49 protein-coding genes and 1 tRNA gene (1 of these 50 running past the window's edge) are annotated in these 57,671 nt (G+C 54.1%); 24 read left to right on the forward strand and 26 right to left on the reverse strand.

The genetic code is table 11. The annotated features are described in order from the left end of the window. From IG168_RS05915 to IG168_RS05935, 5 genes are all read left to right on the forward strand, one after another. A partial coding sequence (locus IG168_RS05915; RefSeq protein WP_193162839.1) for a TonB-dependent receptor plug domain-containing protein occupies nucleotides 1-1,166 on the forward strand: 1,166 nt, incomplete at its 5' end. A gap of 185 nt (nucleotides 1,167-1,351) precedes the next feature. After that, nucleotides 1,352-3,397 carry an AsmA family protein gene (locus IG168_RS05920; RefSeq protein WP_193162842.1) on the forward strand — a complete coding sequence of 682 codons (2,046 nt, stop codon included), beginning with the start codon at nucleotides 1,352-1,354 and terminating at the stop codon, nucleotides 3,395-3,397. Between the two features lie 146 nt (nucleotides 3,398-3,543). Continuing rightward, nucleotides 3,544-4,662 carry an A/G-specific adenine glycosylase gene (mutY, locus tag IG168_RS05925; protein ID WP_193162844.1) on the forward strand — a complete coding sequence of 373 codons (1,119 nt, stop codon included), beginning with the start codon at nucleotides 3,544-3,546 and terminating at the stop codon, nucleotides 4,660-4,662. 15 nt (nucleotides 4,663-4,677) lie between these two features. Then, complete coding sequence (locus IG168_RS05930) at nucleotides 4,678-4,962, forward strand: oxidative damage protection protein (protein ID WP_193162846.1); 285 nt, start codon at nucleotides 4,678-4,680, stop codon at nucleotides 4,960-4,962. Between the two features lie 113 nt (nucleotides 4,963-5,075). Next, nucleotides 5,076-5,151, forward strand: a tRNA-Phe gene (locus IG168_RS05935). A gap of 397 nt (nucleotides 5,152-5,548) precedes the next feature. Here IG168_RS05935 and IG168_RS05940 read toward each other — a convergent pair. Continuing rightward, nucleotides 5,549-5,755 carry a hypothetical protein gene (locus tag IG168_RS05940; RefSeq protein ID WP_193162848.1) on the reverse strand — a complete coding sequence of 69 codons (207 nt, stop codon included), beginning with the start codon at nucleotides 5,753-5,755 and terminating at the stop codon, nucleotides 5,549-5,551. Nucleotides 5,756-5,886: 131 nt separating this feature from the next. On the opposite strand from IG168_RS05940, the gene IG168_RS05945 reads away from it, so the two are divergent. After that, the gene (locus IG168_RS05945) at nucleotides 5,887-6,333 is read left to right on the forward strand and encodes a hypothetical protein (RefSeq protein WP_193162850.1); all 447 of its coding nucleotides are present in this window, start codon (nucleotides 5,887-5,889) and stop codon (nucleotides 6,331-6,333) included. 306 nt (nucleotides 6,334-6,639) lie between these two features. Here the strand turns inward: IG168_RS05945 and IG168_RS05950 are convergent, their stop codons facing one another. Continuing rightward, the gene (locus tag IG168_RS05950) at nucleotides 6,640-7,482 is read right to left on the reverse strand and encodes a 23S rRNA (adenine(2030)-N(6))-methyltransferase RlmJ (RefSeq protein WP_193162852.1); all 843 of its coding nucleotides are present in this window, start codon (nucleotides 7,480-7,482) and stop codon (nucleotides 6,640-6,642) included. A 680-nt stretch (nucleotides 7,483-8,162) separates the two neighbouring features. Here IG168_RS05950 and IG168_RS05955 point away from each other — a divergent pair. Beyond that, nucleotides 8,163-8,948: a LuxR C-terminal-related transcriptional regulator gene (locus tag IG168_RS05955; protein ID WP_193162854.1), complete on the forward strand. Its 786-nt coding sequence runs from the start codon at nucleotides 8,163-8,165 to the stop codon at nucleotides 8,946-8,948. Nucleotides 8,949-9,119: 171 nt separating this feature from the next. On the opposite strand, the gene IG168_RS05960 is transcribed toward IG168_RS05955, so the two are convergent. Beyond that, the gene (locus tag IG168_RS05960; RefSeq protein WP_193162856.1) at nucleotides 9,120-9,692 is read right to left on the reverse strand and encodes a DJ-1 family glyoxalase III; all 573 of its coding nucleotides are present in this window, start codon (nucleotides 9,690-9,692) and stop codon (nucleotides 9,120-9,122) included. A gap of 263 nt (nucleotides 9,693-9,955) precedes the next feature. Between IG168_RS05960 and IG168_RS05965 the strand changes: the two genes are divergently transcribed. Then, on the forward strand, nucleotides 9,956-10,681 hold the full coding sequence (locus IG168_RS05965; protein ID WP_193162858.1) for an outer membrane beta-barrel protein: 726 nt from the start codon (nucleotides 9,956-9,958) through the stop codon (nucleotides 10,679-10,681). A gap of 59 nt (nucleotides 10,682-10,740) precedes the next feature. On the opposite strand, the gene IG168_RS05970 is transcribed toward IG168_RS05965, so the two are convergent. The 6 genes from IG168_RS05970 to IG168_RS05995 are packed head-to-tail and all read right to left on the reverse strand — an operon-like array spanning nucleotide 10,741 to nucleotide 16,702. After that, nucleotides 10,741-11,886, reverse strand: a complete 1,146-nt coding sequence (locus IG168_RS05970; protein WP_226876576.1) for a DUF3570 domain-containing protein — start codon at nucleotides 11,884-11,886, stop codon at nucleotides 10,741-10,743. A 52-nt stretch (nucleotides 11,887-11,938) separates the two neighbouring features. Continuing rightward, nucleotides 11,939-12,160 carry a DUF4266 domain-containing protein gene (locus IG168_RS05975; protein ID WP_193162862.1) on the reverse strand — a complete coding sequence of 74 codons (222 nt, stop codon included), beginning with the start codon at nucleotides 12,158-12,160 and terminating at the stop codon, nucleotides 11,939-11,941. Between the two features lie 4 nt (nucleotides 12,161-12,164). Beyond that, nucleotides 12,165-12,653, reverse strand: a complete 489-nt coding sequence (locus IG168_RS05980) for a TlpA family protein disulfide reductase (protein ID WP_193162864.1) — start codon at nucleotides 12,651-12,653, stop codon at nucleotides 12,165-12,167. A 19-nt stretch (nucleotides 12,654-12,672) separates the two neighbouring features. Next, nucleotides 12,673-13,320: an outer membrane beta-barrel domain-containing protein gene (locus tag IG168_RS05985; protein WP_193162866.1), complete on the reverse strand. Its 648-nt coding sequence runs from the start codon at nucleotides 13,318-13,320 to the stop codon at nucleotides 12,673-12,675. After that, nucleotides 13,290-14,087, reverse strand: a complete 798-nt coding sequence (locus tag IG168_RS05990) for an outer membrane beta-barrel protein (RefSeq protein ID WP_193162868.1) — start codon at nucleotides 14,085-14,087, stop codon at nucleotides 13,290-13,292. Before IG168_RS05990 ends, IG168_RS05985 begins: the two co-directional genes overlap by 31 nt. A 2-nt stretch (nucleotides 14,088-14,089) precedes the next feature. Next, nucleotides 14,090-16,702 (reverse strand): HzsA-related protein, encoded by a 2,613-nt coding sequence (locus IG168_RS05995; RefSeq protein WP_193162870.1) that lies wholly within the window; start codon nucleotides 16,700-16,702, stop codon nucleotides 14,090-14,092. Nucleotides 16,703-17,010: 308 nt separating this feature from the next. Here IG168_RS05995 and IG168_RS06000 point away from each other — a divergent pair, with 308 nt between their 5' ends. The 13 genes from IG168_RS06000 (at nucleotide 17,011) to IG168_RS06060 (ending at nucleotide 32,485) form a co-directional block, all read left to right on the forward strand. Beyond that, a complete protein-coding gene (locus IG168_RS06000) occupies nucleotides 17,011-18,240 on the forward strand; it encodes a hypothetical protein (protein WP_193162872.1) in 1,230 nt (409 codons plus the stop codon). A 5-nt stretch (nucleotides 18,241-18,245) separates the two neighbouring features. Next, nucleotides 18,246-20,774, forward strand: coding sequence for a LamG domain-containing protein (locus tag IG168_RS06005; protein ID WP_226876577.1), 2,529 nt, complete (start codon nucleotides 18,246-18,248; stop codon nucleotides 20,772-20,774). Nucleotides 20,775-20,825: 51 nt separating this feature from the next. Continuing rightward, nucleotides 20,826-22,409 carry a general secretion pathway protein GspF gene (locus tag IG168_RS06010; protein WP_193162874.1) on the forward strand — a complete coding sequence of 528 codons (1,584 nt, stop codon included), beginning with the start codon at nucleotides 20,826-20,828 and terminating at the stop codon, nucleotides 22,407-22,409. 2 nt (nucleotides 22,410-22,411) lie between these two features. Continuing rightward, the gene (locus IG168_RS06015; RefSeq protein ID WP_193162876.1) at nucleotides 22,412-23,425 is read left to right on the forward strand and encodes an FAD:protein FMN transferase; all 1,014 of its coding nucleotides are present in this window, start codon (nucleotides 22,412-22,414) and stop codon (nucleotides 23,423-23,425) included. Nucleotides 23,426-23,591: 166 nt separating this feature from the next. Continuing rightward, nucleotides 23,592-24,116 (forward strand): AraC family transcriptional regulator, encoded by a 525-nt coding sequence (locus IG168_RS06020; RefSeq protein ID WP_193162878.1) that lies wholly within the window; start codon nucleotides 23,592-23,594, stop codon nucleotides 24,114-24,116. Between the two features lie 6 nt (nucleotides 24,117-24,122). Next, complete coding sequence (locus tag IG168_RS06025) at nucleotides 24,123-26,030, forward strand: hypothetical protein (RefSeq protein ID WP_193162880.1); 1,908 nt, start codon at nucleotides 24,123-24,125, stop codon at nucleotides 26,028-26,030. Beyond that, complete coding sequence (locus tag IG168_RS06030) at nucleotides 26,023-28,842, forward strand: tol-pal system YbgF family protein (protein WP_193162882.1); 2,820 nt, start codon at nucleotides 26,023-26,025, stop codon at nucleotides 28,840-28,842. Before IG168_RS06025 ends, IG168_RS06030 begins: the two co-directional genes overlap by 8 nt. A gap of 181 nt (nucleotides 28,843-29,023) precedes the next feature. Continuing rightward, nucleotides 29,024-29,470: a tetratricopeptide repeat protein gene (locus tag IG168_RS06035; RefSeq protein WP_193162884.1), complete on the forward strand. Its 447-nt coding sequence runs from the start codon at nucleotides 29,024-29,026 to the stop codon at nucleotides 29,468-29,470. Further along, nucleotides 29,470-29,760, forward strand: a complete 291-nt coding sequence (locus IG168_RS06040; RefSeq protein ID WP_193162886.1) for a hypothetical protein — start codon at nucleotides 29,470-29,472, stop codon at nucleotides 29,758-29,760. Before IG168_RS06035 ends, IG168_RS06040 begins: the two co-directional genes overlap by 1 nt. Nucleotides 29,761-29,786: 26 nt before the next feature. After that, on the forward strand, nucleotides 29,787-30,452 hold the full coding sequence (locus tag IG168_RS06045; RefSeq protein WP_193162888.1) for a MotA/TolQ/ExbB proton channel family protein: 666 nt from the start codon (nucleotides 29,787-29,789) through the stop codon (nucleotides 30,450-30,452). A 21-nt stretch (nucleotides 30,453-30,473) separates the two neighbouring features. After that, nucleotides 30,474-30,998, forward strand: a complete 525-nt coding sequence (locus IG168_RS06050; RefSeq protein WP_193162953.1) for a biopolymer transporter ExbD — start codon at nucleotides 30,474-30,476, stop codon at nucleotides 30,996-30,998. A gap of 1 nt (nucleotide 30,999) precedes the next feature. Continuing rightward, nucleotides 31,000-31,518, forward strand: a complete 519-nt coding sequence (locus IG168_RS06055; RefSeq protein ID WP_193162890.1) for an ExbD/TolR family protein — start codon at nucleotides 31,000-31,002, stop codon at nucleotides 31,516-31,518. A 13-nt stretch (nucleotides 31,519-31,531) separates the two neighbouring features. Further along, the gene (locus IG168_RS06060; RefSeq protein WP_226876579.1) at nucleotides 31,532-32,485 is read left to right on the forward strand and encodes an AgmX/PglI C-terminal domain-containing protein; all 954 of its coding nucleotides are present in this window, start codon (nucleotides 31,532-31,534) and stop codon (nucleotides 32,483-32,485) included. A gap of 22 nt (nucleotides 32,486-32,507) precedes the next feature. Here the strand turns inward: IG168_RS06060 and IG168_RS06065 are convergent, their stop codons facing one another. Continuing rightward, nucleotides 32,508-34,991, reverse strand: a complete 2,484-nt coding sequence (locus tag IG168_RS06065; protein WP_193162892.1) for an Ig-like domain-containing protein — start codon at nucleotides 34,989-34,991, stop codon at nucleotides 32,508-32,510. 118 nt (nucleotides 34,992-35,109) lie between these two features. Between IG168_RS06065 and IG168_RS06070 the strand changes: the two genes are divergently transcribed. Next, nucleotides 35,110-35,412 (forward strand): hypothetical protein, encoded by a 303-nt coding sequence (locus IG168_RS06070; RefSeq protein WP_193162894.1) that lies wholly within the window; start codon nucleotides 35,110-35,112, stop codon nucleotides 35,410-35,412. 221 nt (nucleotides 35,413-35,633) lie between these two features. Here IG168_RS06070 and IG168_RS06075 read toward each other — a convergent pair whose 3' ends face one another. The 5 genes from IG168_RS06075 to IG168_RS06095 all read right to left on the reverse strand — a co-directional run bounded on the left by IG168_RS06075 (nucleotide 35,634) and on the right by IG168_RS06095 (nucleotide 42,115). Then, entirely contained in the window at nucleotides 35,634-36,389 is a 756-nt protein-coding gene (locus IG168_RS06075; protein ID WP_193162896.1) for a tyrosine-protein phosphatase, read from the reverse strand. Then, nucleotides 36,386-38,881, reverse strand: coding sequence for a GumC family protein (locus IG168_RS06080; protein ID WP_193162898.1), 2,496 nt, complete (start codon nucleotides 38,879-38,881; stop codon nucleotides 36,386-36,388). The genes IG168_RS06075 and IG168_RS06080 overlap by 4 nt, the downstream gene beginning before the upstream one ends. Beyond that, nucleotides 38,881-39,426 (reverse strand): polysaccharide biosynthesis/export family protein, encoded by a 546-nt coding sequence (locus tag IG168_RS06085; RefSeq protein WP_226876581.1) that lies wholly within the window; start codon nucleotides 39,424-39,426, stop codon nucleotides 38,881-38,883. Before IG168_RS06085 ends, IG168_RS06080 begins: the two co-directional genes overlap by 1 nt. A gap of 51 nt (nucleotides 39,427-39,477) precedes the next feature. Continuing rightward, nucleotides 39,478-40,620, reverse strand: a complete 1,143-nt coding sequence (locus IG168_RS06090; protein WP_193162900.1) for an outer membrane beta-barrel protein — start codon at nucleotides 40,618-40,620, stop codon at nucleotides 39,478-39,480. An 85-nt stretch (nucleotides 40,621-40,705) separates the two neighbouring features. Then, a complete protein-coding gene (locus tag IG168_RS06095) occupies nucleotides 40,706-42,115 on the reverse strand; it encodes an undecaprenyl-phosphate glucose phosphotransferase (RefSeq protein WP_193162909.1) in 1,410 nt (469 codons plus the stop codon). 1,241 nt (nucleotides 42,116-43,356) lie between these two features. Between IG168_RS06095 and IG168_RS06100 the strand changes: the two genes are divergently transcribed. Both IG168_RS06100 and IG168_RS06105 read left to right on the forward strand, forming a co-directional pair. After that, nucleotides 43,357-44,709 carry an oligosaccharide flippase family protein gene (locus IG168_RS06100; RefSeq protein ID WP_193162911.1) on the forward strand — a complete coding sequence of 451 codons (1,353 nt, stop codon included), beginning with the start codon at nucleotides 43,357-43,359 and terminating at the stop codon, nucleotides 44,707-44,709. Then, on the forward strand, nucleotides 44,706-45,629 hold the full coding sequence (locus IG168_RS06105) for a sulfotransferase family protein (RefSeq protein WP_193162913.1): 924 nt from the start codon (nucleotides 44,706-44,708) through the stop codon (nucleotides 45,627-45,629). The genes IG168_RS06100 and IG168_RS06105 overlap by 4 nt, the downstream gene beginning before the upstream one ends. 476 nt (nucleotides 45,630-46,105) lie before the next feature. Here IG168_RS06105 and IG168_RS06110 read toward each other — a convergent pair whose 3' ends face one another. The 11 genes from IG168_RS06110 to IG168_RS06160 all read right to left on the reverse strand — a co-directional run. After that, the gene (locus IG168_RS06110; protein ID WP_193162915.1) at nucleotides 46,106-47,395 is read right to left on the reverse strand and encodes a hypothetical protein; all 1,290 of its coding nucleotides are present in this window, start codon (nucleotides 47,393-47,395) and stop codon (nucleotides 46,106-46,108) included. Between the two features lie 333 nt (nucleotides 47,396-47,728). Beyond that, nucleotides 47,729-48,481: a WecB/TagA/CpsF family glycosyltransferase gene (locus IG168_RS06115; RefSeq protein ID WP_193162917.1), complete on the reverse strand. Its 753-nt coding sequence runs from the start codon at nucleotides 48,479-48,481 to the stop codon at nucleotides 47,729-47,731. Between the two features lie 208 nt (nucleotides 48,482-48,689). Further along, on the reverse strand, nucleotides 48,690-49,649 hold the full coding sequence (locus IG168_RS06120; protein WP_193162919.1) for a sulfotransferase family protein: 960 nt from the start codon (nucleotides 49,647-49,649) through the stop codon (nucleotides 48,690-48,692). A gap of 16 nt (nucleotides 49,650-49,665) precedes the next feature. Beyond that, a complete protein-coding gene (locus IG168_RS06125; protein WP_193162921.1) occupies nucleotides 49,666-50,490 on the reverse strand; it encodes a 2OG-Fe(II) oxygenase in 825 nt (274 codons plus the stop codon). 149 nt (nucleotides 50,491-50,639) lie between these two features. Further along, entirely contained in the window at nucleotides 50,640-51,827 is a 1,188-nt protein-coding gene (locus tag IG168_RS06130; RefSeq protein WP_193162923.1) for a glycosyltransferase family 2 protein, read from the reverse strand. Further along, a complete protein-coding gene (locus IG168_RS06135) occupies nucleotides 51,824-53,029 on the reverse strand; it encodes a glycosyltransferase family 4 protein (protein ID WP_193162925.1) in 1,206 nt (401 codons plus the stop codon). Before IG168_RS06135 ends, IG168_RS06130 begins: the two co-directional genes overlap by 4 nt. 10 nt (nucleotides 53,030-53,039) lie before the next feature. Beyond that, nucleotides 53,040-54,041, reverse strand: a complete 1,002-nt coding sequence (locus tag IG168_RS06140; protein WP_226876583.1) for a glycosyltransferase family A protein — start codon at nucleotides 54,039-54,041, stop codon at nucleotides 53,040-53,042. A 5-nt stretch (nucleotides 54,042-54,046) separates the two neighbouring features. Beyond that, nucleotides 54,047-54,970, reverse strand: coding sequence for a sulfotransferase family protein (locus IG168_RS06145; RefSeq protein ID WP_193162929.1), 924 nt, complete (start codon nucleotides 54,968-54,970; stop codon nucleotides 54,047-54,049). Then, nucleotides 54,963-55,988, reverse strand: coding sequence for a glycosyltransferase family 2 protein (locus IG168_RS06150; protein ID WP_193162931.1), 1,026 nt, complete (start codon nucleotides 55,986-55,988; stop codon nucleotides 54,963-54,965). The genes IG168_RS06145 and IG168_RS06150 overlap by 8 nt, the downstream gene beginning before the upstream one ends. 733 nt (nucleotides 55,989-56,721) lie before the next feature. Then, the gene (locus IG168_RS06155; RefSeq protein ID WP_193162933.1) at nucleotides 56,722-57,099 is read right to left on the reverse strand and encodes a DUF2237 family protein; all 378 of its coding nucleotides are present in this window, start codon (nucleotides 57,097-57,099) and stop codon (nucleotides 56,722-56,724) included. 9 nt (nucleotides 57,100-57,108) lie between these two features. Beyond that, nucleotides 57,109-57,671 carry the 3' portion of a DUF2939 domain-containing protein gene (locus tag IG168_RS06160; protein WP_193162935.1) on the reverse strand. Its footprint extends 10 nt past the window's final position, so 563 of the gene's 573 nt are visible here — the last part of the coding sequence; the start codon falls outside the window, past its right edge; it ends in the stop codon at nucleotides 57,109-57,111.

Consider the following 57,671-nt stretch of genomic DNA (forward strand, 5'->3'; position numbering starts at 1 on the left):
AGACCCGCTACGATATGAAGGGCGAGCACCGCTTCGACGGCGACTACTGGGACAAGCTGCTGTTCCGCCTCGGCTACACCGACTACCAGCACGTGGAACTTGAGGGCGGCGCCCCCGGCACCCGCTTCACCAACAACACCTGGGAGAGCCGTGTCGAACTCACCCACGGTGGCGAGGAATGGCGCGGCGCCTACGGCCTGCAATTGTCCAACAAGGATTTTGCCGCGCTGGGCGACGAGGCATTCGTGCCTCCGTCAGTGACCCAGAGCGCCGGCGCCTTCGTCATGAAGGAGCGGGACTGGGACAAGTGGCACCTGGATCTGGGCGGCCGCCTGGAACACGTGTCGGTGGATCCCGACAACGGCGATGCCGAGGACTTCGGCCTGCTCGGCGCCAGCGGCGCGCTGCAGTATTTCTTTACCGATCACCAGCACCTGAGCCTGGGACTCACCAGCGCCGAGCGCGCGCCGGTGCAGGAAGAGCTGTTTGCCAACGGCGTGCACGTGGCCGAGGGCCGCTACCTGCTGGGCAACCGGGATCTGAACAAAGAAAACTCCGTCAACCTGGAGCTGGGCTACCACCACCACAACGCAGATGCCGAGGGATGGCACGCCGCCAAGCTGGAGGCCAGCATCTATTACAACCATATCGGCGACTATATCTATGCGCGCAATACCGGCATGGATGACCCGGACAGCGGCCTGGGCATTTTCAGCTACAGCAATCGCGACGCCAATTTCTATGGCGCCGAAGCATCGGTGGAAATCCCCCTGAACGACACCCTGAGCCTGACACTGTTCGGCGACAGCGTGCGCGCCCAGTTCGCTAACCGCATTGCCGGCGAGAGCCGCGACGTGCCGCGCCTGCCGCCACTGCGCTTCGGCTTTGCGCTGGGCGGCGACTACGAGCAGTGGAACTGGGAGTGGCGCACATCTCACGCCACCGGGCAAACGCGCCCGGGCGCCTTCGAAGAACCCACGGACGGCTACACGCGCATGGATCTCACCGCGCAGTATGACCTGGACATTGGCGGCAAAGATGCCACAGTCTTCGTCAACGGCAACAACCTGCTGAATCAGGAAATCCGCAACTCCACTTCGCTGTTGCGCGACTACGCCCCGGATACAGAACGCAGTATCGAAGCGGGCATCCGGTTTATTTTCTAAGCCGTAACGGCTTCAATCATCCAACCAGTTGGCCCCTGTATACCGGAACAGGGGCCACTTCTTCTACAATAGCCCGATAAACATTATTGTAGGCGCACCGTTTTCGGGAACACCGGGCTCCGCCCGGCATCCTAATTCCAAGGTTCCCAAACGGTTCTTTCTCGAAAACAGGGATAAAGCTCTCCATGGCCTGGATCAAACGCACTTTTATCGCTCTCCTCTTTGTCTTCCTGCTGCTCGCCGGTGCTGTCGCCTGGCTGCTGGCCGGGCTGGATATCAACCAGTACAAACCCCAACTGGAACAAATGGCGGCGAAACAGGGGATCTCCCTGAAACTCGATGGCGATATCGGCTGGCAACTCTGGCCCAACATCGCGCTGGAACTGGACGGCGTGCAGCTGGCCCCACTGCCCCAGCCGGATCAGCCGCTGGTGCGCGCCGACAAAGTTGCGGTGGGTGTCGCGGTTATGCCGCTGCTCAAGCGCCGTATCGAGGCCAAGGAAATCGTTTTGCTCGGCCCGCAGATCGACCTGACCGTCGACGAAAAGGGACGTGGCAACTGGGAGCTGCTCAGCGACGCCATGGAAGCGCAGAAAAAACAGGCCGCCGACCAGCCCCCCAAACTCGAAGTGCCGGACGAAGCGGAAAAACAGGGCGGGCAACAACTGAACCTGGCCCTGGAAAAGCTGCGCATCGAAGATGGGCGCCTGAGTTACACAGACGCCAGCAACAAGACAGAGTACAGCGTCGATCAGCTGCATGTGAGCGCCGACAACCTGGTACCGGGTGGCGAGCCCGGCAAAGTAGAGGCCAGCGCACAGATTTCCGGCACTGCACTCAAGCAACCGGTACAGCTGGATCTGGACAGCTCCCTGGCACTAGATGAGGGACTGAACGGCCTGCGGCTGCAGCCACTGCAGTTCACACTGAGCAGCGGCGAAGCTGCGGCCAAGATGAACCTGCGCGGCCATGTGCGCCGCACCGCCGCCAACAAACCCTGGCAGGTGCAGATGAACGTCAATGCAGACGTCGAACCCCTGCGCCCCTGGCTCGCGGTAACTGGCACCGAACTGGTTACCCAGAGCGCCGATGCCCTGAAGCGTTTCAAACTCACCACCAGTATCGAGGGCACAGAAAACAAGCTGGACCTGACGCCGCTGCAGCTGGCCCTGGACGACACCACCTTTGCCGGTAATGCACAGCTGCGCAACGGCGACATGCCCGGGCTGGACCTGACCCTGCGCGGCGGTAAGCTGGTGCTGGATGACTACCTGCCACCACCGGCGCCGGAAGCGGAAGCGCAGGAAACCGACACAGCCGCTCCCGCGGAGCCGACACCACTGCCACTTACCGCGATGCGCGGCTTTACCGCCAATCTGGATATCTCGCTGCAACAACTGAGGGCTCTGGACCTGCAGGCGGACAGCCCGCAACTGCAGCTCAACGTTGACAATGGCCTCTATCGCCTGCAGAAACTTTCCGCCGACCTGTATGGTGGCGAGCTGAACAGCAACGGCCAGTTCAATGCCCGCGGCAAGTCGGCCCAGGCCGAGCTGAGCGGCGGCCTCGCCGGCGTGGAAATTTCCAAGGTGCAAGAGGCGCTCTTCCCCAGTGACCGGGTCAAGATCTCCGGGCGCACCAACGTAAACTGGGCCGCGCGCACCAGTGGCAGCGACACCCAGCAACTGCAGGACAAGCTCCGCGCCGCGGTGCAGGTGTCCAGCGACCAGCTGTCGCTGGCGCCGTTCAACCTGGAAAAGGGCATGTGTCAGCTGGTCAGCTACGCCGAGAAGACCCCGCTGCCGGAACGCGAATGGCCGAGCAGCACCCGCCTGCAGGATCTGCGCGCCAATATCACTGTCGAGGGCAAGCAGGTAAAAGTGCAGGAGGTCCTCGCCGGCGTTGAGAATATCGCCCTGACCGGCGACGGCACCATCGACCTGGACAAGGCCGATTTCGACTTTGCCCTGGGCCTGGCCCTGGTCGGCGAGCGCACTTCCGCCGACGGCTGCAGCGTCAAGAATGACCGCTGGCGCAACCGCCCGCTGCCCCTGCGCTGCAAGGACAGCTTCGCCGACGCCGGTGCCACCAGCTGTAAGCCCGACAGCCGCCGACTGGACGACCTGCTCCGCGACGAGCTCAAGTACAAGGCCGAGAAGAAGTACGGCAACAAGGTGAAGGAAAAGGTCGAAGACCTGAAGGACAAGCTGAAGGGTCTGTTCAAGCGCTGATCGCACACGTCCCTTCATCGCGCGGGGCGGACCTCAGGTCCCGCCCCGCCTGATTCCGGGATCGCCCCGACAGGCGATCTCCGCCCCCCGCTCTGTTAGACTCCGTTCGCTCTACTTCACCCAAGACCACCGACCGAAAGCCAGCGATGTCGCCCAAGCAGTTTCCACAAGCCATCCTCACCTGGTTCGACCACCACGGTCGCAAGGACCTGCCCTGGCAGCAGGACATCAACCCCTATCGGGTCTGGGTATCGGAAATCATGCTGCAGCAGACCCAGGTCAGCGCCGTGATCCCGTACTTCGAACGGTTTATGGCCAGCTTCCCCACACTGGCGGACCTGGCCGGGGCGCCGCTGGATGCGGTACTGGCCCACTGGAGCGGTCTCGGCTACTACGCCCGCGCACGCAACCTGCACAAGTGCGCCCAGACCGTAATGACCGAGCACGGCGGCGAGTTTCCCCGCGATGTAGAGGCTCTCAGCGCCCTGCCCGGAATCGGCCGCTCCACTGCCGGCGCCATCGCCAGTATCAGCATGGGAATAGAGGCCCCGATCCTCGACGGCAACGTCAAGCGGGTGCTCGCCCGCTTCCACGCCGTCGGCGGCTGGCCCGGCCAGACCGCGACCGCAAAGGAGCTGTGGCAGCTGGCGGAGGCTTATACCCCGGCAAAACGCTGCAACGATTACACCCAGGCGATGATGGATCTGGGCGCCACCCTGTGTACCCGCAGCAAACCGCGCTGCGACGACTGCCCGCTGGCGGCAGACTGCGCGGCCCGTGCGCAGGGCAACCCGCAGGCCTACCCGGGCAAGAAACCGAAAAAAGACAAACCGGTGCGCAGCACCACCATGCTGCTGCTCGAACACGACGGCGAACTGTATCTGCAACAGCGCGCGCCGAGCGGTATCTGGGGCGGACTCTGGTGCCCGCCGCAACTCGACGGGGACGACGGCGGCGAAGCCAGCGCACAGGAGTGGCTGGCCGCCCGGGATCTGCACGCGCAGCGGGTCCAGCCCCTGCCACCCATGCGCCATACTTTCACCCATTTCCATCTGGATATAGCGCCTGTATGGGTGCAGCTGTCCCAGCGCCGGATACTGGGCGAAGGGCAGGTGGCGGAAGCGGGCAGCGGCTGGTATAAACTGCGCCAACTCAACCGCCCCCGCGCGGCTCAGGAACTGGGCCTGCCGGCACCGATTGCAAAGCTGGCCCGGCAACTGGCGGCCTTCCAGGCCCCGCTGCTGGAAACCCAGTCCGGCACTTAAAACGAGGAGACTCCCATGTCGAGAACTGTATTCTGTCGCAAGTTCAAACAGGAACTGGAAGGCCTCGACGCGCCGCCCTTCCCCGGCCCCAAGGGACAGGACATCTACGAAAACGTCTCCAAGAAGGCCTGGCAGGAGTGGATGGCGCACCAGACTATGCTGATCAACGAAAAGCGCCTCAATATGATGGAGCCCTCCAGCCGCGCCTATCTGGGTGAGCAGATGCAGAAATTCCTCAGCGGCGAAAGCTACGACGAAGCCGAGGGCTACGTGCCACCGGAAGACGATCAAAACGCCTAAAAAGTGAGCGCTCACTTACAAGAAAACTATTTAGCAATCAAAGGCTTGACTCGGGCACAGGGAGCGGGTTTAATACGCGCCTCGCGACGCCGGAGACACTCCGCAAACGCGAAGCCCAGATAGCTCAGTCGGTAGAGCAGGGGATTGAAAATCCCCGTGTCGGTGGTTCGATTCCGCCTCTGGGCACCATACAAAACAAGCCTCACCCGAAAGGGTGGGGCTTTTTTGTATCTGTTGTTCAGAGGTGGTTGAGTATCACCGATGTGATTCGACCAATTACGCCAGCAATTGGAAACGAGCGCGCAAGCGCGATGCCCGCAGGGGCGTAACAGCCATTAGACAGTTCCGATTATTCCGCCTCGACGCCGCGGCTCCGAAGCCTAGGCCGAAAAGCAGGGCTTTTTAGGTAACGGGAAGCGGTTGAGAACCACCGATGTGGTTCGACTAATCGCGCCAGCGATTTGCAACGAGCCCACATCGCGAAGCCCGCCGGGAAAGAACAACCCCAGACCATTCCGAATATTGCGCCTCCAGCCCCTCATCAATCTCAGTATCCAACGGGCGCGAAATCAAACCCCCTTTTATGTTATGGTCCGGCGAACACGCCATTGCGAATTGACGTATCATCAATGCTCTCAGCCATATATTGATGCTGATCTTTCGAAATAGTCATCGGGCGGAGCACCCAGAATACGCTTGGGTGCAGCAGACTATAGAACCGGCGAAAAACGACCCAAGGCTGCAAGGCTGCAAGGCTGTCTATTCTCGATAAGCCGCCATTCATGACTGTCATTTGCGATCACTTTAAAACGAAGCGACTTCACAAGAAAAAATCGGTGCACTCCGGTAACGAAACTAATTTTCACGATCTAACCAGTATTGTTAAATAGTTAAACCGATCGCTACCACTATCAGGAGCCACTTATGAACAAGTCTATTTTAGCTGCCGTAATCGTCTCACTCGCCGCTGCCCCCGCTCTGGCTCAGAAGCCCGACACTACCGACAAGGGCAAACCTTCCCAAGAGCAAATGGAAGCCCATCACAAAATGATGGAAGCCAATTCCGACGGAAAAAATGCGATGATGGAAGAGCATGGCAAGATGGCTGCAATGAAGCACACTGAAGCCGAGGCGCATGGCCAGCAGCATGCAGAAATGGTCGACGCCGACGCAGAAGACAAGATGATGAAAGAAGAGAAGATGCGCATGAAGGAAGAGAAAATGCGCATGAAAGACGAACACAAGGGCATGGAAAAGCAGCGGGAGAAAAAGGCCGAGCAAGAACAAAAAGAACTCGACAAGGGTTCTGAGCAAGGCCAGGCTGCGCGGGAAGAACACAGCAAAAAATGGTGGCAGTTCTGGAAGAGCTGATTGCCAGCCAGTATTTGCCTCCGAAGAGCCCGGAATATTCCGGGCTTTTTATTGCGTGCACCACGGCTATCTGGCGATGCCGACCTGACGCGCGAACACAAAGCACCGCTTAATCTCATCATCGTGAGGACTTTCGGCCGATCACTGCATGACGATCTGACCGCAGTGCATTTCCCTTCGTGAAGATGCCCGCTTTGTTTACCTCTCAGCCCGGCGTGAGCGCAATCTAACGCTCTTTACCTTGTAGCACGATGAGCTCAGCCTGACCCAATCACCAAGCGTGCAAATTCAAACCGGCTCAATCTATTATTCCGGTACCAATGTCTCACAGCGATAGTGCACACCGCCATCTTCACTGATTTCCTCCGCCAGCCGCGGCAACAGTGCGCCCATCGTTTCTGTCAGTGTCCACGGGGGATTGAGCACAATTATGCCGGACGATGTCATTCCATGTCCGGCGCTGTCTTTCTTTATGCCCAACTCAAACTGCACAATTCGGCGGATACCGGTGGCAACGATCTGTCGCTGCAACTGTTCGATACGCTTGCGATCAACCACGGGATACCAGATGGCGACCGTGGCCGTAGACATCTTCCGGTGAATGAGTTTTAGCGCCTCCACCACTCGCTGGTAGTCCGCTTTCATTTCGTAGGGCGGATCGATCAGCACAAAGGCGCGGCGGGATTGGCTGGGCAGCAGTGCCGACAGGCCGCGAAAGCCGTCTTGCTGGCGTACGATAAACTGCTTCCGCTCGCGGAAGTTTTTACGCAGGTGCTCACTGTCGGCGGGATGCAGTTCGAACAGCCAGCCCCTGTCATAGGGGCGCAGCAGGTCGGCGGCGATCGCCGGCGAGCCGGGATAGAACTGCAGCTGTGCATCCGGATTGTGCGCCTTCACCGCATTCAGGTAGCAGGCCATTTCCGGCCACTGCCCCGTATCCGGCAGCAGGTGCCCGATACCAGTCTGGTACTCCTGGTTCTTCGCGGCCATTTCCGTACCGAGACGATAGAGGCCGGCGCCGGCATGTGTGTCGATATAGTCGAAGGCTTTATCCTTCTTGAGCATATGCGCCAGTATTTCTACTTGCACAAGGTGCTTCAGCACGTCGGCAAAATTGCCGGCATGAAAACCGTGGCGATAACTGAGCATGGAACCCGTCTGGCTGGAATCCGCTGGGATAATCGGGCCTGTAGGCCATTTGGGGCCGACGCGGCTGTTGGGAGTAGCCGCAGGTGGGAAGGGACCCGAATGCTCGGGCCCACCAGGGATCTCGCCGGTAATTTATGCCCGGTTTGGGTTCCTGTAAACAGGTTTTTTCGACGGCCTGGTCGCTATTGGCAGAGGCAACAGCATCGAAATTCACAGGGGCTCAAAGGCTCTTCCCACCACCATGGTGTAGCCGGCTTGCCCCACGGAAAACTGAAGCCCAGAGTTATTTTCAGCCGACGACCATGCGGGAGGCACGAGCTCAAGCCCCCATCTGCCCAACGCCATAGCTGATTAACGTGTCTTTCAGTCATATCACGTGTATCTGCATACCAGTTCTAATCAGTCCATTTGGCGATTCGCGACAGCCGGGACATATCTCGCGAAACCGTACACACAAGACTTAAAATGTGATTAAAATCACATTATTTGTGTGATAGGTTTCAATACCTATACGAGGATATTTGGCTAATGAAGCTCAAGAAAGGTCCATTTATTGCAAATTGCGTATCAAGAGGTTGAACAAACCCTCAATGAAAAATCGAATAGCGGCGTAACTTTGCGATGCGAATGATAAAGCTACGGCACAACGCAAAAGAAAAGCAAAGTCAGCAAAAATAAGAATGGATACCACGAAACCCAATACCCAGCTTTTGAAGTCCGTCTGGCGTCGATCGGGACACGCTCTCAGTGAGAAGCACATAGAGTTGGAGCGGTTTGAACTGGATAAACTGGTTTCCTCTATTTTCAGCAATGGGCCCTTCTATTTCTATATCGTCGACTTCGTCGATATGGCGATCAATTACGCCAGCCCCACTATTGCCGATATTCACGGCCTCGATCCGCAAACCGTCAGTTTCCAGAACGTACTGGACCAGGTACACCCGGATGATATGGAGTTCGTTGCCAGGGCGGAAGCCAAGGCAGTAGAGATTGTGTATGGAATCATCGCGCCGGAAAAGCGCAAACACTACAAAATCTCTTATTGCTTCCGATTCAGGACAGCTGATGGTTCCTACCGACTGTTCAATCACCAGGCAATCATGCTCACCGCCGATGAGAATGGTCGACTCTCCAAATCCCTGAATATTCATACCGATATCAGCCATCTCACCGAGAACAATAACCGCCTGCTCTCCGTTATAGGGATGTTCGGCGAACCGTCTTTTCTGAACATCGAAATCGACGGAGAGACCACAGTCCCCCTTCCATCAAAGGCGATTTTCAGCGCCAGGGAAATGGAAATTATCCGCCTTATTTCCGAGGGAATGACGACACCGGATATCGCCAATGCATTGAATATTTCGACCAACACGGTCAAGAATCACCGAAAAAACATTCTGCAGAAGTCGGGTTGCAAGAACTCCGGACAATTGATTACCAAATGTATTACCGATGGCCTCTTGTAAGAAAATGCCTTCAAAATAGCCCTTTGGGGCTATTGTGGGAAATACGCCACGGGGGCATCGTAAACGGGAGTCTCTGAATCCCCGAAACAATTCAAAGGCTCAGCGGAACAGGGATGTACCGCTTAACTAGACGTTAAGCATTTAATGCCATCAAGGACAGATGGCCACCGACTAGCCCGGGGCAGAACTGGCACAGGCCATCGGGACGGCAACGCGTTCAGCAACTTTTTCTCCAAAGAGACACGCAACCAACTGCAGGGCAAACTCCATGGCGGTGCCCGGCGCCTGGCTCGTTATCAGGTTGCGATCCACCACCACTCTATCCGCAGATACCTCCGAGACCTGGGCGTGAAGTTCATCGCGAAAGCCCGCGTGGCAAGTGGCGCGATAGCCTTTGATTAGCCCATGTCGCCCGAGGACAACCGCCGGTGCCGCGCAGATGGCTCCCAGCCAGCGGCCGGCATCCCGCTGCTCCGCCAGCATTTTCCCCAACAACTTACTCGTCTGAAGATGCTCGGCACCGGGCATACCGCCCGGCAATACGATCAAGTCCCAGGATGTATTCGCGCATTCATCCAGCAGGCAGTCCGCCTCGATCACAACACCGCGGGACGCGGTTATACGTGATTGAGGCATCACCGATGCCAGGGTGACCTCTGCGCCCGCGCGGCGCAGTACATCGACGATGGTGACGGCTTCGATTTCCTCGGAACCGTCGGCGATGGGAAGCAATACCCTTGTCATTTCGATCCCTCTTAAATACCGCGAATACGATCAAGTATCAGTTTTGGCATGAAAGTCACGAACATACTTTGGACCATGGTGCAAAGTGGTCGCGTAACCATGGTCGAACAAAAAGTTTAGAACTGCGAACTGTTTCCTGTACTTTCGTGTAATCGATTAAATGAAGGAAACAATGTATTCTCCGCCAGGGAAAATTTAGCGCCGCATGAAATGAATGCGGAACATCCTACCGTTGAAATAAAAGAATATAGGGAGATATTTCCTTGAAAAAGTTGGTCCTAACTGCCGCATTACTCGCCTCTGCCAATGCAGGAGCAGCAACCCTGGAAGGCGACTGGTACGGTCGTGTCAATTTTGGGATTACCGATCCTGACGCCGGTGAATTAGAGGGTTTTGTGCACGACACGATTGAATCTGAAATGGGGGTTTCAGAATCCGTCGATTTCGAGAATCCGCGTTCATACAGCATCAATATTGGCTATCGCATCAACAATTACGTTGCTGTGGAGGCCGGATATACCAATTTTGGTGAGCACAATGTTCGCTACAGCTATCCCAATTACTACGGAAACCTGGCCACACTGGGATATGAGGGTCGTGAAACTGACACTTATAAAGCTGAAATAAGCGGCAGTACCAGGACCTTGGGCGTCGTGTTAAGTACGGATGCGAGTCGCCAGTTTTCTGCAGGCGTCCGTGCAGGCATCAGCCTCTGGAATACCCGAGCAGAAGTAAATTACGTCTACGACAATATCACTCGTAGACTGATAGATCCGGCTGGCAGCTTGGACGCAGATAATATATACGACACCTACTCGAACTATCAGGAGTCGCGCCTTTCAAGTGATTTGTCCGGAGAGGACGCCTATTTCGGCGCCTTCGTGAGCTGGCGCATTGGCCGCTGGGCATACACCCTGGACCACACTCTCTATAAAACCGACGAAGTCGAGCCGATGGTTTCCTCCCTGGCCCTCGACTACGCCTTCTGATTTCTCAGCCGGCAGACCTTAAATCGCCTGCCCGGTATCACCGGGCAGGCCTATCACTTCTACAGCCAAACCGACCAGTAAAGCCGCACCACATTCGCGCCAAAGCTGTAAGTCGGCTCCTCGCCCGCCAGCACCGTGTTCTCACCGCCGTGGACGGTGACATCGCGGAAATTGTCGTAATCGAACAGCATGTAATCCCAGTGCAGGTTGACGGTATTTCGCCGGTCCAGCAGCGACCAGCGGTCCGGTAGCAGGTAGGAGACCCCGAAACCGATTGAAGCACTGCTGTAGTCGCTGAGTTCCTTATCCCGTGCGCGGAAGCTGGTGGCGTTCAGGTAGGGGAACAGATCGCTGTAGAAATCCGCTCCGGTCTGCTGGTAGAAGCGCAGTTTACCTTCCAGGATCCATTGGTCTTTCTCTTCCAGCGGGTGGGTGTAGAGAAATTCAATGTTGTCGGCACGCACGCCCCAACTGTCGGCGTAGTAGCGGTATTCCCCCTTGACTGCGGCGCGGTAGGGCAGCCGGTACTTGCCACGGACCGCCAGCGCATCGCTATTGCGCGTGGTCGGATACAGCTCCGGCTGGTAACTGAAACCATTGCCGGAGAAGGGGTCCAGGTAGCGCACGCTGCGGTAGGGGTTGTTGAGGTAACCCTCGTCGGCAACGGTTTCCACACTGACTTCGGCAATCAACTTCTGGGTGAGGATCTGGTTCCAGCTCAGCGCGTAGCGGCGATGCTCGGCCTGTTCGGCGAAGCTGTCGTCGCCATTGCGGTAGACATCGTCGCTGCCGTAGCTCACCTTCAGGCCCAGGGTACTGAGGTCGCCGAAGAAACCCTGGCTGATACCGAACGAATAGGTATTCGCCTCGTAGTCGTTCTCCGAACTGTTGGTATATCCGAGGCTGAGCGTGGCCTGGTCCACCAGGTAATCGGCGCCCAGTGAATATTCATCGCGCTGTTCCGAATAGGGGCTGGCTGTCGCCTCCACGTCGACGGAGGCCCCGGAAATCATGTCCACGTAGTAATTGGCGGAAACGGATACGGAGTTGCCGATATTCTTGCGCACCAGGAGGGACGGGCCATCAATGGTAATACCCCCGCCGCTGTACGAGTGATACATGGAGTCGGCGCGCTCGGTCGGCAATACCGCCGCGGTGGCAAATCCGGATAGTACCGCCAGCAGAGTGCCGGCAATATATGGCAAAACTCTATCGCACCCGGCCACTCCACGATCCGGGTTCGCTACCTGAAATTGCTCAGTTACAGCCACAGCCGCCTCCACTGCCGCCGTCGGCACCGCGCGCCGCCTCCCGCGCTTCATAGACGTGGTTCATGTAGCGCCCGGCCACGGGATCCCGGTCAAAGCTCATGATCGGATCCGCCAGGTACTGGCGTTCGTAGGGTTTTACCCATGGTGTGGCGGTGCAACCGCTCAGCAGGAGCAGCGCGGTGGCAACGAGAAGCAGCGAACGCGACATGGCGTTACTCCCGGATCAGTTCCTTGATGATTTTTTTGTAGCTGGCCATATCCCCGTCGCGGTAACCGCGGTGCACATGGCGCACCTTGCCGTCGCGGTCGATAAAGACCGAGCTGGGCATGGCGTCCACGCCGTACAGCTTGCTGACCTCACCGGCACCATCGAACAACACCGGAAAATCCACCGGAATCTTTGCCAGCATCTGCTCCGCATCCGCCCGGTCCGCATCCACATTGACACCCCAGACCTGGAAACCAGCGGCGGCGTAGCGCTCGTTCAGTTCTTCCAGCAGGGGCATTTCCTGTCGGCAGGGTCCGCACCAGGAAGCCCAAAAATTCAGCATGATTACAGTACCGCGCTGCTCCGCCAGACGCAGGTTGTCGCCCTTGTTGGATGCCAGGGTAAAGTCGGGGGACTGCTCGGCAGCAGTGGCTACGGATACGGAAAAGGCCATCGACAGCGCCATCGCGGCAGTCGCAACAAAACGGAACATACGAACGATCCTGTTCAGGTTAAAAGTAAATGGAAACGCCGAGCTGGGTCGACAGGTTATTGGTATTCTGAGCTTCGCCAAATATCTCGTGCTCGAAAATCCGGTCGCGGACATCCAGGCGGAATGCCAGCCAGTCCGTTGTCAGCACACGCACCCCGGCGCCGATGTTGTAAGTGAAATGCTCCTCATCCGCGAAGGAAGTATTTCCCACACCACCGATCAGGTAGAGGCTGCTGTTCAGCGCCCACTTGTCGAACAGGAAATACTCGCCGGGAAACAGGTTCCAGGCCAGCGACAGGTCGTAGTAACTGAGCTGACGCTGCTCGTCGGTGAGCAGGGGCGCGGCACCGCTGAGACGCTCGAAACTGGATTCCCCAAGTTCCGTTTTACCGTAGGCCGCCTCCATAAACAGGTCTTCGCTGATGTGATAAGCGAGTGCGCCACCATAGAGCGGGTTGGAGCCGAAATCCTCGACATTCATCACACCGCCCAGATAAGCGGTGATCTCGATATTCTCACTATCGATCTGCGCCTCGCGGATCTCGCGGCGCTCCAGGTCCGGTGAGATCAGCTCGCCCAGGGGATCGTCACTGTCCTGCGCCAAGGCCGCCGCGGCGGACACGCACAGTAATACCGCTACAGATAAACGTCGAAACCCAGTTTCCATTCGACAATCTCCTGATTGTTTTCCCGCGACGTGAGCAGGTAGTGATTGGCCACCTCTGCCCGCAGGGCAAATCGGCGCGAAAGATAGGTTTTTACCCCCACGCCAGTCAGCATCGCCGTATCCCGACGATCTTCGGTGGCGACGATGGTGGCATTGGGTGCTGTGATATTGAGGCCGGTGCCGAGCATGAAATACGGGGACAGGCGCCAGTGCGGAAACGGCTGGTGCAACACCGCCAGCTGGTAAGTCTGGCTGTCGGAGAAGGCGCCCACCGCCTGGGTAGCGCGCAGTTCCGCGGACAGGTTGCGGGTAAAGCGGTAACCCAGCGACACCCCCATGGAATCGGCACCGTCAAAATCCCCGTAGGCAAACCCCAGGTGAAAATGGCGGGATTCGATATCGCGAAAATCCGGCAGCCGCACCTGCACCTGCTCGCCGTCCGCACCGTAGATTTCGTTCAAATCAATGATGCGCACCCAACCGGTCTGGCCTCGCCGCAGCGTAACCTTGACCCAGTCGGTGCGCCGTTTCAGCAACCACAGGGTCTCGCCGTGTTCCGCCACATGAAAAACCGGATAGCCGCGGCCGGGGCCGGTGTGCATGTCGATATAGGGGGAACCAACGGTGACCTGTTCCGTACCAGCGGGCACATGGGCCGGGCGCGCCTGTGGCTCGGCTGCCTGCGCACTCGCGGCAATCAACAACGCCGCCATTGCGCCGCAAAACAGCTGGCGCGAACGACGGAATTTAGCGGCCAGTCGATTCATAGTTAGTTCACCGGCGCCGCAAAGGGATCGTTGTAGTACTGGGCACCGATATCCAGCCACTCCGAAATCAGGCGCAACTCCGCAGGTTCGAGATAACCGTCGTGCACACCGCCGGTTGCGAACGCCTCAAAGAAGCGGCTGCCGTTGGCGGAATTACCCATCAACCGATCGATATCCACAGTCACCATCACCGGAATCGGATTGCCGTTACTGTCGAGGATCAGTTCGCCATTTTCGTCGGTTTCGAACAGCAGGTTGCCGTTGTCGTCGCGGTCCTGCACGAGGATTTCCTGCAGGGCGCCGTCCACCAGTTCCTGGGTGGGGTTGTCGAACAGCAGCTCGACATAGGACGCCATCCAGTCCGCATTGGCGGGCGAGGGCGTGGCCGTCAGGTCCAGCTGCGCTGCCGGAACCCGCAGCAGGCCATTGGCATCGCGGGTGGAGTGACAGCCGGTGCAGGTGTGATCCTCGAGAACTGTTCCCGCGTTATCCGTCACCTGACGCTCCCGCTCCCACAATGGCTGGATATGTTCCGGGTAGTGAATGATGCTGCGGCAGTTGCTGTCCCAGCTGTCCAGGCAGGGGGCACTGATCGGCAGCGGTGTGGCCAGGTCGGCATAGGGAATACTGCTGCTCGAATCCTTGGCGCGCACCGCCGGATCCGTCCACAGGTCGCTGAAGGCGATGTCTCCCTCCAGCTCCGCTTCACCGGCGATGCGCGCGAGCAGCTGCGCCATGGTTTCACCCATTTCCGCGACCAGTGCCGATTCGGTATTGGGGAAGGGAGCCCCGGATGTGGCCGCGCCGGCCCAGGCGGACGCCGGCTCTTTGTCGGGGCGGCCATGGGGCACTTCACTGTTGGCACTGTGACAACCGTTACAGCTGCGCACTTCGCCCGCGCGCAGCTGCAGCCAGCTGCGGTGGCGGCCGGTGAGGCGCCGCCCATCCGCATCGACAACGGCAATCGCCAGCGGCGTATCCGCCGGCAGCTTGACCCGCACCGACCCGTCCGGCTGTATCGGTGTGTAACCGAGAATCTCACGCATGCCCTGGGCACGGCTGCGGCCGAATGCGGAGCGGTCGAAATCCAGCGTGTCATCGTCGGGAATACCGACTGCCTTGGCGACGCGCAGAAAGCGCGCGGGGCGCTCCGCGGCAGTGGTACGCAGCGGGTCGGCGAGTTCGCCGATACCGACGATGTCCTCGCCGTCAAAATCGTAAACGCTGCGGATATCCAGAATGCCAGCACCTTCCTGCACCAGATCGGTGTCCACGTCGATGCCGGGTACCGGCTCAGGCAGGTAAGTGGGTTCAGTACGCGGCTCGAGAGTGACACCTTCGGAAATCATTTCCCCCTCTTCCGCCACCACGATCGGCAACTGTGTGCCGGCACTGTAGTCGTAGATCCACAGGCCGTAGAGCGGATCGGCAGGTTCGATATCCGCGGTGTTCAGCCACTCGTCGGTGCACGGACGTGGCAGCCCGGTGGCCACTTCCAGTACCCGGCACTCGCTCCAGCTGACCAGCAACCGACTGGTGCCGTCGTAAAACGGCCAGGCAGAGGCAAACAGGCCGTGTGGCGAGAGGCTGCCATCGGTGACCACGGGCTCGACAGAAATAGACAACTGGCCCACCAGCTCACCTTCGCCCTCGGGTTCGCTGTAGGCCTCGGTGTAGTTGGCGCTGTTGATTGCCAGCAGGTCACCGCCATAGCTGATTCCCTCCGGCGCGCGCAGAATCGCCAGCAGGCGGCCATCGGGCATTTCCCGCGGTTGCACAAAGGCCGCATCGCTCTGGCCGGTGCCGGTCTGCTGGCTGTGATAACCGTACAGGAAGGCGAGATCGGTACCGTCCGGCTCGACGGTATAGAGGCTCAGGTTGTCGACGCCGCCCATATTGTCCCAGCGACCGAACAGGATGCGGCCATCGTTCAATACAGTGGGATCCAGGTCGTGACTCTGGTTGTAGGAAATCTGCTGGATATTGGAGCCGTCCGCATCCATCACATGCAGGACAAAAGCCTCCTGCTGCAGGTCTTCTGCCAGAGAAGAAAACTGCGGCTTATTGTCGTCCAGCAGCAGGGCGCGGGAGCGGCGCTGGCGGGAAGAAGAGAAAACGATGCGGCCATCCGGTAAAAAGGCCGGGGCGATATCCTGCCCCTCCTCGGCAATCAGGTCAGATTTGATCACGCGCTCGAGCGTGCTTTTCTCGCGGTCGTAGAGCCAGATATTCCAGGTAGGCTGCTCATCGTCATCCGCATCTTCGATTTCCGGCGCGCGCATGGCAAAGATCAGACGCGAGCCGTCCGGGGAGACGTTCAGGTCTTTTACATCGTAGTCGCCGTCAAACAGGCCGGCGGTAACAACCGTCTCCGGCGCACTTGGCGTGGCACGGTCCTTCAATACCAGTTGCGCGCCCGGGTTGAAGGCACCAGGAGAATAGATATCGTCTTCGCTCAGGGCACCATCGTCTTCGACATTCAGTGTGCGGCGCACGAAAGCGACCGGGTAATCCACCACGACCGGATCTTCCGCCTGCTCACCACCGGAAGAAGAACCACCCCCACTGCACGCCGACAGTAACAGGACCATCGGCAGTGCAAAAATATATTTCATTTTTATGACCTTGAAACTGGTACAGAACTGCGCATTGGCAGTAACGGGGTCACCGACAAAAACTTAATAAATTTCATTAGTGTCACCCCGAAAATAGAGGTACGACTACTGCAGATAAAATCACCCTATTCGTACCAGTCATTGCTATCAATTTTATACCCGTCAAATTCTCCCCGCTGCGCCGTAAACTCTCAAGTCGAACACACAAATTTTGCCAACCACAACGCACTTCCCGTCACCACTGCTGGTAAAAAAAAGCGTGGGCTTTAGTATCGGAAGCCAATTACCGTGACCAAGTTATCTTTCCAATGGAAAAGTTACCGTTTTCTCCCCGCACCGGCCGCCACCTGACTACCGGCGCACTGCTGGGCTCCCTGCTGTGGTCTGGACTGGCCGGTGCCGCCGCCCAGGATCAGGCCCTGCAGATGTACAGCCGTCTCACCGGAGTAAAACCCTCCGAGGAAGTACTGCAGCAGATGGCCGGAGAAATCGATAGCGGCAACGCCATCGATGCCGCCTACACGGCCATGGAAGACGATGCTTTTTATAATGTCACGCTGAAAAATATCGCCACACCCTGGACCAACCGCGACCGCAATGTGTTCGCGCCATTGAATGACTATACGGCCACCGTGATTGGCACTGTCCGCGACGATCTCGATTTCCGCGAAATTCTCTACGGGAATATTCTCTATACCGGCGACGGCAGCCTCGGCTTGCCCGCATACAGCAACAGCAATAACGATCACTATGAAGCACTTGAGGCCGCTGGTTACTCGCTGAAAGACTCCCTCGTACAGCAAAGCCAATCCTCGGTCACCGGTCTGCCCGCAGAAGCCACTGCCGGTGTTATCACCAGCCGCGCCGGCGCTCGGGCATTTTTTATCGCCGGTACCAACCGCGCGATGTTCCGCTACACGCTGCTCAATCACCTGTGTCGGGATATGGAACAGGTGCACGACACCAGCCGCCCGCCGGACCGTATCCGCCAGGACGTCAGCCGCAGCCCCGGCGGTGACAGCCGCGTATTCCAGAACAACTGTATCGGTTGCCACAGCGGTATGGACCCAATGGCCCAGGCGTTTGCCTACTACGACTTTGTCTACGATACCGACGCCGACCCCGAAGGCGACAGCGGCCACCTGGATTACAACAGCGCCGACGAGGCAGACGAGGCCACCGGAACCCGGGTCAAAAAGAAATACCACATCAACAGTGCTAACTTTCCTTACGGCTATGTGACACCGGACGACCACTGGAACAACTACTGGCGCCAGGGACCGAACACGCATCTGGGCTGGAGCAGTGCGCTACCCGGCAGTGGCGAAGGTGCCAAATCCCTCGGCCGGGAACTGGCCGGCAGTCGCGCCTTTGCCGAGTGCCAGGTCACCAAGGTATTTCGACAAGTCTGCCTGCGCGCACCGGAAGATGACGCCGACCGCAGCGCCGTGCAGACCATCGCCGACGACTTCGGCAACAGCGGTTACCAGTTGAAGCGGGTCTACGCAGATACTGCGGTTTACTGCGCGGGAGACTGAAACCGATGATAAAAACAACAATGGAAATCCTGCAGCTCGCCAACGTCACTCTTCGACCGCTGCGGACAATCACCAGCCTGCTCTTCGCCGCTACGCTGGCGACCGCCTGCAGTGGCGGCAGCGGCCAGGATACGGAACAACTGCCGAACACCAACCCGACCGGCGATGGCGGTGCCACCTATTCCGGTCCGGCACCGGAAACCGAGGACGTCAAACAGTACAAACGCTATATCTGGGATAACCTCGCCGCGGAGAACCGCTGTGGCAGCTGCCACGTTGAGGGCAACCAGAGTCCACATTTTGTCCGCGGCGACGACATCAATGCGGCCTACGATGCGGGGCGCGAGCTGGTCAATCTCAGCAACCCGGCGGACTCGCGCCTGGTGACCAAGGTGGGCGGCGGGCACAACTGCTGGCTGTCCAGTGCCGATGCCTGTGCGGAGATCATCACCAACTATATCGAGGAGTGGGCCCGCGCGAGTGGCAGCCTCGTCAACAGTATTACGCTGACGCCACCGGTTGAGCGCACGGTGGGCGCGAGCAAAAGTTTCCCCGCATCCAGCAGTAATTTCTCCACCACCGTCTATCCGCTGCTGCGCGGCTACTGCGCCGGCTGTCACAGTGAAGACGCGGCGACACCGCAGCAGCCCTATTTCGCCAGCGGTGATGTGGACCACGCCTACGAGGCGGCGAAGGTCAAGATGAACCTCGACAACCCCGCCAACTCGCGCTTTGTGGTGCGCCTCGGCAAGGAATTTCACAATTGCTGGGACAATTGCGCGGACAACGCTGACGAGATGAAGGCTGCGATTCAGGCGTTCGCCGACAGTATTCCGCTGACCGCCGTCGATCCCGACTGGGTAATCAGCAAGGCGCTGCTGCTGACCGACGGCATCGTCGCCAGCAGTGGCGGCCGCATCGAGAATAACGCCATCGCGCTGTACGAGTTCAAGACCGGAACCGGCACCACAGCCTACGACACCTCCGGTGTTAACCCAGCCATAGACCTGAAACTGTCCGGTGACGTGGAATGGCTCGGCTCCTGGGGTATCCAGCTCAAGGGCGGCAAGGCCCAGGGAGCGACCGCAACCAGCCGCAAGCTCTACGACACCCTCTCGGCGACCGGCGAATACACTATCGAGGCCTGGGTGGCACCGGCCAACGTCGCCCAGGAGGGCCCGGCACGCATCGTCAGTTACTCCGGCGGTAACGATATCCGCAATTTCACCCTCGGCCAGGCGATGTACAACTACACCTTCCAGAATCGCAGTGACAGCACCGACGCGGACGGTATGCCTGCACTGATCACCGATGACATGGCGGAGCGCGCCCAGGCCACGCTGCAGCATGTGGTCGCCACTTACGATCCGGTCAACGGGCGCAAACTTTACGTGAATGGCGAGTACACCGGTGATGTCGACCCGGCCGCGGCCGACCTGCTCAGCACCTGGGACGATACTTTTGCGCTGGCGCTCGGCAGCGAAGTGTCCAACGACAATGTCTGGGAGGGCTCGGTGCGCCTGCTGGCAATTCACTCCCGCGCATTGTCGGCAGAGGATATCGCCACCAATTTCGAAGCGGGCGTGGGCGAAAAATACCTGCTGCTGTTCAAGGTCGAAGAGCAGACCGGCGTGCCGGAGAGCTACGTGATGTTCGAGGTCCAGCAGTACGACAACTACGGCTACCTGTTCAGCAAGCCGACCTTCATCAGCCTCGACGACAGCGTCGATCCCAGTGGCATCGCCATCGAGGGCATGCGCATTGGCATCAACGGGCGCGAGGCCGAAGTCGGCCAGGCCTGGGCAAACCTGTCCACCTCCATTGGCAGCGGCTACACGCCCGCCGCCGGGCAGCTGCTGTCACCGCTGGGCACGATCATTTCCCTCGACAAAGGGCCGGAATACGACGAGTTTTTCCTGACTTTCGAGCGCCTCGGCAGCGACACTTATACCCGCGTCGAGCCGATACCACCGACACCCGCTGCGCCCGCCGACCTGGATCCGCAGCCGCGTATCGGCCTGCGCCGTTTCGAGCAGATCAACGCAGCCCTGTCCCGCGCCACCGGTGTGCCGCGCACAGAACCGGCCGTGGTGGAGACCTGGGAAAACGTCAAACGCCAGCTGCCGGTGGAAAGCGATATCCGCGGTTTCCTGGCCGCCCAGCAGATGGGCATCACCCAGCTGGCGGTGAAATACTGCAGCACACTGGTGGACTCGACCGCCCTTCGCGCCAGCTACTTCCCCGGATTTGATTTCAGCGCAGGGGCCGATACCGCGTTCGACAGCGCGGCGAAACGCGCACAGATTATCGACCCGCTGATGTCGCACCTGCTCGCCCACGAGATCACCTGGCACGACGGCGTCACCTCACAGCTGTCGACGGCGCCGGACCTGTCCGCGGTCGAGGGGGAACTCTCGAACCTGATCGACGGCATGACCGCCTGCGGCAGCGGCTGCGCCAGCGACCGCACCGCCAACACGGTCAAGGCCACCTGTGCCGCGGCCATGGGCAGCGCGATGATCCTGATTCACTAATTGCGATACCGGACAAAAAACCGATTTGCCGGCGAACCGCGGACGGAGCCAATGAGCAAGAAAAAACATTTCGACCTGGACCAGCCTCTGCGCCATCCGGATCACCACCGCCCGGTAACACGGCGGGACTTTCTCGGCCAGGGATTCCGCGCGGGACTCGCGACGGTGCTGGGCGGATCCGTATTCAGCCTGTTCGCCGATCCGCGCAACGCCTATGCAGCCCTGTCGCAGGATCTGGAGGATCTGCGCAAGAGTAATGGCGGCCCCTGTGACGTCAGCGCAACCGGTGCCGGCAAGGTTCCCTTTATCTGTTTCGACCTGGCCGGCGGTGCCAATATTGCCGGTTCCAATGTGCTGGTCGGCAAGCAGGGCGGGCAGATGGATTTCCTCAGCACCGCCGGTTACGGCAAGCAGGGCCTGCCCGGCGATATGGTGCCGTCCGTCTCCGCCACTGCCGGCAGTAGTTTCATCAACAGCGATCTCGGCTTGGCCTTTCACAGCGATAGCGGCATGCTGCGCGGCATTCTCGACAAGATCGCCGCCGGCACCGCCGCGGCTACTAATGGTGCGGTCATTCCCGCGCGCTCGGAAAACGATACCGGCAACAATCCGCACAATCCCATGTACGGCATCAACCGCGCCGGCGCCAACGGCTCGCTGCTGGCGCTGATCGGCTCGAGCACCAGCGAGTCCGGCGGCAACTCCGCCGCGCCCATGTCGATGATCAATCCGGAAGTGCGCCCCACTAAGGTGGACCGCGCTTCCGATGTCACCGGACTCGTCGATGTCGGCGACCTGGTTGGCCTGCTCAGTCAGGAGGATACCGTCGCGGTAATGGAATCCATGTACCGCATATCTGATGCCAAGCTCGGCAAGGTGGATACCCGTGTATCCGCCGACGCCGTGATCAAGGACATGGTGCGCTGTGGCTATATGAAAAGTGCCGATCTGGCGGACCGCTTCGGCGACCCCGGCGCGCTGAATCCGGAAACGGACCCGGATATCGTCGGCCCTAGCGGTATTTTTACCAGCGCCGAACTGGGCAACGACCGCGAATTCCAGAAAACCGCCGCCACCATGAAACTGGTGGTCAATGGCTACGCCGGCGCCGGTACCATTTCCATGGGTGGTTACGATTACCACACCGGTGACCGCGCCACCGGGGAGATGCGCGACCTGCGCGCCGGTCGCTGTATCGGCGCCTGCCTGGAATACGCCGCGCGCCGCAATCAGCCGCTGATGATCTATGTGTTCAGCGACGGCTCGGTGTTCAGTAACGGTATGGTCGACGACTCTGTGGAGGGGCGCGGCAAGGGCGTCTGGACCGGTGACAACCAGCAGACCGCTGCGTCTTTCTTCCTCGTGTACAACCCTGCCGGCCGGCCCCAGTTGCTCGGCGGCAGTGCCGACGAACAGGCGCTGCACCAGCAGCTCGGCTACATGCGCCCGTCCGGCGATGTGGAAACAGCGTCCAGCCCCGCAGCCAACAATGTTAACCTGCTGGTGGAAACCGTGGTGCTGAACTATATGGCGCTGCACGGCGAGCAGGGCAACTTTGCCACCCTTTTTCCCAATCACGGGCTCGGCAACAGTACCCTGATGGACAGCATGACTGCCTTTGCACCGATCGTTTAAACATGAAATTACTGAAGTATTTATTGCCGTGCTGCGCCGCACTGCTGTTTACCCCAGAATCGCATGCCGAGTGGTTTTACGAAAAGCAGGCCGTTATGGGCACCGATGTGACGGTGCAGCTGTGGCACGAAGATGCAGCCAGTGCAGATCAGCTCATCGATCGGGTCATGGCGGAGTTCCGCCGCCTCGATGGCGAGCTGTCGCCCTACAAGGAAGACAGTGAACTCTCCCATGTGAATCGTACCGCCGGTCGCGAGACGGTCAAGCTATCCGCGGAGCTCGCCTCGCTGATCGACAAGTCGCTCTGGTACAGCGAGGAAACTGGTGGGGCCTTCGATATTTCCTATGCGACGCTCGGCCGGCTTTACGATTTCCGCCAGCACAAGGAAGCGGATGCGGCGGAGACCGCCGCACTGATCAAAGCGCTGAACTACCACCACCTGAAATTCGACAAGGCCGCACAGACACTCTATTTCGACAACCCGAAAACTCAAATCGACCTGGGCGGTATCGCCAAGGGTTACGCTGTCGACCGCGCCATTGCGATTCTGCGGCAGGCGGGGGTGCGAAATGCCAGTGTCAGTGCCGGCGGTGATGCGCGCATGCTCGGCGACAAGCGCGGCCAACCCTGGCTGGTGGGCATCCGCCATCCACGCGACAAGAGTAAAAATGCCGCTGTTATTCCGCTGCAGGATACCGCCATCTCCACGTCCGGCGATTACGAGCGGTTCTTTATCGACGATCACCACACGCGTATTCACCATATTTTCAACCCGGCGACCGGCCGTCCCGCTGGTACGGAAGTACAGGGTGAGTCCGCACAAAGCGACAAGCTGATCAGTGTCAGTATTATCGGTCCGCAGGGTTTCGATACAGACCCGTTATCCACCAGCGTTTTTGTACTGGGGCGGGAAAAAGGGCTGGCACTGATCGATCGTCTGCCGGGGTTCGAAGCCATCGTGATCGACAGCGGCCGCCACCTGTATTTCAGTCGCGGACTCGAACAGCCCAACTAAGCAGAGCATTTGCTGGCCGCCATTCGTTAACGGGAATTGGCACTGTCGCCATAAGAAAAATGCCAACAGGATCACGACGAATTCATGATCCCCTGAGATAATTTGCATTGAACCGCATACCGCCAACGGCCGCCCCGCCGGCAAGCCCAAATGAAAAGGCAGTCCCATGAGCCGCTGTATCCAGTCACTGATTTTTGTCCTCGCCGCTATCGCAGGGCTACCGGCCATCGCCGCAGAGGGCCCGTTGGCCTCTGCCAATGTCGAGGCACTGAAAGGCGAGGTACTGAAGCTCAACCGCGACCTGCTGATTCTCGAGGAAGACCTTTTGTATCCGGCGCAGAGCCAGATCGCGGTCTATGTCTCGATGGACGTGGGGCACTACTTTAAACTGGATGCGGTAAAACTGCAGATCGACAACAAGCTCACCGCCAGCCACCTGTATACGGAACACCAGCGCAATGCGCTGATCCGCGGCGGTATCCAGCCGCTGTACAAGGGCAACCTCAAGGCCGGCACCTACAGTGTGTCCGCGTTCTTTACCGGCATCGGTCCGGAGGGACGCGAGTACAAGCGCGCGGCGAATCTCGAGCTGGAAAAAACCGATGAACCGGCGGTGATCGAGCTGCGCATTGCCGACTCCGCCGGCAAACAGCAGCCGGAATTCCAGCTGGTACAGTGGCCGGCGCCCTGACCCGCGATGCTGTATCGATCCCTGGTCAACAGAATCTCCCTGGCGGCAGCGCTGTTCGGCGCCGCAACCGCAGCCATTGGTGACGAAAAATATACCCAGGCCCAGGACATGGCCTACGGGGTCGCGCTGTACGATTATTTCCAGGGTAACTATTTCGACGCGCTGAGCACCCTGATGGTCGCCGGACAGCGCGGCAGTATCCGCGTGCATGCGGACAACGCGGAACTGATCGAAGGTGGAATCAGCCTCGGGTTTGGCATGCAGCAGCGCGCCGCGGACCTGTTTACCCGGCAGCTGGAAAAAGCCGATGGCGATCCGGAATCCCTTGCCCGCTACCGCCACGTCGCCTGGCTGAAACTCGCCGAATTGACCTATCGACAGCAGAATTGGTCCCTCAGTACCGAATATCTGCAGAACTCCGGCGCAGCCGCTGAAACCCCGCTGGCAGTGAACCTCGCATTGCGCGGCGGTGACATCGCAACGGCACAACAGCGCCTGGAAAATCTGGACAAAGATAGGGTGTCGGCGAGCCGACGCGTGCTCGCGCAAATCAATATCGCTGCGGCACTGGCGCGTGCGCAACGCTACGGCGAAGCGGTGCGTTACTACCAGCTGGCCAGTGCGCTGGCGGTCGCAAGCGATGCATCCAGTGAAATCGAAATCCTGCGTGACCGCACTCATATCGGTGCCGGATACGCCTTTGCGCTGCAGCAGCGCTATGCGCAAGCACTGGAAGAATTCCGCCGTGTGCGATTGCACACCGCCTGGGCCGATCGCGCTCTACTCGGCATGAGCTGGGCGGCGATCAACAGTGGCGAATACCAGACGGCCGTGGACGCACTGCAATTTCTGCGCGATCGCAACAGCAACACACCAGCGGCCCGCGAGGCACTGGTGGCACTGCCCTTCAGCTACGAAAAGCTGCAGCGCCCCAAAGCCGCACTGGTCGCCTATCAGCAGGCAGAGCAGCAGTACCGCGCGTCGCTCAGTGAACTGCAGCAGCTGGTCAGGGATGTGAGCGCGCTGCAGTTTGTGCCGACGCAGGACACCGATATCCAGCGCTACGGATGGTTGCAACTGGCGGAGACGCCGTCGCTGTTGCGCGACAATCGCCGCTACCTGCACCACATCCTGGAGAGCGACGCCTTTCAGTTGCGCCTGTCGGAACTGCGCGATCTACAACAGCTCGCACAGGTCATCGATCGCTGGCAACAGCGCCTGCCATTGTTCGATCAGCTGATTGCCGATCGCAAACAACGCCGACGTAATATCGTCGATGGCTATAACAGTGCGCAGTACGATCAACAGGTGGAAATTGCCCAGCAGCAGTACCGGGCACTGGAAAGTGCACTGACCCGGATCCAAGACAAGCGAGATTTTCTCGCACTACTGCGTGCCAGTGGCGGTACCGATGCCAAAACACTGGCGCGAATTGAAGACGCAGAAGCCCGCTACCGCAAACTCGCGCCCCGCGGGATGGCACGCGATACCCAGGCAACCAGCCTGGAACGCGCGCGCGGTATCCTTCTATGGCGTGCCAGCGAGCAGTATCACGAGAACCTGTGGCAACAGCGCAAGACCCTGAGTGGGCTCGACAAACAAATTCAGCTGGCCACCGCGCGCCAGCGGAAAGTCGAGCAGATTGCGCAACGCGCGCCGCAGCTCCAGCAACTGCAGAATAAGGTCGAAAGCGCCACACCGCGCCTGGCGAAACAGCGCGATGCCATCGCCGATGCCACCGCGACTATTGAGGCTTCAATACGTCGCGATGTCCTCGCCGCCCTGAATCGCGAACGTAGCCAGATTCAGCAGTACATGGCACACAGCCGGCTCGCCATTGCCCGACTACAGGACAGCGCCCTTCAGGCCGCTCCCGCTGCCCCGGTGTTGGAAACGGGGAACGACGATGCGTAAGCAATTGTACGGCCACTCCGGAAAGATTCTCGCGCTCGCCATCAGTTGCGCTGTAACTGCCTCCTGCAGTAACCAACCGCCGGCTACCCTCGCGAACCTGCCGACCGCCACACTGCCAGCCGAACCCGCCATCACCGTGCCGCAGCCGGATATCGCCGAACTGCAGCGCAATTATGAAGCGGCCCTGGCGAGCAGTATGGATCCGCATACGCGCCGACAGATCCAGCTGCGGCTGGCGGACCTGGAAATGGAGCGGTTGGAACAGCAGCAGGCGCAGCATCCGGGTACGGCGGTCTCCTACAACAGCGCGGTGCAGCGCTATGAGGCACTGGCGGCGGCAGCACCGGACGACGACTATATTCTCTACCGGCTGGCGCGGGCCCGCGCGCTGAACGGCGAGACGACGCAATCGCTACAGGCGCTCGAGGACATTGCCAGTGCCGCACCGGAGTCCCCGTTCATCGGCGAAGTCCTGTTCCGCCGCGGCGAAGCGGCGTTCAACCGCAGGGACCATGACGCTGCAGCGCGTGATTTCACCGCGCTGCTGCAGCGTACGGAAACCGATGGGGACAGCCCCTTCGCCGACAATGCGCGCTATATGCTCGGTTGGTCACAGCTTAAATCGGCGCATTACCGCGCATCGACAGAAACATTTCTCGACCTCCTCGACCGCTTGAATGAGCGCGCGCCGCTGGCGCAGCTGCCGCAAGGACAACAGCGGCTCGCGCAGGACAGCCTGCGCGGCCTGGCACTGGACCTGAGTTACCAGGGCGGTGCCGCGGCCATCGAATCCTTCAATCCGGCAGGCGGCAGTCGACCGTATCAACACCGCCTGTACAGCGCCCTCGGCGATTGGTACGCGGACAAGGAACGCTATCGCGAAAGTGCCGATGCATTCCTCGCATTTGTCGAACACTACCCACAGAGCACCGAAGCGCCGGCCCTACATCTTCGCGCCATCGAGACATTACAGAAGGCCAGGCTCGACGACGAAGTCCTGCCGGCCAAACGACAGTATGTACAGCGCTACGGAATCCGCAGCGATTACTGGGAGCACGCCGACGCGGAGCAGCGCGACAGGCTGCGCGGCTGGTTGCGTCCGTGGCTCACAGAGCTCGCGCAGTTCGATCACGCCCGTGCCCAGGCACTGGCGACCCAGCGCAGCAAGAGCGCGCGCGAACAGCGGCAACTGGCCGCACAGTCCCGTCGCGCCTTTCTCGACGCAGCGGCGCTCTACCAACAGTTTGCCGATACCTTTCCCGACGACAGCGCCACACCGGAACGCGTTTTCCTGATGGCAGAGTGCCTGGAACAGGCCGGTGAATACGCCCGCGCGTGGCAGGCATACAGCGACGTAGCCTGGCAATACAAAGATAACAAGCGCGGCCCCGAAGCCGGTTATGCCGCTATCCTCATGTCTACGAAGATGCAGAGCCAATCTGCTACCGGCAATACCGTCGCACGGGACCTGTGGCTGAAGCGCAATACTGAGGCGAGCCTGAAGTTTGCCGAATCATGGCCGGGGGATACCCGTGCACTGCCGGTATTACTCGCCGCCGCGGACCAGTTGCTACAGCAGTCGCAGTATGTGGAAGCTATCGCCGCAACCGAACGCGCGGCACTCTGGCAACCGCAGCCGGATATAAAACAACAACAGCAGATCGCCATGATCCGCGGCCACAGTTATTTTGCGCTCGAGGACTTTGCCAATGCGGAACAGGCCTATACCACTGCCTGGCAGCTCAGTGCCGACGGCGACAGTCTCCACACCGCAGCACAGCAGCGTCTCCAGGCCGCCATTTATCGCCAGGCGGAGTTGGCGCAGCAGCAGGGCGACAATGACAGTGCCCTGGAACATCTGCTGCGCATCCGCGACAGCGGCCGCACAGAGATCGCGGCAACGGCCCAGTATGATGCCATCAACCAGCTGATTGAACTGCAGCAATGGCAAAGGGCCAGTGCTGAGCTGGCGGATTTCCGACGCTTTTATCCGGCGCACCGACTCACCCCGACCCTCGCGGCCAAGGCCGTCGTCATTTTCCAGGCACTGCAGTTACCTTCTGCCGCTGCCGATGAATTGATGCGTCTGGCTGCCGGGGATTCAGATCCACAGGTGCGCCGACAGTCCCTGTTTATGGCCGCGGAAACCTATCGCGAAGCCGGAGAAAAATCCAAGGCGATCGACGCCTACCGCCAGTACAGCACCCAGTGGCCGCAACCGGCGCAGCAACGGCTGGAAGCGCAATACCAACTGACGCAGCTATTGGAAGAGGGTAATAGCGAGCGCAACCGCTGGTTGCAGCAACTGGCCGGCAACGGGGATACCTCGCCCCGCGGTCGCTACCTGGCGGCCTACGGCCAGAGTGCGCTGGCCGAGCAGAGTTACCAGGCTTTTGCGCAACTGCAGCTGCGCCTGCCGCTGAAACCGAGTCTCGCCAGGAAGAAACAGGCAATGGATACCGCCGTCGCGGATTATCGCAAAGTACTTCAGTTCAATATCGCCGAGTTCACAACCCAGGCCAACTTTCGCCTGGCGGAAGTCTACCGGCAGCTCAGCCGCGACCTGATGGACTCACAGCGCCCCCGCGGCCTGAATGCGCTGGAACTGGAGCAGTATGAAATCCTGCTGGAAGAGCAGGCCTACCCGTTCGAGGAAAAGGCGATCGAATTGCACGAGGCCAACATCCAGCGAACCAGCGACGGCATTTACGATGGGTGGATCAAGCGCAGCTTCGACTCCCTCGCGCGGCTGTTGCCGGCGCGTTACCAGAAACAGGAAAAAACTCTGGAGTGGAGCGATGCACTGCACTGACGCCCAGACTTATCGCCCCAACTGGATCGCAAGGAGCCTCGCCGCGGGAACAATACTATTGCTCGCGGCCTGTAGTTCCGTCACGACGCCACCTGCGGATACTGCTGGCAATGCGGCCACAGCGACAGCCAATCCCTATCTCGCAGAGCCGGAGCGCGCTCCGCAGGCCGCAAGAGACGGAATGGAAATTGCACATCAGGCCTATAACGACGGAAATCTGGCACAGGCCGAAGCGGAATTAATCAAGCTGACAGAAACCTGGCCCACACTGTCCGGGCTCTGGCTCAACCTGGGCATAGTGCAGCAGCGCGCCGACAAGACACAGGCAGCGGAACAGAGTCTGCGCCACGCCATTGAGGTCAACGATAACAACATCTTTGCCTGGAACCAGCTGGCGGCGCTGCTGCGCGATACCGGTCGATTTGACCAGGCCCGGCAGTGCTATGAAGCGGCGCTGCAGCGCTGGCCCGACTACGGCGATGCGCATCGCAACCTGGGCATACTGTACGACCTCTACCTGCACCAGCCGGACAAGGCTCTGCCACACTATCGCGCGGCCCAGGCCGCACTCGAGGAGCCGGACAAGCAACTCTCCGGCTGGATCGTGGAACTGGAGCGGAGACTCTGATGCGCAACGTGGCCCACAAAGCAATAACAGCCTTGATGCTGGCCAGCGTGCTGGCCGCACCCGCCACTGCAGAAGAGGCGGCGGTCAACCTTGAATCGACAATCATCGGCAACCGCGAGGAACCAAATGTCCTCTACATTATTCCGTGGAAGCAGGCGGACAGCCTGAAACGGCTGGAAAGCAGCCTGCCACAGACGATCGGCGACGTGTTTGCACACCGCGAATATTCAGAATTGCAGCGTGAAATCGAGCAGATGCAGTCAGAACAACAAATAGAATCCAAACAGTAACCATAGAATCGCCCGGAGGTCGGCATATGGAATTCACTCAGGCGCTGCTGCGCTTTTTTCAGAACGGTGGTCCCTTCATGTACCCCATTGCCCTGGTGCTGGTCATCGGCCTGGCGATGGTCGTGGAGCGCTGGATTTTCCTGTCCCTGGCGAAGACCGCCAACCGTCGCGCCTACCAACAGGTACTGCCGATGCTGCAGAAGCGCAATTACAACGGCGTCCTGCAGCTCGCCCGTGAAAACAAAGCCGCCATGGGACGCATCGCTGCCGCGGGTATCGGGACATTGCAGTACGCCAAACGGGACGAAAACATTGCCCTGGCAATCGAGGAAGGCATTCTCGAAGCGGTGCCGCGGCTGGAAAAACGCACCAGCTACCTGGCAACCCTGGCCAATATCGCCACTCTGTTGGGGCTGCTCGGCACCATCATGGGCCTGATTGCCGCCTTTACGGCAGTGGCCAATGCCGACCCATCCGAAAAGGCGTCCATGCTCTCTTCCAGTATTTCCGTCGCCATGAATACCACGGCTTTCGGTCTCATCTCCGCCATTCCGCTGCTGCTGTTCTATTCCATGCTGCAGAACAAGACCAACGAGATCGTCGACAGCCTGCAGATGGCCGGTGTGAAATACCTGAACCTGCTCAGCATGGGGCGGATTCAGATGGCAGAACAGAAAGCGGCAAAAAGCTGACGGCTGGCAATTATGCTCAAACTGAATCTTCGCCGGCGGGCTTCCACGGATGCGGAACTGGATATCACCTCATTTATGAGCCTGATGACAATTCTAGTTCCTGTCCTGCTACTGAATATGGTGTTTTCGCACATTTCCGTACTCAAGCTGAACCTGCCGGGGCTCAGCGAGGCCAGTGCCAGCGCGCAAGAAAACCGCCAATTGGAAGTGGTGCTGCGACACGATCATATCGACATCAACTATCCGGCCGGTATGCGGGTAAAACGCATCCCCAATAAAAACGGCCAGCCGGACTTCTCAACAATGTCGAATGTACTGCAGGAAGTGAAACGGCAGCTCGCCGAAAAATCCATCGAGAAGAAGGACCTGGTCATCCTGTCGGAAGTCCATACACCGTACAAAACCCTGGTTAAAGCGATGGATACCGCCCGCAGCTACCGCGCTGTGGTAGCCGCCTCCGTAGTGGATGCCGAGCTCTTCCCGCAGATATCCCTGGGCGATGCGCCGGCTGCGACACAATTGGTACAAACGGCAGCGGGGCAATAACATGAATTTAAATGTGGGCGCCAAACTGCAGCAGCGTAAACAGCGCCAGAAGAAACAGCAGTCAAGACTCAATCTCGTTTCCCTGATGGATATCTTCACCATTCTGGTTTTCTTCCTACTGGTGAACTCCTCTGATGTCGAAGTGCTGCAGACTGATAAAACCATCAAGCTGCCGGAATCCACCGCACAGCAGAAACCGGAGATGACCGCCCTCGTCCGGGTCAACAACCAGCAGCTGTATGTTGGAGAACGGCTGGTCGCAGAGGTCGACGACATCGATCTCAATGCCGATAAAATCGAACCGCTGTTCAGGGAGCTCGAATACCTCGCCAACCGCGCCGGCCCATTGTCGGCGGATAAAGAGGCGGCCGGACGCGCTGTGACCATCATGGGCGACGAAATGGTGCCCTATGAACTCCTGCGGCAGATTATGCGTACATGCGCGGCAGCGGACTTCCGCGATATGGCCTTTGCGGTCAACCAGACATCACCAGAAGATCCGCCGGGGGTCGACGGCTGATATGGCGACCGCAATGAGAACTCCGCTTCCCCCCTGGCAATTGCAGGATGCCGTGCTGCCCTGGTCTGCTTCAGCAGCAGAGGATGAGCGATTCCGGCGCTATCTGCGTAACGGTCTCATCGCCTTTGTGCTGCTGGGAATCACCGTAGCTTTGATACCTATTCCGGAACTCAGCCGCGAACAGGCCGAACGGGTTCCGCCGCAGCTGGCACGGGTAATTCTCGAAAAGAAGGCACTACCCAAACCGAAGCCCATACCCAAGCCTGTAATCAAAGAGGTCGAGAAAAAGCCGAAGAAAGCGCCGGTAGCCAAGAAAGTTGAAGCAAAGCCGATACCCAAGGAAAAACCACCGGCCGCCAAGGTTCAGCTGGCTCGGGAAAAAGCCGCCAACAGCGGGCTAATGCAGATGCAGGATGATCTCCTGGCGATGCGCGAGAGCGTAAATGTCGCGGAAGTCAGTGGCGGCCAACTGACAGCCGGTGCCGCCAGAGCCCAAACCATCGACCGTTCGCTAATCTCTGATCGCTCTAAGACCTCGAGTGGTGGTGTGAATACCGCCAAGCTAAGTCGCAACACAGGCGGTGCTGCCCTGGCCGCCCGCGAAACCACGGTTGTTAAGACTGCGCAGGCGAGTGGCGCCGCCCGGGAAGCGGGCAAGAAAGTTCGGAGGGAAAAATCAGCGAGGGCTGAAGCCGCCATCCGCAGCATCATGGAAGCGAATAAAGGGGCAATCTACGCAATCTATAATCGCGCTCTCCGGCGTGACCCGACACTACAGGGCAAAGTGACGGTACAGCTGGTCATCGAGGCCAATGGCAGTATTTCGGCGATCAAGCTGATCAGCAGTGAACTGGATAGCCCGGCACTGGAACACAAGCTTCTTGCGCGGATCCGCCTGATCAACTTCGGTGCGGATAATGTCGAGCAAACGACACTCAACTATTCCATTGATTTTCTGCCGTCCTGAATGGGCGGCAGTACTCTGATCTTTATGGTGCTGTCACAGTTACCGTGACCTGTGCCGGCGAGAAGTTGCCTTGGCCATCCGTTACCCAGTATCGGAATTCCTCGCTGCCAGTAAATCCACCGATCGCTTTATAAGTAATGGTGCCGTCGCCGTTATCGTAAACGGCTCCGTAGTTCGGGTGCACTATACCGTCTACTTTTAGCGAATCGCCATCGGGATCCGTGTCGTTTGCCAGCAAATCAATTGTCACCTCGGTTCCAGCAACAACCTCGGCAGAATCATCATTCCCCAGTGGTGGGCTGCTATCCAGATCGATTTCGCCGCGATAGATCGCTCCTTTCCATGCGGTATATGGACTTTGCATAGCTGCATCCACCTCCGGGCCAAGATACGTTTTGAACCCGTATTTATGAATCTCGGCGGTAGCACGGTCGCTAAAGTAATTCTCTACAATTGCATAGGCATCGCCATTTGGATCTCGGTAATAACCATCCCTCTCCAATAAAGCGATCATGTCATAAAAGGGTACGCCCAATTCGTCTGCCCCCCCCGGAAGCGGGTTAACACCAATACTATCGGTTTTTTCACCACTGTACTCAACCCCAGATCCGGCGGTAGTTGAAGCACTCATATATTCGAAGTGGCCATCATTTCCAAGGTCAATCATAAAGCGATTTGGCACCAAATCACTGGAATCCATTACCAAATCTACTGCTTCATCATAATCTACAAGTGGTGTGGTAACGCCAGAAAAATCGGCATCGATCACAACAAACTGATCCAGCCCTAAATTTTCCGAATTGGTCTGAACCTTGCTGAGCCGGATACCATCTGGAAAGGACTCAATTTTCGCGTCGTTGATTACCATATCGGAAGTGTTTTTTCCAAATTCAATGCCAAAAAGCGGCGCCCGATAAGCCTCAGGAGTACTGCCAATAAGATCAAAGTCTTTTAGTAAATAGTGCGATGTATATTCGATAGCAGCGCCTGCCCGGACTTCCCAAGCACGAAATTTTTCAAAGATCGTGTGGATGTCATGCTGCTGCATAGGGCTTGCTTTAACAACATATAAGCCGACGGTACAAGCGAACGCTTCATTATCATAGAAGTTCCGGATAGGAACATCATCGGGTGTTGCATTTCTTCCGTAGCCGAGAGCCTCTGGCAACATAAAATGATCTGCAGGAAAATCCAACATACCTGATCCCCGATGGAAATACACGAATCCGTGATTCACGCTCGCAGCGACATTATCTGCACTGCGTACCATCCTCCCCTGAAACCAAAAACCATCGCCTGTTCGGGCCATATCAAAGGCCTCTCGATCATTTCCGTTCTTGGGATTAAAAGCGTTATTGCCTTCAGCCTTTATCGCGAGATTATGAATCCAAGAGCCTATTTCATTTCCTGTTTCGGCAACAAATCCTGCGCCAAATGTATTAAAGCTAACGTTATTGTAAAACTCTGCGTTACTATCGTGATGCACGAAGCCCCACCCAGGCGAACCAAAAACAGAATTCCCTTCTGCCACCGCAGGATGTCGTGGGTCTTCCGTTCCAGCTCTATGAAGGTGAAAACTATAGCGGCCACGGACGTTACTATCGGAGCTTACTTGATCAAGATCCTCCACATTGAAGCTCGGCACAGATTTATCCGTCCGTCCTAGCCTGAGAAACTCGGCATATCGGACATCGACATCGGGATTGTGCATAAACATAACATGACCCCTCTGATTTACCGGGAGCAATATATCGCTCTCAGAGCCAAAGACTATATTCCGAGAGAGGTTAGCAACACGCGCTTTTAGATCTGCGCGTGGTGTAAGATGGTTGTACTGCAGTGGACTATCGAGAGTAACGATATCATCCTGGATTGCCATTATCTTGCGCACTTCATCACGGGTTCCGTGGTAAGTCGCCTGGCGTAAGTCATTGTCCCATTTCCAACCGGAATACTGCGTACCGGTGATAACGATAGTATCCCCTATGCGCCAATTTACGGGTATTTCTGCCAAAGCCAGAAAATCGTCACCAGCTACCGGATTCACACTAACTTTAAGGAATGATGTTTTCCGACTGCCATGAACAATTGTTTTACCATGAGCGATCATCCCGCGGCTCAATAGCATAGGGTCCCAATTGACGTCAATATCACCGTTATCAGCAAATAGGATATTGACATACTCGTCCGGCTGGAGAGGTTGATCTTCGGTGCCGATAACAAGTTCACCACGGCGATCCACATAAAGTGTATCGACGATCAACTGTGAAGAATCTTTCGTCGAAAACCACAGCTCGCCATCGACACGCAAAGTCTTCAGTCGCGAGGGTGATATTACGTCATAAGTGACCAGGCGACCTTCAGGTATAACGACGCGCGCACCATCTCCCGGAACCTCCTTGTTATGCCATGTCTCTGGGTCACACCAGTCACCATCCCTTACAGCAGCATGCGTCGCTTGCGTATAGTCCACTAGCGCCAATGCAGCCATATGTTCTTCCATCATGATACCGGTATGGTCTGACGCAGGTCCCTCCGTCAGTTCGGGCAGTTCATACTGGCCATTTGGATCACTACTGACTCCCCCCTTTAAACAGAGAGTTTCGTGCGGCGCGGATCCAGCATTGTCGTTTGAACTGCCACTCGAGCTACTACTGGAGCCACTACTGGATGAGCCACTCCCGCCACTCGAACTCGAACTCGAACTCGAACTCGAACTCGAACTCGAACTCGAGCCAGAGCTTGAGCTACCGCTGGAACCACCACTACTCGAACCACCGCCGTTATCGCCGTTACCCCTCCCACCATTGCACGCGGCCAGAGAGAAACAGATCAACAAGATGAAAACAGAACGCAATAACATAGTAACTCCGTGCGTGCCAGCAATAGATCATGACGACACAAAAGTAATCGGAGCTTTTGAATAGAACCAATCCAGTCGGAAGCAGAATCCGCCGAAATCTTTCCAAAGTGATGTAGATCACTTTATTCCGCGCCGATAATACTCTCCCCTACATACCCTCAATTTATTAAATCCAACTTTGGAATAAGAATAGGCTCCGTTACTTCAAAGGAAGGGTGCAGAACGTCTCACGTATCAACACATTCGCCCCAAAATGATGCAGTTAATATCTACAAGATAACGAGTTTAAGAAGCCCAGCGTGACTCAAAAAGAGAACTGGTAAATTGTTTGGCAGCTATAACTGCCGGATTGGTCCAGACCAGATCCCAGGATCTCGACTCACCGACTAATTTCTCTGCCATCCTGCGCCCCTCACTCAAGTTAGGCGGCCTTCGCACAAGATGATGAGCATCTGTTGCCAACAACGTAATAAGACCTGATCTCAATAGCTGAAGGGACCGCGCTTTGGCCCCCTCACCAAATTGACCAATCAGCGAGCCTGCGGTCACCTGGAATATACACCCCCTATCCACGAGGTTTATCGCATTATTATAGTCGCGCAAAATATCCCGGTTTCTTTCAGGATGCGCAATTAATGGCCTGATACCCCTATCTATAAGCCAGGAAAACAACTGCTCTGTACCGTGCGGAATATGGCTGTGCGGCAATTCGAGTAGCAAAACGCGAAAGCCGTGCCAGCAACCAAGAAATGGCAATTCGTTTTTCGTTACCAATCCAGGAATTTCTGCGCATACCCTTATTTCAGCAGCATAATTCAGCGACAGATCAATGCCTTCACGCTCGAGTGCGGCGCGCATTACAACGCAATCATGCGCGATGGACCTCCGGCTATTTTGATATCGGCCGACATGAATATGCGGCGTCACAACAGCATGCGTTATACCATCTGCCACCGCTGCCCGTGCAAGCGCTAGCGCCTGCCCCATGTCACGAGGACCATCATCAATCCCTGGCAGCAAATGGCAGTGAAGATCGATCACACTGTCTCCACTCTTCGAAGATTATTCCTGGGCAACGCCTGGCAACCTTTGTCGGAATCAGCCTCACGGATAACCGCAGGCTTTTCACTATCTAACACGGGTCTCGGGTCTCCATCGAATACTTGGTCTGGTGCGCCATATCCATATTTATCACCATAAAAACCATAATATTCGCTTGAGTATTCTGAACATTTTTTGAGGTCCACTTGACTAAGAATGACACCATCAATAGAGGTACCTGCTCTCTCTAAACGCTCAATTCCCTTAGTGACAACACGCTTTCTGGCAACACCGCTTTTTATGACGTAAAGGGTGGCACTAGCAACACGCGAAATCAGCAAGGCATCACTTACTGCCTGTACGGGAGGAGTATCAATGATGATACGCTCGTACTTTCGAGATAGAAGCTTGATATGATTGGCGAATCCGACCGACCCCAACACTCTTTGAGCATCCGGTGGAAGTGAGCCGGCTGGCATAACGTCCAGACCAGAAGCTTTATCGTGATAAATACATTCTTCGCTCTTTTTCTTCCCAGAAATCAAGTTAGTGAGGCCGGCTCGCTTTGGTGACAGCCCGAATGTCCTGCCAATTGTAGAGCGGCGCAAATCCGCATCTATTAAAAGTACTTTTTCCATCTGCGCGAGGGAAAAGGCCAAGCACTGGGAAACCGTTGTCTTTCCTTCGCCAGGAATAGAAGAAGTAATTGCAATAATTTTTGCTGGAGAGTCCAAATGGGAGAGGACCAGACTCGTACGCAATGTACGCACCGCCTCTGCGAAGCTATAGTTCTCTTCACTAAAATAGGTACGCAGTGACAAGCGATTATTCGCTGCTCCCTTAACAAGAGGTATCACTCCAAAAAGGTTATGTCCTAACACGTTTTCAACGTCATCGGGCCCTCTAACCTTGTCATAGAGGAATTCGTACAAGACTGCAATAATCACGCTAATTGCAACACCAACCAACATAGTCAAGGTAACAATTAATACGAGCTTGTTATCAACAGGCGCGCTCGGAGCAACCGCCGGATCGGCAAGCCGAGCTATTGGGCTATCAAAGCCACTCCCCTCACTAGTTTCCTTGACTCTTGTAAGGAATGTCTTATATAAGCCCCGATCTATTTCTACTTTCCTTTTTAGTTCAGCATGCTGGATTTCTTTTATAGATGCGGCCTGATAACCGCGCTTGATTTTCTCAAGCTCCAGCTCGAGAGAACGTTCATTCTTCAGGGCGGCCTGGTATTCGTTCTCTATACCTTTTAGTAACTGCTCTTTCTCATCAGAAATTTGTTTCCTAATCGAAGCAATCTCACTATTCGCGATAATTATTTTTGGGTGCTTCTTGCCATACCGAAGGGATAGCTCCGCAAGGCGACGTTCCGCGTCAGATTCAGCGCGTTTCAAATCCTGAATAGCAGCACGATATTGTTCGCCAGGCAAAGCTGTGAGGTCACTTAGGTCTGCTTTCCCCTGACTTAGCAGGCTCCGAATGCTGGATATTTCTTGCGTCCTGCGTCGAGCTTCGAGTAATTGGGCAGTCGTTTCATTTAGCTCCTGAACAGTAAGAGGCTTCCCGCCATCCAGATCGACTAGATTCTCCTTCTCCTGAAAATCGTGCAGCGCTTTTTCTGATTCTTCTAATTTTGTACGCACGGCCTCCAGACGCTCGTTTAACCATGCGGTTGCACGCTGCCTTACTTCTTCACCGGCTTCTCTTTGTGCTTCGATGTAAACCTGCGCGATCGTATTGGCTATCCGGGCAGCAGATTCAGGAGACTCCGATTCGAATGTAATCTTAATTAACTGGGTGTTTCGCACCATTTCAACGCTTAAGTGTCGATAAAACTCCTTTGCAACGATATTCCGTAATTGATCATTGGATGATTTTCCAACCTTCAATTCTGGTCTTATCAAATAGGTATTATTTTGGGCAATATCCGATTCAGATTCTGTTAATAACTCTGACCCAAGATCATTGGGAAGAGCAATATCTTTTTGCTTTAAATGTTTTTCATCTTCTGTCGAAGTGGTAATTATTAACGATGAAGATACATCTTCACCTTCCTTTTCCGTCCCTGTGCCTTTAAAAACTGCCCATGGGAGAAAACTGCCACCTTTCTCGGCAATACTGAACTCTTCATTTTCAATCAAATTTAGTTTATCTATAACACGATCGATAATTTTTCGTGATTTTATAATCTCTTCCTGGGTCTTGAGATAATCTCGATTCTGATTGCCAGACTCATATACATCCTCAATTTTGACGAGGTTTGCCTGTCCGTTTTCGAAACTCAATATAGCCGTTGCCTGATATCGTGGTGCTAGCGCCAGCAAAACTGCAGCGGCAACTGCGCCGAAGACTATGGTAGCAGCCACAATTTTCCATTTATGTAGAAGGGTAACCCGCCAATACTTCCGAAGGTCAACTAACTCTCCATCTACAAATTCATCTTGACCCGGACCGTATCCATTTGACAGTTTGGATTCCATTAGAAAAACCTTTGTTCTATGGTAACGATGTCTCCCGGCATTAATTTGGTCGAGATATCCGCCTTTATTTTTTCCTGACTTTCCTCTGCACCACGGACTATATAAATCTTGTCTTTTGAGGCGCGCTCCGTAAATCCATGGGCCAGGGCGGCCGCTTTTCCGATAGTCAAGCCAGGCTGGAATGGATAGCCACCGGGAACCTTAACTTCCCCATCAATGAAGAAAGGCCGGTACTCCACAATGGATATATGGACAATGGGTCTCACCAGATAATCACCGGAAAGCCCAGAAGTTATAACCCCTTCCAACTCCTTGGATGTCAGGCCCAGGACTTGAAGCTCACCCAGAAATGGATAATTGATGACACCACTGTCGTTTAACAGTGTATCGAGCGTAAGGTCTTCTTCTCCGTAGACTCTTATGTTAATCCGATCGCCGGGACCGAGTCTGTAGTCCGCTTCACTTAGTGCGTAAACCTTCTGACCAAAGCCTAAGACGGATATAAATAAGCCGCTAATAAATACAATAAAATATGGCTTAAACATGGAATAAATTTGACATGATCTCATTATTACATTGCCTGCTATTACAGATACTTAAATCGCAACATTGAACCCGATGTAAGTCAGTTTGCGTTGGTAATCCAAAGAATCGTTATTCGATTCCAGTTGGCGATGATCAATACCCGCCATAAACGATAGCCAGTAATTAACACGATAGTTTAGGACTAGATCGGCTGCCTTTAGCTTTTGTCTACGATCGACATCAACGGCCCCTTCTACATCACGATTTTCTTGGGTGTATGTGATGTCCGTTGAGAAATGGTTCCCCCACTGGTGAGCCCAGCCAAGAGAGTTTGTTATCACATTTAAATAGTCACCGAAGCCCTGCATTTCGTCCGTCTTACGTTCGGTGCTTAATGCAAGCGTACTGTAACTCAGGGGCTTCCATTCGACGGTAGCCTTCCAGCTCGGTCCCGAGAAGGCTTCCCGTTCGACATCCTCGAATTTTTTATTAAGGTGTCCGATACGCAGTTTCAAGGCAGTCTTAGCGCTTTGCCAGTCGACACCAATAAGATAGCCTGTTTCCCTGCTGTCGAGTTGGCTTCCACTGTCAGCCAGGACATCGTAGTTGATACGCCGCTGCTTTATCTCCGCTACGAGTTCGGTTTTCCCGCCCGCTGCAATATAGGTGGAGATTCCGCCGTAATCGCTGCCTCTATCGCGTTGCCGGTTCTCTGCACCATCATATTTCTTGGTATTCGTACCGAGTGTTATTTCAAAGCGTAACCGGCTACTGTCTGGCCCGTATCCCACTAAGCCACTGATATCCCTGGCAATAAACCGTTCAGGAGCCGCTATTTGGTTGCCCAGACTCTGGGAAAAGCCAGTACCTCGCTGTTCGTGTGCGTCTTCAATACCAGCTGATAATGCGGTTCGCATCCGGCTGTTGATATTCCAATCCGCGCTTACGGAAAGTGTCTGATCCGTATATGTATCTTCATCACTTGCCTGGTATTCGCCGTGATCCGCGCTATAACTTAATCGATATTTATCGACCTGATCGATCGCCTCAAGATTCAGCGCCGCGTGAGTCGCGATGACCCAGCTTTCAATAATGCCATCTGCACTATTCGTAACATTGTCATCGTACTGGTATGTCATACTCAGCTCAGGCGATAAATCGATGCCTGCCGGCAACTCCACTGCAGCACTGGCAAAGGGAGTCTCCAGATACATGAAGAGCACGCCAGATATCACACAGCACTTTGTCCTGGGCTTCATTTATCATTCCATTGAAATTATTGGATGAGAACTTGCCTTTTCAGTAGGCGTTTTTTCCAGTAAACCCCTTGATAATCGTCAATAGGACGATTCGTATATCGAGAAATATTGACCAGTTCCTGATATAGTGGAGATCGTGCTTTACCCGTTGATTCATCTTGTCCAATGTGTCTGTCTCGCCCCGCCAACCATTGACCTGTGCCCACCCTGTAATACCTGGTTTTACTTTATGGCGTAACATGTAACCGCTAACCAATGAGCGATACTGCTCATTGTGAGCTACCGCGTGGGGCCGAGGGCCGACAATCGACATACTGCCCTGCAATACGTTCAGGAACTGGGGAAGCTCATCCAGCGAGGTGCGACGTAAAAACGCGCCGAAAGGAGTAATTCTGGGATCATTTCGCCGCGCCTGGACTACGACATTACCGTTATCCTGGCATGTCATACTTCTAAATTTCCACACTTCAATTTGGCGACCGTCTAACCCATATCGACGCTGTCGAAAAATTATCGGACCTGGTGATGACAACCGGATTCCAACCGCTATAAATAACATCAATGGAGTGAGAAGAAGTAGAATAACGGTAGAGAGGATCAGGTCTTCCAGTCTCTTAAGCCAGCTGTTCAGACCCTCTATCGGTGTATCATAGACACTCAAGAGGTTGCTTTCTCCGACCTGGTAAAGTCGGGCATGAAGCATATTTGCCACGAAAAAGTCTGGCAACACGTGAACAGTAACTGTACTGTCAGCAAGACCTGTCAGTATTTCTGCAATGCAGTCTTCGTCTCTCATCGGCAGGGCGATATAGACCAGATCCAGCTTTCCACTACGTGCGTCATTGATTGCGGCTTCAGTATTTCCCAGGCATCTGAGTCCTGTTTCCTTTTCGAAACCCTGCCGATCTTCACTGGCACCATAAGCCCGATAGAAGCCTCTTATGCGAATCCCAATCTCAGGATTTGATATGATATCGCGAGCCAACCTGCCCCCCGAAGAAGTCGCTCCGACAATGACCGTAGAGCGGGTATTCCAGTCTCTGGCGCGCAGGTAGAACAAAAGCTGGCGCAGCGCAAATCTCCAGACACAGAGCACGAAAAGGACGGTAACGAACCAGCAACCTATAACCAGACGCGAGTAATCGGCCCCCAATTTGGCAAAATAACCCACCAATAAAAGCACAGAACAGACAGCGACCCAGGCGAACGAGGTGGCACCCAACATTTTAAGAAAACCGTCAGCTCGCCATGAGCGATAGAGATCGACGGATTCAGCAAGAAAGGCAAAACCTGAAACACCGATAAGCCCGATTATCAACCAATCTTTCGTTATGTTATGGTCGAAGGCCAAGAGGCAAGCTAACAATAAAAGAGAAATCAACAGGCTATCGAGCAACCTGTACACAAGAGCCAGGCCACTTCGGCCCATACGGATCCATCCCTGGTGCATCCTCCCCCTCCAATAAGTAATAATCGCAAGTAGCTTCCATTGCCTTGCGAATTCAGTTAGTTTTTTGCCGTAGACTTGCCTTCAGATAATTGACCAATAGATACTTAAAATTACAGCAATTAATACACAATTATCTGGACATCTAATTTCCGTATTCACATCGGCTACCGATCCATTATTAGTGCCATATTCAACATTGGCTCTAAGCAGTCAAAAACTTACAATCGTACCGAATACGGTGACTTATCCCCTTGATCGTCTCAATTAAATGTAATTGACGGCGCAACTTCGAATAGATAGATCTTTAGATCCCTGCCATCAACAAGCAATCGAGAGTATACGTACGAAGAACATAAAACAACAATTTGTGAACCACTTATCAAAAATAATTTTAAGTGGTACGACACTTCAATTTTTTAATAATCTAAAGTTTCTGTTCCTGCCTCTTCTTACTGCAAACACGGCTAAAGAACTTCGCGCCGTACCAGTTGGCGCCAGCAAAAACGTACCAATTTTGCCTGTGCTACAGATACTTTATAGTGCCTTACGCTATCAGTGATAATCAATTACAGAAGAATACAAGAGAGAAGAGCCTTCCAAATTTCCATTTTCTTCTGCCAAGAATTTTTAAGCACTTTATCTTCCACAACTCTTCATTGCTTTTAAAAAGCTGCATCTCTTTCCTGCAAGATTTAGCCCACTTCAGCCACACAAGAGCTATCAGATTCAGAAATCAGTCGCGTTCCTCCGTTCAGGAGATCCCGTTTGTAGCTAATTCTTGAGAAACTACCCAGGCCAAGAATCAATCGCACTATAAATGAAGGCATTGCGGTCCAGCCGCCCCAGTATAGTGCAACGGATATACTTCGAATTTCAGACCATCCAGTCTGCTAAGATGTATGAATTAGCTGGTAGAACTGGCCGCGTGACATTTTGACTCCTATCCAGCTTAACTCTACCAACTAAATCTTGATGAACCTTTCATGTTAGCCGTCGGATTAACTGGGTGATTGCATCATACAGGTCTTCCCAATCTCGCTGAACAAACTGGCAAGAACGTCCCACTAAAATAGAATGACTATGTATGGCAATAACTCGTATCATTAATCCCAGTTTGTTTTTACTTACGATGAGCCTCGATACATTTTTTCTCGCCCAGATTACTGCTCATCTTGACTGAACGTTTAATATTTTTCCTTAAACCTGCCAGTAGATATTTTACTTTGTACGAAAACTCCTGAATGCAATACTCGACCTCTTCGACCGAAACCCTACCTTTAGATAGCGTTTCACAGAGATTTAGAAAGCTCGCCCTTAAGGGATCTTTATGGATTATTGGCGGGCATGCGTTTGCAATTCTTCTACGCATGGTTAGCAGCCTTACGTTAACACGATTGCTGGCGCCGGAAATATTGGGATTAGTGGCTCTATCGTATTTAGTTAACAAAGGCGTTTCGATGTTTGCCGATGTTGGACTCAGGGGTAACGTGATATATCACCAAAATGGTGACAATCCTAAATTTTTGGATACAGTCTGGAGCATCCAGATTATCAAAGGGGTTTGTGTTTGGGCGCTTGTATCCTTACTCGCGTATCCAGCCGCACTCTTTTATGACCAGCCTGAATTGCTCTGGATAATTCCTGTGACAGGAGCCAGTAGCGTCATTCTCGGAATTCAATCTACTGCGGTTTACTCTACAGTTCGTCATGTTATTCAAAAACGCAAAGTCTTGTTTGAGGCTGCGTCAAAATTCGCCGGTTTCACAGTGATGCTTTCCTGGGCCTGGATTTCTCCCGGAGTGGAGGCGCTAGTGTTTGGCGGAACGGTTACTGCATTAATGACCTGCCTACTAAGCCGCCATTTGTTGCCTGAACGCCGTCCGGATCAATGGGGAATTGACAAAGAGCAGGCGCGCCAGATTTTTCGCTTTGGTCGGTGGATCTTAATTTCAACGGCTTTGACATTTCTTTTTGTTGAAGCAGATAAAATTGTCTTGGGCAAGTTACTGACAACACGTGATCTCGGTATTTATTCGATTGCAGCGCTCAGCTCTGTGGTAGTGTTAGAACTGATCACTCGGCTTTCCACCGATATACTTTTCCCTCTCTATGCAAAAATGTATAGGTCGAACAGTGATACAGAGCTAGCCGATACCGCTCAATTACGCTTTGCTATCGCAATATTGGGTTCTCTTCCGCTCTGGTTGATTGCACTCTTCGGTCAGGAAATCATTGGATTACTTTATGACTCAAGATACCAATCCGCCGGCTGGATGGCGCAAATCTTAGCAATCGGGACAGTCGCGCAAGTACTCGTGGCAACCAGCGAGCGAGCCCTTTTAGCGAAGGGGAATTCATACTTGCATATGTGCATTACGGGTACGCGCACAATCTTGGTGTTTTCAGGCATGGCGATAGGTATCCTAATTGCCGGCATCCCAGGTCTGCTTTACGGGCTGGTAGTTTCCAGATGGCTGGGCTGGGTTCTAGTGACTTCGATATTGGCTCACCACAAAACAATAACACTTAAAGTGGATATTTCAGTTATTTTCTTAACGATTGCACTATTGTGCTTAGGTTACTTATCTCTATGAACACGTCACTTGCAGAGCTACCGATCCAGTGGAGTAAAAAACCTGACTTTGTACTTATTGGTGCCATGAAGGCAGGCACTACTAGTCTTTACCGCATGCTGGACACGCATCCTGATTTGTTTCTCACGCAACCGAAGGAGCCAGAATATTTCTCGCAGAAATTTGGTGATGATGGTTTTTATAGTTGGTATAGCTCGCTCTTCTTGGACGCCAAGCCAAACCAGTTATGCGGAGAATGTTCAACTGGATACTCCCGTGCCTGCGTTTATAAGGAGGTACCGGAACGTCTGCATCAAGAAAATCCGGATGTACGAATTTTGTATTTGCTTCGTCATCCAGCTGAACGCTGCTGGTCACACTATTTGCATAGAATGAATGAGCGTGTGGCGGCAGGGAGTAAATCACTGCCTTTTGAAGAGGCTATAAAGGAATATCCAGAAATACTCGACGCCAGTTTGTTTTTTAAGCAGATAGATCGCTACACGAATTTTTTCCCAAGATCGCAAATACACGTTCTTCTATTTGAAGACTTACTACAGGACGTACATATTGCGATGGAGAAGATATTTAACTTCTTGGGTGTTTCTCGCATGGTTGACGTAAAAATGGAGCACGCAAACCCAGCTGGAGATTTAACCGGCCGTCGAGAAATGAGATCTATCTGGGAAAAAGCAAAATCTACAAATGCGGGCAAGCTGGCCAAGAATTTTATTCCGAAATCACTAGCAAGATTGGTTTATTCAAACGTAATAATGAGCCGACCAGCTATCTATTTAGCAAAAAATATGCGAGGCACCGCGGACATTCCTGGTAAGCCAGATCAGAAGACTAGACAATTTCTTTTGGAATACTTCCAGTCTGCTAACCTCGAATTAGAAAAATGGCTAGGGCGAGAACTTCCAGACAGCTGGAATCGCTAATATTGTTCAGTCAAGGTTTACTTGATACGGACTCAGCGCTCGCGAATGGCGAACTGTGACTGTAGGGATTGGGATTTAAAAATAGCATCATCACTAGGTTGACCCAAGGATAATCGAGATCTGGTGATGAATTGTAAGATTCTGAAGGTATAGAGAAATCGCATCTATCAGCGGCTTGATAGGAGCACACTTTCAAATTACAAGTACAGTGTAAGAAATATGTATTTTTGATATTTCCGCAGGAGTATCTGGTATCTGGTCGAATCCATTGCTTATTACATTAATGAGCTCACGCATTAGCTTATTTCATGGTGCAGCCTCAGGCTCATGCAAAAGCTGGAAGGTGGCCAAAAGGTCGGGATAAAACTTTCATAAATTGAACCCAATCGGTCAGTATTAGCTCTCTGCATATGAAACACAGTAATTTCTAGTCATCTAGAACATTATTGAACCAATCGCTGTGATTGGTGCGATACTCAAGCTTGTACTTTTGCCTCTTCTAGACTCGCAGTTTTATTTTGCAAATTTCTAGCTACTGGACTATGCCTTCTTCTGCAGGCTGTTCTCTTAAATTTGCTTGAGAACCCGGCCATCCCCCCCAAAAAGAACCATAGCCAGCTATACATAGAACTATTGGGGATTTGGTTAATTGTCATAAGTGCGGTAAAAAACATTGCGAACGCGGTGTACCGACGAAGCTCTTTTTCGCTAATCATCTGAATCGATTTCCGGCCCTTAAACACGGGGGATAAGATTAATCCGAATATCGCGACGAACCCTACAATACCAAATGTCGAATATTGGATAACCCAGAATCCATCTGTAACGATGCCTTCAGGCCGATTCCTATCCCATCCACCCCAACCAAAAAGTAATTTGTCTCTGGTATGTTCTATAAGACGATTTTCATTAAAAAATCGAAAATCTAAAGATTGGGCGCGATCCCCTCCAAACATGCCCGCCAAGTCAACGAACTCTTTATGTGGGAATAAATTGGCCATAGAGAGTAGCGGATAGAAAATCACTAATAAAGCGAGAATAAGCGAAATCCTGGAAAGCCCTCTATATCCAAATAAATTTATTATGGAAAAACCAAATAAACTTAATCCCCAAGCTCCAACAGATTTACAAAACATCAGGACTAGTGAAAGGTATATGATTATTAACCAAGCAGGAATTCCCAATAATTTGCGCCTATGCTTACTCAGCTCTACAGCACACAAGAATACGGCTACGTAAAAAATCGAGACAAGTAACCCATGCCCCATAAAGACAACCGGCCGAAATCCATCAAGTCGTATCTGCTGGCTAAATTCATGTGGGAAGAAACCATACACAAAAGTATGCAGCTGGGGGCTCAATCTAACTTCTAACAGTACTAGAGGTGAGTATATTATGCCCGCGAATACCATAAGCTGGAGCAATTTCAATAAATCAATTTTAGAGCGTATTAGAGATAGCCCCAAAAGAAATGGGATTATTTTTAAATACACTATTAACGGCATGGTTATAATTTGTTTGTATTGTAGTGCCGGTCTTAAATCAGACCCGACTAAAACGGGATCGAGATTTGTAAGAACTGTCACTATCGGGGTTAATAACAGAATAATTACAATAAATTTTTCTATATTCGATTCCGGTAAAAAATTAAATGGAATTTTTTTTATAACGACACAACCGAACAGTGCTGATAGCGCCGGTATAGTTTCCTGGTTAAGTTCCGGTAACAGAGGCAGGTCAAAACTGACTTTTACTGGCAGAAACATATACCCACCGACAACAGTCCAAAATGTCGCGGCCAGAGCACTAGTGCGCAAATAGAAGACAACTGAAAGAACAGGCCATAAAAGTAATGCTAGATAAGCGAATGTATTCGGCATTTATTTACAATTTGGTTGAACAATCATATACGATGCTAAAAAATTTACAGATTTTACTCTAAGACTTGATCATGCTACTTGCCCCTAGACTATTTCTACCGTGCTTTTGAACTCAGCCACGGAAATAGTGAGAAGAATAAATCTAAAGTCTTCTTCTGCAATACCTCAAATAATGATTTATTGCCATTTAAGTTCAGCTACTCACCTTTCAAATCAGACTTATCCCTTAGCTGCACTTCTAATTTTTAGATATATTCTTCCGGCAGCCAAGAAATTCCGAAAATAACGACCAGCCAAGCGACCAGGATTTCGTGATAGGCGGTAGAACCACTCCATTCTCAGTAATTGCATCCACTCGGGAGCTCGTTTTTCATGGCCCGTAAGGAATAACAATGATGCACCAATACATAGCAAGACTCCTTTATCGATTCCTCTCTGTTTTATTCTTTGAGCCAGTATCTCCTGTTGCGGGGAACCTAATGCAATAAATATGAAATCTGCATTACTCTCTCTAACCAATTCGCATATCTGATTTATTTCATCTTCATTTCTTATGAATCCCATGCTGGGATTATGGTGTTGCAGATTTAATGTTGGATACCTTAGCTTCAGGCCTTCAAATACATCTTTTGATCCTCCTAGGATCAAAATTTCATGAGTGGCATTGAGTACCCGTTCAAATAGCACTTCGGTCAAATTGCTACCAGTGACAACAGGGGGTGGTGCTAGTCCTGACCACTGAATTAGCTTTTGGAGTATGCGACTGTCACATAGTGACAAGCTGGCATCAGCATAAGCATTTTGTAGGCTGGTGTTGACACTCTGATGGGATAATCTCTGCGCATGATCCATATTGGGTGTCACTACAATTTGTGCACCAGCGAATGTGGTTAGCTCCAATATATAGTCAACTGCTGAATCCATATTCAACGGGTGTAGCTGACAAAACCCCAGGTCTACTATTTGATCCATGTGCCGCTTGTCCTATATTTTTATTGATATTCAATTAGCAAACTGTATTTATTGATGCATCGACCAATAATTAATTTTGGAAATTTGCTTTCGCCGTTATCCAATAAAAACTTTTAAATAGTCTTTGATAACCTTGTAGCCGAAACCTAATTAATCCATCATTATTTCTTCTGCCAAGGGATATTATTACTTTTCTCACTCTAGTCTGTTATTTCAAATACCTGCTGTCGATTTTGTTTATGCGAATTGCCGCCCACGACTGTAATTGATAACTTCTTGTCCAATTTGCAATTTTCTTTGCAAACCAGAGCGTGATACCCCATCTACGTATATGGAAATGCGCCCGATAAATTCTGTTCTGCAGCGCAAGATACCAACGTATCCATAGATTTGGTGGTAACAAATTAGATTGGCTTAGTTGATATCCCTGTCTTTGCATGCGCTCTGCACATCGATTTTCTACATAATTAATATCTCTATCACTGAGCTTCAGTCGCCATTGCTCAGCGAATCTCGGGTCAGGCGCTTTATACGAAGAACCGCGTTCGATATCCAACATCTCTTCCCGGTAAGGGATACCAATAAAACCACAAATCTTTGCGATATTTTCCCGAGGGGATCTGACTAAATCTTCATAGTGTATGCCAATCATGTTTTCTGGCTTCACGCACTTGAACAGATACTCTCTTCGCTCTTCTGTTTTTATCCAGTAATCCGAGCCATAGTAGACGTTACCAACCCATCCCATACCAATGCATGACCGTGCCACATCTCTTGGGTCTCTATATAAATTGATATACCGTGCCCGGGGCCAAAGCTTTGGAAGGAGGTCTATTCGCGAATGGATGGAAGCTCCAATTATCTCTCTCGGTTTTCTGCTATGCAGTTGACGTAAAAAATCTTTCTGGATGTCCTCATAGCCAAGTTGATCATTCAGTTCCAAGCCGAATTGGAGAGCCGCTCTATCATTTTTAAAAAAATTTTTATAGTCAGGGATAGATGGCCATTTTTCTCCTATCGCCTGTGAGACACTGAATTCAAATTCACCGAATATATTTACTTGCGGGTGATGATCAAGAATCAATCTGAGCAATGTTGTCCCAGATCGTAATGGGCCTACGATGAATAGCGGGCGAGAAAGAATAGAATCGTTAGGTTCGTTATTCATTTTGAGACTCCCTTCATTACTTCAATCGCGGGACAACATGCCGACTGCCTGTTCTCCAATTTGAGAACATCGCTTTCACTCGTTGAAGCCTACCGTTCTGTTTATATATTTGTTCGGCCTTTCCGCTTTTGGTGAGAAACAAAGTGCTATGTAATTCTTTTTTTTGCTCTCCCGGATCATTGGCAGTGTAGTAATATAGTGCTAGAGATATTCGCCTTCTGTCTTGTGGACAATTTAGCGGTTCAGGGTGACCGTGAAAGCTCGTGGATGAGGTTGAAAATATTGCCATGCGATTGAAAATTGGAGAAACAGATTTTTGACGGGTCATTGTCTCTGCATCCCACAGTTCAAAATCTCCCCCCCAATCTTTTTCCCAGTTCTTGTTTAAATAAATAAGTACATTTAGCCGGCGGTAAACATTCATTCTTTTGTGCCCATTAAAATCAACATGCACACCTAGTTTGCCACCACTCTCAATTTTATGCAGACCGGCGCCATGTAGATATGGATCTGGAATAAGACCTTCTATTCCTGTTAGCTTTTCCAAGAACTCAAGGAATGGTGCCGAATTAAGATTATGTATAAACATCCGGGTTATTGAGCCGAGACTCAGATCACGGTTCATCTGCTGTTTTTTTTCGTACTTTGAATCAAACGTCTTCCAACGCTTCTCCCCCTCTTCAAATTCCTCTATGACTTGATCCAAGAGATTTTCGGAAAAGACGTTATCGTATACTCCGTGAGAAAATGGATAGGCAGATTGATATTTTTCCGACTCTTGCATCGAAATGTTGTTTAGCTTTTCTATGGGTAAGAACTCATTATAAGAAGACGTGATCATTATAATCCCCTGATAATTTATATATTTCTTTCACAGTTAATTTTGTTGAAAATTTCCAATTCGAATTTGTATTCGAAAAGCGTGATCGCTTGTCTTACCGATCGAGAACGAATTGCGTCAACCGGTATGGAGGCAGCTCTCAGCGGGGTTCATTTCCTCGCGGTGCGAATCCACTCGCCTTGTCTCTTTGTAAAAAAGCCTGTGTAGACGCTTAGCTTTTGCACGATATAGGCTGGTATCCTGAGTAGTTCCAACGGCCCCAACAAATCTCGCCCACACTGCCACCATGCCGCGACTACCGCGAACGCCAGTAACCCGCATGCAATCATGGACAGGTACAGCAGTCCGCCGGTGCCGGCAATCCAGTATTGGCAGGCGGCGATGACAAAGTAGATAAAGTTCAGCGCAGCCAGCAGGCTCACTGGTGGAATTGACAAGTCGACGCACAGCGCCGCCAAACGCCAATTGCGATCGCGCAGCGCCTGCATGAGCGTCTTCGGTACTATCTCAGTGATGGTGGCCAAATGGCCATGCTCCCAGCGTTCGCGCTGGCTGCGCTCGGCCGAGGCGGTTTCTGGAAACTCGCTGGAAACCACCGCGTCCCGCAGAAAACTGGGAAACTGGTTGCGGCGTGCTAGGTTTACGCCCAGGACCATGTCTTCAACAATGCTAGAAACCGGAATGTCCTGTGCGTCAATGCATTCCCACGGGAAAGCCATTCCAGTACCCGTCAGTTGGCAGGGCATCGCCAGCCTAGAAAGGCCGCCAGGCCGCACACTGTTCTTCACCCGCCAAGCAAAATGCGCGACCCGTCGCGACAGGGATTCCCCCCGGCCGACGCGCATCCGGTAATCACACTGCACCGGGCAACGCCTCTTGTTGGCGCAGGCAACCAGCTGATGTAGTGCCCCGCAGTCGAAACGGCAGTCGGCGTCCAGCACGACCACGATTTCGGGTGGTGCCTCAGCGAGCAACTCGAGGCCGCAACGCAATGCGTAGCCCTTTCCTCGCCGGTCGCTGTCAAACCGCTCAATAACCCGGGCCCCGCTTGCCTGCGCCAGTTCGGCGGTATTGTCCGTACAATTGTCGGCAACCACGAGCACGCTACCGCGGTCGTCCAGCTGCCTGCTCAATGACGCCAGCGTATTGGCGATCACAGACGCTTCATTATGAGCTGGTATCAACACCGTGTAGTCCAGTGCGTTGACTGCCTGCGCGCTTGCAATCGATTCCCGTGGATGCCGCAACAGTGCTGCGAGCAGCTCCAGCAGCCAGAGCAGGTTCCAGATCAGTAGCAGTGCGCCCGGGACGGAAAGAATGATTACCGTCCAGCTCATGGTGCACCGCCGAACAGACCGGCCAGCTTTTCCGCCTCGATATCGACATTGTGTCGGCGCTCGACCAGCTTACGACCGGCACTACCCATCTGCCGATACACGGCCGCAGGAGTTTCCAGCGCATTGTGCAGTGCGCGTGCGATAGAATCACTGCAGCCAGCCGGAACGAGCCAGCCGTTTACCTGGTCTTGCACCAGCTCGGGAATACCTGCGATGTAGGTGGTGATCACCGGTTTCTGCATCGCCATGGCCTCCATAAGCACCACCGGCAGCCCTTCGGCAAAACTGGGCAACACCATAACTCTGGAAGAGCGCAGTAATTGTCGTACCCGATCGCCGTCGATCCAGCCAGTGATCTGTACCAGATCCTGCAATCCGTAGTCAGCGATTCGCCGCTCGATGGCGCCACGCATAGGGCCATCGCCGGCCAGGACCAGCTTGGCCGCGGTACCGCTGTCCACCAGTTCCCTAAAAGCATCCAGTAACAGCAGCTGGCCCTTTTGCTCACACAGCCGGCCGATACACGTAAATACCGTCTCTGAATCCTCATCGTTCCCGGTATCTGCATCGAAGAACTTGTGATCGAGACCGCAGTGCACCAGGTGTATCTTGCCCCACTCCGCCGCATCCACTTGCCGATAGAGTTGGCTGCGACAGAATGATGTAATGGCCGCGACAAATTTTGCGCGCCGGATTTTTTCGCCTATAGCTATAAACTCCGCCTTGTCGAACTCCTCCGGACCATGGACGGTAAAGCTGTAAGTGGCTGCTCCGAGCATGTCGCAGAACATTGCGATTGCTGCCGAATTCGTGCCGAAGTGCGCATGCAGGTGATCAATGCGCGCCTCCCTCAGCCATCGCGCCAGGAGGCAGGCCTCTGCCACATAAGCCAAGTGTCGGAGTACACCCCGATCGGAGCGCGTGCCAATGCGTATCGCGAGCCAGGTTACCCGCGTAAATTTCCACGGTGAGCGCAACGCCTCGCGCAACGTGTCAAACAGGATCCGCAGTCGCGGCTGCTCAAGGACATACCGGGTTCTCGCCATTTCAGCGCGATCTTCGGCATCGACAATCTTGGCAGAGTCGCGACGCAGGGCGAAACGCTGTATATCAAAGCCGCGCCGCTCAAGAGCAAGAATTTCTCGACGGATAAAACTGTGGCTGGCCGTCGGATACTGATTGATGAAATAGGCAATTCGCATATTTCTGTCGCTATTTGTACTCGATAATTTGAAACTGTTGCTGCGCAACCTTGCGCCGCAGGAAGTCCGTGACACCCACGCACTGAGCAAATTTGCCGATTGGGATAAACGTGGCATAGATGGCTGCGCTCGCCATGGCGCTGCCGGCACGGAGCCGGCCGCACAAAATCTTTACCCACAGCAGCGGATAGGCACACAGCGGCAGCAATGCCGCGGGGGCGGCCAGGGTACCTGCCAGTAACGCCCCCAGCGGCGGCACCAAAGTCCAGAACAGAATACTGGCCACTTCGCGCTGCTGAAACCTTCCCGGTTCACCGCAGTGCATGACTGCAAGCTGGACATAAGCGTGGCCACTTCTTCGTGCACGCTGCCAAAACTGCGAAAATCGCGCCATGGCAGCATCGTGCAAGGTCATCTCCGCTTCAATTCGGGCTATTGCCCAGTTCATCCGCCGGAGTCGGAAGCACATTTCCGGTTCTTCACCAGCTATTACTTTTGGGTCGAAGCCGGCAACGTTACGCAGTGCGGTTACCCGTGCGAGGAAGTCCCCTCCACAGCTGGCCGCATCTCCGATAGGAGTATCCCACTCCATATCGCAGAGCCTGTTATAGACTGACCACTTCGGATAGCGTTCGCGGCGACGTCCGCAGACGATGGCGCAGCGCGGATGTTCCACCAGGTAAGTTCTTGCAGCAGTAAGCCAGCCGGCCTGAAGTTCGCAGTCGCCATCGACAAACTGCACATACTCTAGCTTCGGATAGCTTCGGAGCAGATGAGACAGACCTTCGTTACGAGCTCTACCCGCGGTAAATGGCTTGGCGGTATCAAGGTTCAATACGTGGCAGCCGCGCTTTTGCGCCTGCTCTACGCTGTCGTCGCTGGAACCAGAGTCGACATATACGACCGGTTGTATCTGTGTTGAAAGAGATTCCAGGCAGCGCTGGAGGCGAAGCCCCTCGTTTCTGCCGATGACGACAACACCGGTATCTGCATCTCGGAATTTCGTTGGCAATATAGTCATTCCCCGAGACACTCCACCTTTTCACGGATTACCTCTCGATTGACCCAATCGAGGGGCTTGCCAGTTACAAGCTCCCGGTAATTGGCACAGTTGAGATCCACATTGAATAATTGCCCCAGTTTTTTCAGGTCGTGATCAAAGATGCATTCGAGGTCAGTTGTTACTTGCAGGGAAATTTCCGGCCTTTGAGCCATGGTTAGGCGACGTTTTATAGCGTCACGTACAGATTGGGGCACCAGTTTTCGCCTGATCATCTGCATGGGAGAGGCTTCTATGAGTATTTGATATAGCGGAAACTTCCGGATTCTCTCACTGGAAACATTGCTGGGAGCTTGATCCTGCCGCCATTGAACTTGCTCGCATTGCTGGTTCGTCAATCCGATAAACCGGCATATACGCCTGAGTTCTGTATCGGGCGATAATTTCAGACGCTCGAAAAATACTGGCAAGACGCTGCTTGCCCCAAAAGTCTGCAGGTAAGGAGAAATCTGGTAGTGATAGCGGCTGTAGTCCACCAGCGGCGTATGTGTCCGGATCGCCACATCGATGGGATCCGTGATGAGATTCTGGCTCCATTCGTGAATATATTGAGACACCAGGCGCTCGATCGGATGGCGCATAACATAAATAATCTTCGCCTCCGAAACACTTTCCACCAATCGTGGCAACGCATTAGGATAATCCGGCAATTTTGCATAATGGGTGCTGGACTCCCCGATAAGATCATTGGCAGCCGCGCCGGCGAAACAGTCCCGATACCAATCCTTCCCGCGAGAAAATATCGTGTCGTCGCTGAAGAAATTAGGCTCTTTCGGCTGCGACATGAAGATGCCGGGCAATGCCGCAAGCTGCTCGTGTAGTGAACTCGTTGCCGACTTCATAGCGCCGACTATAAAAAAGTCCGGAAGGGATCTACTCATAGTTTGCTCCCGTCCGCGCGGAGTAACTTACAGGCGATAAAGGAGTACGGCTTCCTATCCAAAGATCAAGCCATTCGCCCCGTACTGCGCCTCGGTCGGCTCTTCCCACGAGTCGCTTGAGCAGGCAGAGAATGCGTCCGCTTAGCCACAGACAATTGACCAGAAACAGGTAGCCGATCCCGCCTTTCTGGCGAAAATAGCGGGCCCTGGACTCGTAGTAATATCGCGGCAGTCGTTTGCGTCGCACCAAGCGGTCTTTGACTGGAGAAGAGCCTCCGCGGAGATGTACGACCCGCGCTCTCGGGTCGTGCATTATTTTCCAACCAGCGTTAACGGCGCGACGGCAAAATTCCGCATCTTCGAAATACATGAAGTACCCTTCGTCGAGGAGGCCGATCTTCGTCAGCACTTCTCCACGTATCAGCACGCAGGCAAAGCTGGTCCATTCAATGGTGCTTTCATGATCGTCGACAGTGAGTGCTACTACATAGCGATTCAGAACGCGGCTGAGTAGACTCAACTGAGCGCCGCGCATCAGTTCACTGGCGGCACCATGTTGCCGAAAAAAGCTCTCCTGAGGCTCGCCGTTGGGGAATTCCAGTCGGGGACCAAGCAATCCACATTCGGGATTTTTCGATGCGGCTTCCAGTAACCGATGAATCGCGCCGGGACGCACCCGCGTGTCGCTATTTAGCAAAAGGTAGTATTGTGCCGGCGCGCGGTGCAGACCGATATTATTACCTGCAGCAAACCCACCGTTATGCTCTGACGGTATCAGTTCGACCTTTGCTCTCTCACGGGCACTTCTGCCATGCAACCACTTCTGTATATCTGGAACAGAACTATCACCAGAATCGTTGTCGATGACAAAAATGCGACTGTCGATATCTTCCAATTCAGGCAGTAGAGTTTCCAGGCAGTCTGTAGTCATCGCCGGCGTACGATAATTGACAATGATTACGGATAATTGAAGCGGCGCTGCCAGAGAGGAGGGCGGCTCCGTTGCTATATCTTCCACACGCAATCCCTTTCGGACACTATTTCACTTCCTTGTGATAGCTAAAAATTTCAATGAAAAAAGTGGAGAACTCGCAGAATGCGATTAAGAGGATGAGCAGCGCTTCCATCGCTACCTTTATACATACAATGCAACAGCTTCGTTGCATTGCCCCCCAGGCGTCCTCTGCCCGTTTCAATTTTATTACGGAGGCATATACCGATCTCGGCAGATTATGCTCCGGTCCTTTTAACCGTTTATGGCCAAATCAATAAACTATATAAGTATTATCTGCAGTATTCGTACCAACTGAATACACAACCGCTTTTATTTCTAAACGATTGGATTATCAGGGCGTGATATCCAGCCTTTTGAGGTATTTAGCGGCGCTAAAATATGTTGTTTCAAGCTGGGAATTGGGTCAAGAGAAATGTGACGAAATGCACAAATAAATGTGTTTACCCCCAAACACGTACAAATAAAAACCTAATTAGTACGCTGTGATACCTTGTCGATTTCGCCAACAAAGTCAGGCCTAAAAATTAGCTGGATAATTCGTGCAATTTATCCAGGCTAACTTGAACACACGTCTTCATTTGAATTTTCTGAACCAGTCTCGGCAGTATTTCTATATCGTTACAACATTTACTTTAATACGTTTGAAATTGGTACTTAGATTGGATAACCAAATTTCGAGAGGCCTGGATTAGCAACCAATCCAGGATTTCCACATTTCATATATACGATCTGGTAGTCAATTGAGATCCACAGCGTACTGACGCAGCAGAGCCAGCGGTACAATTTCCAGTGCTTTGACATGCGTACGCTGTAAATAGACCCGCGGTGCCATATCCTGCTGGTGTGCCTCAAGCCAGCGAGCAGCGCAGAGGCACCAGCGGTCGCCGGGTTCCAAACCGGGAAAGCCGAATTCCGGTACAGGTGTGCTCAAGTCATTACCGCGGCTGCGGGAATACATCAGGAATTCCTCTGTCACTTCGACACAGACAGTATGCGAGCCAGCATCCTGCTCACTGGTATTACAGCAACCGTCACGGAAAAAACCGGTGACCGGATCCATGCTGCAGGGCTGAAGTGGATCGCCGAACACATTGACCGAATCTTGCATTTGCATAGTGTCTCCCTACTGCTTTTCCATTTCGTCATTTAGCAACGCGATATCGACGAGGCGCCAATGCAGCCCCTGGCGCTCCATGATGAGGCGCAGTGCCACCTCGCCGTTTTCCCCGTAGTCTGCAGACACCTGATTCAGGCCGGTGAATCGCCAAGCCTGCAGTTGCCAGTCGCCGCTCTGCTCAACATCATCGGGCGGAGGATTAACGGTATCGCCCATTGACTCCCGGTAGAGTTCGCGCTCGAACGCCTGCAGGTTTTTGCCACCGCGCAACAAGTCGCTGATCCCCCTGGGAGTCACCAGCTGACGCAACAGCGGCCCAATAAACAGGTTGGTACCGGCGGTGAGGAGTTCGCCGAACTCGGGCGGAACCGAATCGCCCATAGATTCCACCAGATGCCGCTGCACCCTGACTTTCAAATTGTCACGCAATGCGGGAAAGTCGACATATTGCTGCAGTGCTTCGATATCTTCCGCGCGCGCGGCCTCTTCCAGCTTGGCGACGGTATAACGGGGCAAAGCCACATAGCCAGCCGCCACCACCATCAGCGCCAACAGCGTAATCCACAGCC

Source organism: Microbulbifer hainanensis, from assembly GCF_014904735.1.
GTDB lineage: Bacteria > Pseudomonadota > Gammaproteobacteria > Pseudomonadales > Cellvibrionaceae > Microbulbifer > Microbulbifer hainanensis.

Coding starts and splice junctions, on each gene's coding strand:
- IG168_RS06020 (WP_193162878.1), top strand. CDS start 23,592: ATGAGCCGCTGTATCCAGTCACTGATTTTTGTCCTCGCCGCTATCGCA.
- IG168_RS05960 (WP_193162856.1), bottom strand. CDS start 9,692: ATGACAAGGGTATTGCTTCCCATCGCCGACGGTTCCGAGGAAATCGAA.
- IG168_RS06130 (WP_193162923.1), bottom strand. CDS start 51,827: ATGAGCTGGACGGTAATCATTCTTTCCGTCCCGGGCGCACTGCTACTG.
- IG168_RS06060 (WP_226876579.1), top strand. CDS start 31,532: ATGAGAACTCCGCTTCCCCCCTGGCAATTGCAGGATGCCGTGCTGCCC.
- IG168_RS06000 (WP_193162872.1), top strand. CDS start 17,011: ATGGAAAAGTTACCGTTTTCTCCCCGCACCGGCCGCCACCTGACTACC.
- IG168_RS06155 (WP_193162933.1), bottom strand. CDS start 57,099: ATGCAAATGCAAGATTCGGTCAATGTGTTCGGCGATCCACTTCAGCCC.
- IG168_RS06030 (WP_193162882.1), top strand. CDS start 26,023: ATGCGTAAGCAATTGTACGGCCACTCCGGAAAGATTCTCGCGCTCGCC.
- IG168_RS05945 (WP_193162850.1), top strand. CDS start 5,887: ATGAACAAGTCTATTTTAGCTGCCGTAATCGTCTCACTCGCCGCTGCC.
- IG168_RS06045 (WP_193162888.1), top strand. CDS start 29,787: ATGGAATTCACTCAGGCGCTGCTGCGCTTTTTTCAGAACGGTGGTCCC.
- IG168_RS05955 (WP_193162854.1), top strand. CDS start 8,163: ATGGATACCACGAAACCCAATACCCAGCTTTTGAAGTCCGTCTGGCGT.
- IG168_RS05950 (WP_193162852.1), bottom strand. CDS start 7,482: ATGCTCAGTTATCGCCACGGTTTTCATGCCGGCAATTTTGCCGACGTG.
- IG168_RS05990 (WP_193162868.1), bottom strand. CDS start 14,087: ATGAATCGACTGGCCGCTAAATTCCGTCGTTCGCGCCAGCTGTTTTGC.
- mutY (WP_193162844.1), top strand. CDS start 3,544: ATGTCGCCCAAGCAGTTTCCACAAGCCATCCTCACCTGGTTCGACCAC.
- IG168_RS06110 (WP_193162915.1), bottom strand. CDS start 47,395: ATGTTTCTGCCAGTAAAAGTCAGTTTTGACCTGCCTCTGTTACCGGAA.
- IG168_RS06085 (WP_226876581.1), bottom strand. CDS start 39,426: ATGTTTAAGCCATATTTTATTGTATTTATTAGCGGCTTATTTATATCC.
- IG168_RS06025 (WP_193162880.1), top strand. CDS start 24,123: ATGCTGTATCGATCCCTGGTCAACAGAATCTCCCTGGCGGCAGCGCTG.
- IG168_RS06010 (WP_193162874.1), top strand. CDS start 20,826: ATGAGCAAGAAAAAACATTTCGACCTGGACCAGCCTCTGCGCCATCCG.
- IG168_RS06105 (WP_193162913.1), top strand. CDS start 44,706: ATGAACACGTCACTTGCAGAGCTACCGATCCAGTGGAGTAAAAAACCT.
- IG168_RS06120 (WP_193162919.1), bottom strand. CDS start 49,649: ATGAATAACGAACCTAACGATTCTATTCTTTCTCGCCCGCTATTCATC.
- IG168_RS06125 (WP_193162921.1), bottom strand. CDS start 50,490: ATGATCACGTCTTCTTATAATGAGTTCTTACCCATAGAAAAGCTAAAC.
- IG168_RS05985 (WP_193162866.1), bottom strand. CDS start 13,320: ATGGAAACTGGGTTTCGACGTTTATCTGTAGCGGTATTACTGTGCGTG.
- IG168_RS05980 (WP_193162864.1), bottom strand. CDS start 12,653: ATGTTCCGTTTTGTTGCGACTGCCGCGATGGCGCTGTCGATGGCCTTT.
- IG168_RS05975 (WP_193162862.1), bottom strand. CDS start 12,160: ATGTCGCGTTCGCTGCTTCTCGTTGCCACCGCGCTGCTCCTGCTGAGC.
- IG168_RS05995 (WP_193162870.1), bottom strand. CDS start 16,702: ATGAAATATATTTTTGCACTGCCGATGGTCCTGTTACTGTCGGCGTGC.
- IG168_RS06100 (WP_193162911.1), top strand. CDS start 43,357: ATGCAATACTCGACCTCTTCGACCGAAACCCTACCTTTAGATAGCGTT.
- IG168_RS06095 (WP_193162909.1), bottom strand. CDS start 42,115: ATGCACCAGGGATGGATCCGTATGGGCCGAAGTGGCCTGGCTCTTGTG.
- IG168_RS06145 (WP_193162929.1), bottom strand. CDS start 54,970: ATGAGTAGATCCCTTCCGGACTTTTTTATAGTCGGCGCTATGAAGTCG.
- IG168_RS06135 (WP_193162925.1), bottom strand. CDS start 53,029: ATGCGAATTGCCTATTTCATCAATCAGTATCCGACGGCCAGCCACAGT.
- IG168_RS06015 (WP_193162876.1), top strand. CDS start 22,412: ATGAAATTACTGAAGTATTTATTGCCGTGCTGCGCCGCACTGCTGTTT.
- IG168_RS06080 (WP_193162898.1), bottom strand. CDS start 38,881: ATGGAATCCAAACTGTCAAATGGATACGGTCCGGGTCAAGATGAATTT.
- IG168_RS06035 (WP_193162884.1), top strand. CDS start 29,024: ATGGAAATTGCACATCAGGCCTATAACGACGGAAATCTGGCACAGGCC.
- IG168_RS06065 (WP_193162892.1), bottom strand. CDS start 34,991: ATGATGGAAGAACATATGGCTGCATTGGCGCTAGTGGACTATACGCAA.
- IG168_RS05940 (WP_193162848.1), bottom strand. CDS start 5,755: ATGACAGTCATGAATGGCGGCTTATCGAGAATAGACAGCCTTGCAGCC.
- IG168_RS06115 (WP_193162917.1), bottom strand. CDS start 48,481: ATGGATCAAATAGTAGACCTGGGGTTTTGTCAGCTACACCCGTTGAAT.
- IG168_RS06005 (WP_226876577.1), top strand. CDS start 18,246: ATGATAAAAACAACAATGGAAATCCTGCAGCTCGCCAACGTCACTCTT.
- IG168_RS06040 (WP_193162886.1), top strand. CDS start 29,470: ATGCGCAACGTGGCCCACAAAGCAATAACAGCCTTGATGCTGGCCAGC.
- IG168_RS05930 (WP_193162846.1), top strand. CDS start 4,678: ATGTCGAGAACTGTATTCTGTCGCAAGTTCAAACAGGAACTGGAAGGC.
- IG168_RS06055 (WP_193162890.1), top strand. CDS start 31,000: ATGAATTTAAATGTGGGCGCCAAACTGCAGCAGCGTAAACAGCGCCAG.
- IG168_RS05920 (WP_193162842.1), top strand. CDS start 1,352: ATGGCCTGGATCAAACGCACTTTTATCGCTCTCCTCTTTGTCTTCCTG.
- IG168_RS06090 (WP_193162900.1), bottom strand. CDS start 40,620: ATGTATCTGGAGACTCCCTTTGCCAGTGCTGCAGTGGAGTTGCCGGCA.